The following is a 57,671-nucleotide window of genomic DNA, read 5'->3' as shown; positions in this document are numbered from 1 at the left end:
GATCAAAGGCGCGAACATCGCTCTGAGAGACCTGAGCGAGACCGCCGGGGGTTTACTCGTCCGCCTGACCTGGAGCAGCGACTCCGGTGACGGTGACGCGGACGTCTCCGTTCTCCTGCTGAACGCATCCGGCAAGGTGCGCGGTGACGGCGACTTCTTCTTCTACAACAACCCCGACGCACCGGACGGCAGTGTCCAGCTCCTCGGCAAGACCCCGGCCGCCGACGGGAGCGAGGACCGGATCAGCCTCGACCTCTCGGCCATACCTCGGGACGTCGAACGGGTGGCGATCGCGGCCAGCAGGTACGGCGGCGCCAGGTTCGGTGACTTGCACGATCTGCGCCTGACCCTCTCCGACACGGCCGGAGAGGAACTGCTCGGGTTCAGCATCGACGACGCGGGGACCGAGAGCGCGTTCGTCTTCGGCGAGCTATACCGGCGCGCCGGGGAATGGCGGTTCCGGGCCATCGGCCAAGGCTACGAAAGCGGACTCGCCGGTCTGGCGACGGACTTCGGTATCGACATCGATGACGAGGGGGAGGACGACACCACGGAGTCCGATGCCGCGGAGTCCGACACCGCGGAGTCCGAGGCCGAAGTCCGGGAGCCCGAGGGGCCGCTCGTCGACGCGGTGCCGGCCCCGCCGCCGGTCCCCGAGCCGGTCGTAGTGGCGACGGTCCCTGGCCCGGCCCGGCGCCCCCGTACCGCGAGGAAGAAGGTGACCCTGCCCAAGGTCGCCAAGAAGTCGCTCGCGGAGCACGATTCCTGGAAACAGGCCAGGCTCTTCCCCGTCCCCTCGCTCAAGAACGACCGCGAGCGTGAGGCCCGTGCCACCTCCGTCCTGCTGTCCGTGATGGCCCAGGTGCCGGAGTTCGGCCGTCGCCTGACCGCCGCCTTCGGCGCTCCAGCCGGCCGCATGGAGACCTTCACCGAGGTGTCGCTGCCGCACGGCGACGCTCCCAAACGCCCGGATGGCGTGATCCGCGTCGAGCGGGCGGGCAAGTTGTGGACCGCCCTCGTCGAAACGAAGACGAACGGCAACCCCCTCAAGCCCGAACAGGTCCAGGACTACATGGACATCGCCGCCCGCCGCGGCTACGAGGCGGTGATCACGCTCTCCAACGATGTCGCGCTGGAGGGCAGTCCGCTCGTCGAGATCAAGATTGACCGGCGGCGTAAGCACAAGGTGTCGCTCTGGCATCTGTCCTGGGCAGAAGTGACGCATCAGGCACGGATGTTGATCCGCCACGAGGGCGTGGGCAATGCCGCACACGCCTGGGTTCTCCATGAGCTCCTGCACTACCTTGAGCACGGTAGCTCGGGGTGTCATGGCTTCCAGAACATGGGGCCCTCCTGGGTGCCGGTGCGCAACGCGATCGACGAGGAAACCCTCGGCCAGGGGGACCGGCGCGCGGTCGACGTCGTGGAGAGCTGGGAACGCCTGGTCCGGCAGGTGTGTCTCCGGCTGGGCGGCGAGCTGGGCCAGAAGGTCCTGCCGGTGCGGCGCGGCAGGCGCACCGCCGATCCCGGCGCCCGCCGCGTCGCCCTCGCCGATCAGCTCTGCCGCGACGGCCGCCTCACCGCGGAACTTCGCATCGAGGGAACGCGCGGCGTGCTCGCCATCACGGCGGATCTGCGCACCGGCAAACTGCGCACATCCATGGACGCCCCCGCGCCCGAGCAGGGTTACCCCCTTTCCTGGGCCAAGCGACTGCTCCGGCAGCTGAGCGACGCCCCGGCCGATGTGCACGTCGAAACGCTGGTCGAGGAGGGGACGGGACCACGTGGCACCCTGGAACGACTGCGCCCGGAGCCGGCCGATCTGCTCCCGGGCGACGGAGCCCGGATCACCGGTTTCCGTCTGTCCCTCTTCAAGAGCATGGGCAACACCCGCGGCAACGCCGAGACCAGTTTCATCCGCAGTATCGACGAGGCCGTCGACCGCTTCGTCAACGGTGTCGTCACTCCCCTGGCGCGACGTCCGTCCCGCCGCTCGCAGCGCGGGGAGCAGGATCAGGCCAAGGACGCGTGGGCGGGGGCGATATGAGCGAGTCGCACGACCTGACGGTCTCTCCGTGGAAGCGCTTCGGCCATGACCGCCTGTATGTGAACTCCCCGGCCGGTGAGAAGATCGCCTGGCTGGACCGGGCCACCGGGCGGATCACGGTGCTCGTGGAGGAGCGGCGCGATGACGCGTTGCGCGCTCTCGCTCCCCATCTGGCGGAGGCGTCGCCCGCTCCCGTCGATCCCGTGCCCCAGGTCCGCTCCCCTGCGGTCGGGCCTCGCCCCGGGGACGACCTCGCCGGGAACCGGCCCGGCGAGGCGCTGCTGGCGAAACTCGCCGAGCTGAGACCGAGCTTCTGGCGCTACCTGCTCACGAGGCTGCTGGGCCGCGCGTCCGAGGCGGACAGCTGGCGGAAGGGCCTGCGCGGTGAGCAGAGGGCGGGCGCCGAGTTGGAACGGCTGGCCGCCAGCGGCTGGCGCGTCCTGCACTCGATACCGCTGCCGCGCGAGGTGGACATCGACCACCTGCTGATCGGGCCGGGCGGAGTCTTCTCCTTCAACACCAAGCACCACAGCGGAGCGCACATCTGGGTCGGCGACGACTCCGTGAAGATCGCCGACCGGTCCTATCCCTATGTACGCAAGTCCCGCGCCGAGGCCAGGCGCGCCTCCGCGGCTCTCACCCGGGCGTGCGGCTTCCCCGTCGAGGTCTCCCCCGTGCTCGCCTTCGTGGACGCGCGGAAGGTCGTGGTGGTGCCTTCGCTGCACGACGTACGCGTGGTGCGCCACCGGGAGATCGCATCGATGAGGTCCCTCACGGGCGTCTGGAGCGCGGCCGGCGTGGAGAGCATCTACACGACGGCGCGGGACCGTCGGACCTGGAACCGCGCCCGCGCCGGATCGGACGGCTGACCACGGGCGCCGCACCGACGCGCGACGAAGGCGCCGGACGAGAGCGCGCCGAGGGCGGGGTGGCCGCGCCACCCCGCCCGTCGGGGGCGGCCTGGGGTCAGGCGTCGCGGTAGGCGACGGCGTGGGCCATGGCGGTGAGTTCCTCCATCAGTTCGGGGCTGATGGAGGTGGCGCGGACGGCCTCGGAGGCGACCTTGACCTGGGCGTCGATGACGGCCTCCACCCGGTCGCGGATGCCGGTGCGCATCAGCAGGGCGTGCAGTCTCTCCGGCTCCACGGCGCTGAGGTCGTCGCCGACCAGGGCGGCGACCTCCGGCTCGTCCCGCATGGCGAAGGACATCAGCAGCGTCATCTTGTGCTGCTTGAAGTCCAGCCAGGTGGGTTTGCCGGTGGCCTGGGTGGAGCCGAAGGCGTCCAGCAGGTCGTCGCGGAGCTGGAACGCCTCGCCGGTCGCCTGGCCGTACTCCTCGAAGGTGCCGAGGAGTTCGTCGTTGCCGGCGAGCGCGGCGCCCACCGCGAGGGGGCGGGAGATGGTGTAGCGCGCCGACTTGAAGAGCGCGATATGGCGGGCCAGCGGCGGGTCGGGGCGGAAGCGGGCGGCGGCCCGCATGTCGAGGAACTGGCCCGACATCAGCTCGGTGCAGAGCTCGCTCCAGACGGTGAGCACCTTGGGCGGCATGCCCTGCATCAGCCGGTGGGCGAAGACGTGCGCGAGGTCGCCGCCGAGGATGGCGACGCCCTCGCCGTACCGGCGCGGGTCCCCGCGCCACTCCCGTTCCTCGTGCAGCCGCGTGTGCACGATATGGGTGGTGGGGTCGCCCCGCCGCAGGTCGGCGTCGTCCATCACGTCGTCGTGCATCAGCACGAAGGTGTGCAGGAACTCCAGGGCGGCGGCGGCGTCGACCAGTTGGGGCGACTCGGGGTCGCCGCCGGCGGCGAGGTACCCCGCGACGCAGAAGGCGGGCCGCAGCCGCTTGCCGCCGCTGCTGACCATGGCGGCCACGGTGTCGAGGAGTTCGACCGAGTCGGGCTGTTGCTCGTTGAACGTCCCCCGCTCGGCGGCGAGGAAGTCCGTCAGGCGTTGCTCCACGCGGGCGAGAATCCGGCCGCGCAGTTCATGCGGTGCGAGGTTCTCGGTAGCGGCGACGGCCGCGTCCTGCGCTGGTCCGGTCACGGCATTCCTTCTGCTAGCGGGCGGTCGGCGGACCGCCGGGAGCGGAACCGCCGTCGGGCTCCAGAGCGCCGACGAACGCCGGCTCACGGGTCGGGATTCCCGGCAGGGGCGCGACGGGGCGCCCGTCGTTCAGAATGTCCTCCAGCCTGGCCATCGCGGCATCGTCGGTCAATCGCAACGCCGGTGACAGACTTCTGCCAGAGCGCCCCCGACCTGCGGAGATCGCGGGATCGGGGGCAGCGGACTGGGCGTTGGGCTCACTGGGCGGCGGCCGTGCCGGCGGACGACTGGATGACGCGGGCGACGTGTACCCGGGACGGGCATCCCAACTTCCGCATCACCTGCCGCAGATGGTTCACCACGGTCCACTCGGATATGTCCAGCTGCCTGGCCACCTGCCGGTTGGTCAGCCCCTCGGCGACGAGCAGCGCTATCTGCTGTTGGCGGGGTGTCAACTCGCGTAGCGTCGGGTCGACCTCGGGCGGGGGCCCCGGCGGCGGGGCCAGCGCCTCCCGTGCCTCGTCCAGCGCGGCCCGTGGCGAGACGCCTGGGGCCCGCAGCCGCAGTCGGGCCAGCGCGCCGTCGGGCAGCGTCTCCGCCAACCGCGCCTCCAGCGCGCGGAGTTCCTCCTCGTCCTCGCCGAGGGGCAACCCGTGCCGCTCGCGCAGCACGCGCGCCGCGAACAGCATCCGCGCCGCGGCGAGGCGTTCGTCCTCCTGCTCGGTCGACGCGCTCAGCGCGGCCACTTCGAGCAGCGCCGCCACGCCGCCGGGGGAGGAGTCGGGGGCGGGCAGGCCGCCCAGCGCCTCCAGCGCGGCCGTCCTGGCGTCGACCGGGCGACCGGCCATGCGTCGCACCCGGACGAGGTCGAGCCGCAGCGCGGCCCTGACGCCCATGGCGTGCCAGCTGTCCAGGCCCGCCAGATCGTCCAGCGCCCGCCGCAGCGGCGCCTCCGCGTCCGGCGCGCCGAGGGCGGCGGCCACCAGGGCCTGGGTGCGGCGCGCCGCGGCGGCGCCCGTGCGGTCCCCGACCGCCTCGTAGGCGGCGACCGCGTCGGCCGCCAACGAGGCCGCGCCCGGCAGGTCGCCCGCGCGGCGCGCCAGTTCGGAGAGCTGCCCGGTCACCCGGGCGACGCCGAACCGGTCGCCGCTGCTGCGGTAGACCGTCTCCGCCTGCCGCAGCGCGGTGCGGGCGGCGGCCGTCTGGGCGGACAGCTCCGCCCAGCGGCCGGCGCCCTCCAGGGCCGGGGCGAGCGGCGAAGTGGCGTCGGCCGGCGCGGCCTGGACGGCGTCGATGGTCCGGTCGAGCAGCGCCGCCATGCCGGCCAGCACGCCATGCGCCACCCAGGCGTCCTCCAGGCCGAGCAACAGCCGCACGGCCGTGTCGTGTTCTCCCCGGTCCTGCGCGGTGCGCACGGCCAGGCGCAGATCCGCGAGCCTGCCGCCGACGGCGTCCAGCCAACGACCGCGCTCCGCCTCGTTGGCCAGCCCTTCGGCCGCTTCCCTGGCGAAGGCCGCGTAGTGCGCCAGGTGCCGGGCGTGTGTCTCCGCCAGCCGCGCGGGGTCGGCGGCCAGTTGGGTGCGGTAGTGGTTGCGGGTGGTGCGCAGCATCCGGAACTCGGGCTCGCCGTCGCTCTCGCTCTGCCGGTCGACGCTCAACAGCAGGCTCTTGTGCACCAGTCCGTCCATCACCCGGGCCGCGCGCCACCAGCTGAGGCCGCCCACGCGCTCGGCGACGGCCACGTCGACGGGCGACTCGCAGACCGCCAACCGCTGGATCAGGCTCTGCTCCTCCGCGCTGAGCGCGCCCTCGCCCCAGGCCAGCGCCGCCGACAGCGAACGATGCCGGTTGGCCACGTCCAAGGGCCGGGTGCGGTACGGGTGTTCGCCGCCGCGCAGCCGGGCCAGCAGGGTCCTGGGGCTGAGCGTCCCGACGGCTCCCGCGGTCACCTCGATGGCCAGCGGCACGCCGTCCAGCTCGGCGCAGATCTGGGCGATCGCCTCCAGGTCGGCGCCGTGCAGCACCTGGTTGCGGTAGTACGCCTGCACATGGCCGAGGAACAGCTCGACGGCCGGGGCGCCCCGCGAGACGGTGGCCTCGGGCCCCGTACCGGCCCACGCCGGAACGGGGCGCGTCGCGCGCGCCCCGGCGGTCAACGACTCGACGGTCAACGGCTCGGCGGTCAACGACTCGGCGGTCAACGGCTCGACGACGCGGGTGTCGGCGGTGAGCGGGCCGGCGGTCAGGGGTTCCAGCGGGAACAGGCGCTCGGCTGAGACGTCGAGCGAGGTCCTGCTGGTGACCAGCACGCGCAGCCGGGGGCAACGGTGGATCAGGGCGGCGAGGTCGAGCGAGAGCGCGGCGGCCACCAGATCGCAGTTGTCCAGCAGGAGCAGCACGGTCGGCCCGTCCGCGTCGGCGGCCAGCTGCTCGGCCAACTCCTCGGCCAGCTCGTTGACCTGGGCGTGGGGGGAGGCCAGGGCGGTGGCGTCGGCCGGGGCGCACTCCTTCCGGCTCGCGCCGGCGCGCGGGGTCGCGAGCCGCTCCCACGCGCCGGTACGGGCCACGGCCGGGGTGAGGGCGACGGCGATCTCGTGCCACGCGACATCCGGGCGGTCCGTCTCGGCCAGGTCGACGGTCACCACGCGGCGACCGCCCAGCGGCTCCTGTTCGGCGCAGACCGCCCTCGCCAGCCTGCTCTTGCCCACCCCGGCGGGCCCGGTGAGCGTCAGCAGTGGCACCGTTGGATCGATCAGCAGCCGCGTCACCGCGGCCAGTTCGAACTCCCGCCCCAGGAGCCGAGTCCGGGACGGGTGCCGCGGGGTCGTCTCCGCCGTCACCAGTTCCGGGACACGGCTCAAGGGAGCGGGCGAGGTGATGAAATCACGTCCCGACATGAGGTCCTCTCCCCCTTCCCCCTTCGGCCCGCGCGTGTGGCATGCCCGGACCCGGTCCCTGCGACATGAACGCCCGTGGTCTATGAGGCGCAACGCCACTGGGGTGATACTGCGGAGGCCCCAGGAAAGTCTGCTGGAGGCTCGGTGAATTCTCGCTGAAGTCCCAGCTCAGCCGCTGCGCGGCGCCGGGCCACGGTGGGCGCTTGCCGCGCTGGCACGGGACGGGCCCGCGCAACCGCTGCGCGACGCCGGGCCACGGTGGGGTGCCCCCGGCACACCCCTGCCGGCGGGCCGTTGGCGACGCGCGGATCGCGCCGCACCACCACGGAGTTCGACGAACCCCAGCCGCAGCACGCCGACGCCGCCTGCCGCGCTGGCACGGGACGGGCCCGCGCAACCGCTGCGCGGCGCCGGACCACAGTGGGGTGCCCCCGGCACACCCCTGCCGGCGGGCCGTTGGCGACGCGCGGATCGCGCCGCACCGCCACGGAGTTCGATATGCCCCGGGTGCGGCACGTCGAGGCCGGGGCGCCGGCCGGCGCGGCCTGTCGCGCGGGGACTCGGCCGTGACGACCGGCGCGTCACCGCGCGTCACCGCGCGTTGCCGCGCGTTGCCGCGCGTTGCCGCGTCACAACCCGACGCGTACCCCCCGCCCGGGGGGCCGCCGTGGTCAGGGGGTGGCGCGGCGGTAGGTGGTGAGGAGGTGGACGGCGAGGCCGAGGGTGAGGCCCCAGAAGGCGGAGCCGATGCCCCACCATTCGACTCCGGACGCGGTGACCAGGAAGGCGACCAGCGCGCTGTCCCGGTGGCGTTCCTCGGCCGTGGCGCTGGCCAGGGAGGCACCGATCGCGCCGAGGAGGGCGATGCCGGCGACGGCGGCGACCAACTCGACGGGGAGCGCGGTGAAGAGCGCGACGAGGGCCGTGCCGAAGACCCCGACCAGCACATAGCCCACGCCGCAGGTGATGCCGGCGACATAGCGGCGGCGCGGGTCCTCGTGGGCCTCGCGGCCGGTGCAGATGGCGGCGGTGATGGCGGCGAGGTTGATGGCGTGCGCGCCCGCGGGCGCGAGGACGGCGGAGGCGACGCCGGTGGTGACGACCAGCCGGTCCGGGCTGGCGTCGTAGCCGGCGGAGCGGAGCACCGCGATGCCGGGCGCGTTCTGGGAGGCCATGGTGACCAGGAAGAGCGGCAGCGCCAGGCCGATCGCGGCGTCGGGCGAGAAGCTGGGGGCGGTCAACTCGGGTCCCGCGAGGGAGAGTTCCACGGCACTGAAGTCGGCGTCGCCGGCCACAGCCGTGTAGAGGCAGCCGAGCAGCAGCGTCCAGGCGGTGGCCCAACGCGGGGCGAGGCGGCGGGCCAGCACATAGCCGGCCAGCATGAGGGCGATCAGCCCCGGGCTGGTGTCGGCGGCCCGGAAGACGTCGATGCCGAAGGAGAGCAGGATGCCGGCGAGCATGGCGGCAGCGACCGGCTGGGGCAACAGCCGCATCACGGTGCCGAAGAGGCCGGTGGCCCCGACCAACACCGTGGCGAGGGCGGCCAGCAGATAGGCGCCCACCGCCTCGCCGTAGGAGTAGGTGGCGAGCCCTGACACCAGCAGCGCGGCGCCCGGCGTCGACCAGGCGGTGAGCACCGGGGCACGGTAGGCCCAGCTCAGCGCGACGCAGGTGACGCCGGAGCCGATGGAGATCGCCCAGACCCAGGACTCCAGGCGGACCTCGCCGATACTGCCGGCGTCGGCGGCCTGGAAGACGATGGCCATCGGCCCCGCGTAGGAGACGATCACGGCGATCAGCCCGGCGGCGACCGCCGAGGTGGACATCGCGGCACGAAGGCCCGGCGCCTCGGCCCGGTCGGTCCGTTCGGCCCGTTCGGTCGGTCGCGTCCGCCGTCTGTCACGCCACCGCACTCGTTCACGCCTTTCACGGGCCGGAGCTGATCCCAGTTGACCGGATTTGGCCTGAGTCAACCGGAGTTGACCCGAGTTGGCCGAACCTGGCCGGGGGTCAGATCAGATGTACGGCCAAGAGGTTACCGATCACGAAGGAGATGACCCCGATCCGCTGGGTGCGGATGCCGAGCACGCGGGCGGCGAGCGCGTTGCCCTGGACGACGCCCGTGCGCAGCTGCACCGCGCGGGAGGCCAGCACGGGCGCCAGCACCAGGAGGAACCAGCCGGGGACGGCGCCGAGGGACCAGGCGACGAGCACGGCGACGGGTTCGAGCACGGTGAACGCCACGATCACCCGGCGGTAGTTGGCGGGCGAGGTCAGGGTGGCGAGGTTGCGGCGCCTGGCCAGCCGGTCGCCCTCGACGTCGTTCATGTTCGAGTAGAGCGAGACCAGCAGGCTCCAGAGGCCGAAGAGCAGCGCCTCCAGGATGATCAGCCCGGTGGTGGTGCCGGTGAGCAGCCCGTACGGGAGCAGCACCACCATCGCGGGGCAGAAGAGCAGGAGCAGTTCCTGGGCACCGTGATAGCTGAGTTTGAGGCCGTAGGAGTACTGGACGGCGAGGACGACGGTCAGCAGCAACAGCGCGCAGACCCACAGCGGTTGGTGGGGCGCCAGCAGCGCGGTCGCCGACCAGATGACCAGGCCCCAGGCGACCGCGCCCCAGCCGAAGAGCCAGGCCTGGCGGGCCGTGAGGCTGCCGCTGAGCAGCGGTTTGCGGGACAGGTCGCGCAGCTGGCCCGTCTCCGGCTGGTAGTTGCGCGCGTCACTGCCGTCCCGCAGCCCGGTCAGGTCGTCGAAGGCGACGGTGGCGGCGACCACGCCGCCCTGGCCGAGGACGAAGAGCGCGAGCAGGGCGAACGTCTGCCAGTCCCAGAGTTGGGAGCCGGGGAGCGCGGCCCACACCAGCAGGACGCAGAGGTAGAAGTCGAAGAAGGCGAGCTTGCCGAGCTTCGCGTACGCCTTGAGCCGGTTCGTCCGGGGTGAGACATCCGGCTCGCCGGTCCGCACCGTGTTCACGGCCATGGGGCCACGCCTTTCCGATGTCCGATGAGGTCGACGGGGTGCCGGCTCCGCGATGGGACCGACGGGTGCGCGCGGTCAGCGGGGCTTGCGGCCGTAGGTGGAGATCAGCACCTGGCTCAGCCAGCGGTGGCCCGGGTCGTCCAGGGCGGCCAGCGCCTCGTTCACGCGTTCCTCGGTGAGCAGCCCGGCGGCGAGCAGCTTGGGGCGGAGGTACTCCAGCCACAGCACGTACATCCGGGCCTGGAGGGTGCCGCCCCTGACCATCACCGCCCGGCCCTCGGCCGAGACGTCGACCAGCTCGGTGGCGAGCGCCGCCTCCAGGTCGAGTTGGCCGCCGCGCGCCTCGTAGCCGGCGCGGGCCATCACGTCGTAGCAGGCGGTGTGGACGTCCTTGAGGAAGTCCTCGGCGACGGCGGAGCGGAAGAGCGTCAGCGAGTCGGTGTCCTCAAGGAACAGCACGCCGCCCGGCTTGAGGGCGCGCACCATGCGGGTGACCGCGATGTCGCGGTCCTCCAGGTGTTGCAGGACCATCCGCGCGTGGATCAGGTCGAAGGTGTCGGAGGGCAGTTGGTCGCCGCGCAGGTCCAGTTTGGCGACCTCGACCTGGGGGCGGTCGATCCAGTCGAGCGGCGCGGTCTCCAGGTCGGCGGCGACCACCCGGCCGCCGGTGCCGACGCGTTCGCCGAGCCAGTCGGCGATCGAGCCACGGCCGGCGCCGACTTCCAGGCAGGTCCAGCCGGGGGAGACGCCCAGGCGGTTGAGGCGTTCGATGGTGCCCTGGTCCCAGAGCGCCTCGTTGGCGCGGAGCCGTTCGGTCTCGCGGTCCCAGGCCGAGTCGAAGATGTACGGGCTGTCGTCTCCCGCGCCGCCGCCGGTGAGGATGGGCGGTAGCGAGGACAGGCTTTCGGCGACGCTCACGGTCAACCCCCGAAGTGCTCGTCGGTGACGGGGGAGCGGTCGGCCCTCCCCGCGGTTCGCCGGCCGGCCCCACGCCGCGCGGCGGGGCCCTCGTCGGCTCCGTACGGCCGTTCATGGGTAGCGTGCTCCGGGCGGTCGGACGGTGAGTCACCTTAGGAACCGAACGGCGCGCGCCGCCATGACAATGAGGTGCCGAGCTGGGCGGGCCACGAGCAAGAACCTGTCACCCCGGCCCGGCGGCGGCCCTCGCCCGGTGCCTCGGCCCGCCGCGAACGGCGCGGCGCCGTGCGGCGTCAAGCCCGGTTCCCTGCGGGCAAGTTGTTGCCGTTGTAGCGACCCCTACTCCTTCGTACGGTCGTGAGGGCGCCCGTCCTCGGGGCGCGGGGTCGCCCCGAACCCTGCGGCGCCCCGGTCCCCCGTGCCCGACGGCATGGCGCCGCGCGTGGACCGCGCACCCTCCCATGAAGCACCACGATTGAGGAGACCGGTGGGTACTTCGGCACAGGGACTGACAACGGGCGAGCGGACCGGACCGGCCGGTCCGGGGCCGGAAGTCGCCTTCTTCTCGCAGGCGGACTCCTTCAAGGAGCTGTGGCCGCTGATCAGCCGGCATGTCGGCGAGGTCTTCGATCGCGGGAAGTTCTCCCACGGGCGGAAGGTCGCCGAGTTGGAGCGCGCCATCCGCGAGTACACCGGGGCCCGGCACGCCATCGCGGTGAACTCGGGCACGGACGCGCTGGTGTTGCTGCTGCGCGCCGCCGGCATCGGGCCCGGCGACGAGGTGATCGTGCCGGCGTTCAGTTTCTTTGCCTCCGCGTCCGCCGTCACGCTGGCGCGCGCCACCCCGGTCTTCGCCGACATCACCGCGGACGGCGACTACGGGATGGACGCCGCGTCCTTCGAGTCGAAGATCACCGAGCGGACCCGCGCGGTGCTGCCGGTCCATCTCTTCAGCCAGCTGGCCGACATGGCGGCGCTGAACGACGTGGCCGAGCGGCACGGGCTGCTGGTCCTTGAGGACAGCGCCGAGGCGATCGGGATGCGCTGGGACGGCGTCCACGCGGGGCTGTTGGGCGCCGGCGGTGTGCTGTCGTTCTTCCCCAGCAAGACGCTGGGCGCGGTGGGCGACGCCGGCATGATCCTCACCGACGACGAGGAGATCGCCGAGCGCGCCGGAACGCTGCGCCACCACGGTCGGATGGGCAGGACCATCGACCACATCGCCGGCATCTCCAACCTGTCGGGGGCCAGCGGCACCAACAGCAAGATGGACGACATCCAGGCGGCGGTGCTGGTCGCCAAACTGTCCAGGCTGGACGAGGACATCGCGCGGCGCCGGTTGCTCGCCGACGCCTACAGCGAGCGGCTGAGCGGCGTCGAAGGGGTGCTCGCCGTGCCCCGGCTGCTGCCCCGCGCCGTGCCGTCGGAGCCGGTCTTCTACGTCTATCTGATCGAGGTCGAGCGGCGCGACGAGCTGGTCGACCACCTGGCGCGGCGCGGCATCGGGACCGAGACGTACTACCCGCGCCCGCTGCACCACCAGCCGGCCTACGCGCCGGCCGACGGTTCGACGCCGCCCTCGCTGCCGAACGCGGAGGCGGCCAGCCACCGCACCGTGGCCCTGCCGCTGTATCCGGATCTCACCGTGGAACAGGTCGAGACCGTGTGCGCGGCCGTCGTCGACTTCTACGCCGGGAGGCAGTGAGATGGCGCTCATCCCGTTCTTCCCGCCGGACCTGTTCGAGGAGGACCGGCAGGCGCTGCTCGACGTCCTCTACGAGGTGGGCACCGACCCCGAGCAGAAGTTCATCCTGGGCCGGCGCTCCGCCGCCCTGGAGGAGGAGCTGCGCGAGTCCACCGGGGCCGGTTCGGTGATCGCCTGTTCCAGCGGCACCGGGGCGCTCAACCTGGCCGTGCAGGCGCTGGGCGTCGGCCCGGGCGACGAGGTCGTGGTGCCGGCGTTCTGCTGCCAGCCGGTGGCGTCCTCGGTGGCGAACCTGGGCGCCACGCCGGTCTTCGCCGACTGCGATCCGCACACCATGGTCATCGATCCCGAGGACATGGAGCGGTCGATCACCGACCGCACCAAGGCGGTGATGCCGGCGCACGTCTTCTCGATCATGGCCGACATGCCGCGCGTCAACAAGATCGCGCACGACCGGGGCATCCCGGTCATCGAGGACGCGGCCGTCGCCCAGGGCGCGGTGTTGGACGGGGTTCCGTCCGGGCGTTGGGGCGATCTGGGCGCGTTCTCGTTCTTCCAGGTGAAGGCGTTCGGCACCGTCGGCGAGGGCGGCGTGGTGCTCACCGACGACGACGCGTTGGCGGCCAGGGTGCGGATGCTGCGCAACCACGGGCAGGACGGCGTCACCCGTTTCCTGCACCACGAGGTGGGGCAGAACAGCCGCTTCGACGAGGTGGTCGCCGGCTTCCAGCTGCGCCGGCACGGCGGGTTCGCCGACCGGTTGGAGCGGCGGGCGCGGATCGCCGACTACTACACGGAGCGGTTCGCGCCGCTGGCCGACCGTGGGGTTACGGCCCCGCCGGCCGGGCGCAACGGCCGGTGCTACTACGTCTACTCGCTGCTGGTGCGGCGCCGCGGCGATCTGCGGGCGTGGCTGACCGAGAAGGAGATCGGCAGCCACGTGTACTACCCGGTGCCGCTGCCGCTCCAGCCGGCGTTCGCCGAGTTCGCGCCCGAGGGCCGCGTCTGGCCCGGCGCGCAGTACGCCAGCGACCACAATCTCGCCATCCCGATCTGGCCTCATCTGACCGACGCCCAAGTGGAGTACATCGCCGACTCGGTGTGCGAGTTCTTCGACTAAGGAGTACCGGGATGCAGCCTTCGATGGCCTCGAAACTGGTCGTCATGGGACAGGGCTACGTCGGACTGCCGTTGGCCGTCGCGGCGGCGGAACGCGGTTACCAGGTCGTCGGATACGACGTCGACGAGGGGCGCGTCAAGAAGCTCTCGGTCGGTGAGTCCTATGTGGGCGACATCGGCTCGGAGCGCCTCGCCGCGCTGTTGGACGCGGGCCGCTACCGGCCCTCGGTGGCCGACGAGGACCTCGCCGGGTTCGACATCGCGGTGATCACCGTGCCCACGCCGCTGCGCGACGGCGAGCCCGACCTGTCGTACATCGAGTCGGCGGGCATCGCGCTCGCCGCCCATCTGCGGCCCGGGGCCGTGGTGGTGCTGGAGTCCACCAGCTATCCGGGCACGACCGAGGAGGTGCTCGGGCCGCTGCTGCACCGGGAGTCCGGGCTCGCGCCCGGCCGGGACTTCCATCTCGGCTACAGCCCCGAGCGGATCGATCCCGGCAACGAGCGGTGGACGTTCACGACCACGCCCAAGGTGGTGTCGGGCGTCGACGAGGCGTCGCTGGCGCGGATCGCGGACTTCTACGGTTCGGTGGTCCAGGAGGTGGTGCCGGCCGGGACGCCGCGCGTCGCCGAGCTGGCGAAGATCCTGGAGAACACCTTCCGACAGGTCAACATCGCGCTGGTCAACGAGTTGGCCACCCATGCCGATGGTCTCGGCGTGGACATGTGGGAGGCGCTGGACGTGGCGGCGACCAAGCCGTTCGGCTTCATGCGCTTCACGCCGGGGCCAGGCGTCGGCGGGCACTGCCTGCCGGTCGACCCGCTGTATCTGTCGTGGAAGGTGGAGCGCACCCTCGGCACCAGGTTCCGACTGGTGGAGCTGGCCGCCGAGTTGAACGACCAGATGCCGGAGTATGTGGTCCGGCGCCTGGAGCGCGGCCTCGACCGGCGCTCCACGGCGCTGTCCGGCGCGCGGGTGCTGCTGCTGGGGCTGGCGTACAAGGCGAACAGCGGCGATGTGCGGGAGTCCCCCGGGGTGGACATCGCCCGGCTGCTCGCCCGGGCGGGCGCCGAGGTCCGCATCGTCGACGCCCATGTGACGGAGTACCCGTCCGGGTTGCTGCCGTCGGGCCCGGTGGCGCCGACGGCGGTCGAGCTGACGGCGGAGGAGATCGCGGCGGCCGACGCGGTGCTGCTGGTCACCGACCACGACGGCGTGGACTACGAGCGGGTCACCGCCTCGGCCCGCTATGTGCTGGACTGCCGGCGCCGGTTGGCCCCCGGCGGGGCCGTGGAGTCGCTGTGACGTAGCGGCGGGTTGGACACGGCCAGCGCCCCCCGGCCCGTCGAACGGGCCGGGGGGCGCTGCCGTGGTCGGGTCAGTTGGGGCCGCCGAAGCGGACCTCCATGCCGGGCACCAGGCCCTGCTCGGGCCCGGTCGTCGGGGTGTCGACGGCGATCAACACGTTGTAGTGGTTGGGGAAGTGGCAGTCGTCGAAGCCGAGGACGGCGCCGATCCTGCGGCCGTCCGCCCACACCTCGTCGCCCCGGTCGAGCACGCCGGCGGACTCGATCTCGACGAAGCCGAGGAACCCGACCCGGTCGACGACCGCGCCGGGAGTGGGGTCCAGCTGGTCGGTGGTGACCAGCTCGTGCACCTCTCCCCTGCGCACACAGCGGCTGGCGAACTCCGTCAGGCTCATGCCCCGGTCGTCCCTGCGGTGGGTGAGGATCTTCACCAGCGTGGAACGCACGGGGAACTTCAGCCCGTCCTCGCTCGGATCGGGCCCGGGCACGGCGGTGCTCGGCGCGCCCTGCGAACGGTAGACCCGGTCGACCAGTTCGAGGGCGGCGAGCCCCTCCTCGCCATGGCCACGGCCGGCCCGCACGGCGGCGGCGAACTCGGTCAGCACGCCGACGTACTCGTGCCACAGGGACCTCTTGAACCCGTCGTGCCCGCCGAGCATGTCGGCGTGGTGGACGGTGCCGTCGGCGAGGTGGACCTCGATGTCCTTGCGCTCGCCCGGGTACGCCCAGTCCAGCTCGATCCTGGCGGTGGCGCCCGAGGCGGCGCGCAGTTCGACGGTGGCCTGCCGGTCGACGCCCTCGGCGTCGCGCAGCACCTTGGCCTCCACCAGCGAGAGGGCGCCGAGGAACTGGCGCGCGGTGTCGAAGGCGTTGGGCCCGTTGTCGGCGACGCAACCGCCGCCGCACCGCTCCGGGTCCAGATACCAGCGGTCGTCGCCCGCGTGCTCCTCGATCCGCTCCAGATAGCGGACGGTCAACGAGGTGACGGGGACATCGGCGGGCAGCCGTTCCAGCAGCGCCAACGCGTTGTCGTTGTAGCGGCGGTGGAAGGAGGTGAAGAGCACCACGCCGGCGTCCCTGGCCGCCGCCACCAGCGCCCGGCCGTCCGCGACCCTGGTGGTCAGCGGCTTCTCCACGCAGACGGCGACGCCGGCGGCGACGGCGTCGGCGCACACCGCGTGGTGCACGTCGTTGGGGACGTTGACGACCACCGCGTCCAGGCCCGGCGTGGCGAGCAGCTGCCGGTGGTCGGTGTGCACCGGCATCCGGGGCCTGAACGGGTCGAGCGCGGCGGGCCGCAGATCGCAGACGGCGACCAGCTCGACGTCCGGCAGCTCGTCGAACGCGGCGACATAGAACTTCGAGATGACGCCGAGGCCGATCAGGCCCACACGCAGCGGCTCGCGCTCTGTTTCGGTGGTGCTCACGCGGGGTCTCCTTCGACACGGGTGGCGGGCGGGGCCGTAACGCCCAGCTCGGCCGCCACGGCGTTCAGTTCGGCGCAGAGCGCGCGGCTCACCGGCACCCCGTCGCGGCGCGCCGCCCGCTGGGTGAGCGCCTCGCGGTGGCCCGGGTAGCTGACGGGCCGCGCCGGGTCGATCGGCGGGCAGTCGAGGAGCGCCTGGAAGAGGCCCTCGGCCTGGCCGAGGAAGCCGTCGGCCGGGCGCAGCGCGCCGGGCGCGACGGCCAGCGCCAGGATGCCGATGTCGTCGTCGCGGCCCGACGGGCTGCCGTCGCCGTCGAGGGCCTCGGCGGCCGGGCCGAGCCCCGCGCCAGGCACCAGCGCGGCCAGCACCTCGACCAGCAGCGCCAGGCCGTAGCCCTTGTAGGCGCCGGTCTCCGGCCGGCCGCCGAGCCACATCGGGTAGCCGTCGCCCCGGTCGAGCGCGGACGGGTCGGTGACCGGCCGGCCCTCGATGTCCTGGAGCCATCCCTCGGGGATGGACTGCCCGGCGCGGGCGGCCTGCCGCACCCGGCCGGTGGGCACCACGGTGGTGGACATGTCGAGGACGAACGGCGGGAGTTCGGGCCCGGCCGGGGCGGCGATGGAGAGCGGGTTGGTGCCGAGCATCGCGGCCCGACCGCCCGGCGGCCGGCCGATCCGCTGGCCGCCGCAGTTGGAGGCGAGGATGCCGATCGCGTCGCGGGCGGCGGCGCGCGCGGTGTGCACGCCGGCGCAGCCGAAGTGGGTGGCGTCGCGCAGCGAGACCAGGCCGATGCCGTACTCGGTCGCGCGGTCGACGGCGAGGTCCATCGCCTCGCTGGCCGACCAGAGGCCGAGGGAGCGCCGGGAGTCGAGGAGCACGGCGGCGCCCCGGTCGGCGAGCACCTCGGGCTCGGCCGCCGGGTCGGCCCGCTTGTCGTCGAAGAGCGGCAGATAGAGCCGGGTGAGGTTGGTCAGCCCGTGCGAGCGCAGTCCGGCGAGGTCGCCGTAGACCAGCGCCTCGGCGGCCAGGCGGGCGCGCCGCGCCGGCACGCCCCTGGCGGCGAACACCTCGGCGGCGAACGTCAGCAGATCGTCGTAGGGGACGCGGACATCGTCGCGGAACGCCTCGGGGCCCGGCTCCATGGGCCCTGGGGTTGGCTTCGTTGGCTCGGTGGCCGAGGTGGTCATCGGGGTTCCTTCGTTGCGCGGGCGAAGCGGTCGAGGAGGCGGGCGATGCCTCCGGCGTAGGTCTCCAGATCGGCGACGTCGGCGAACTCGCCTTCCGCGTGGGCCTGGTTGGCGTCCAGGTCGCCGGGACCGTAGACGGCGGTGTAGGCGTCGTCCGCGCCGGCCAGCCAGATGGCGTCGCAGGTGAAGGCGGGCTCGTCGGGGGCGGCCGGCGGGATGCCGGCCTCGGCCAGCAGCCGCTCGGCCCACGGGTCGTGGGCGTCGAGCGCCGGCAGTCCGCGCTTGAGCCAGTCGAGGGTGACGACGGCGCGGGCGTCGGCCGCGGTGCGGGCGAAGTCGGGCAGCTCGGCGAAGTCCGCGACGAAACGGTCGAGCGCCGCGTCCAACTCCCCCCGCAGCGCCTCCTCAAGGGCCGCGCCGGCGGCGGTGGTCGGATAGGCGAGGTTGAGCAGCAGGCGGCCCGTGCCGTAAACGCGGTTGTGCAGGTCGCCGGTGTGCAGACCGGCAACGCAGACCCGGGTGCCGGGCACCAGGCCCGGGAGCCGGCGGGCAAGGTGCGCCGCGACATGGCCGAGCAGCACGGTGGCGTTGTGGCCGCCGCCGGGCCGGTCGTCAATGGTGTCCTGGCCGTGCACCGAGACGCGGGCCGTCATGGCGGCCGTGGAACGGGGCAGCAGCCGCCCGGCCGTGGGCTCGCAGAAGATGTTCAACCGGCCGGTGAAGCCGCGTTCCACCAGGTCCCTGGTGCCGAACACCCCCATGGCGCCGCCCTCCTCACCGGCGACCAGCTGGATGAGCACCCCGATGTCCGTGCCGAGCGCCCCGGTGGCCTCGACGGCGGCGCGGACGCCGGCGAGCAGCGCGACCGCCGGGCCCTTGGCGTCGATGGCGCCCCGGCCGTGGAAGCGGTCGCCGACCAGCCGGGGCGGCTCGCCGCCGGCCACGGTGTCCAGATGCGCGTTGAACATCACGGTGCGCTCGCGGGGCAGTTCGGGGCCGAGCCGCAGCACCATGTTGGGCTGGCAGGCCAGGAAGCCGGGCGAGGTGGCCGCCGCCTCCCGCACCGCCAGCGGGACATGCGGCCCGGCCAGCGCCGACGGGTGGGCCTCGGCGTGGTGCACCACCGCGAAGCCGAGCGGCGAAGCGGCCTTGGCGTAGGCGCGTTGGGCGGCGGCGATCCTGGGCGGCGGCCCGGCCGCGCCGACCTCAAGCGGGCCCGCGGTCGGCAGCTCCATCAGGCGCAGCAGCAGCGCCCGCTCGTCGGGCAGCAGCGGGACGGTCGACGGCTCCACGGTCACCTGGCCGCCGCCACGGCGGGGACCACCTCGTCGGCGATCAGCCGCTCCAACGTCCGCCCGTAGGCCACGAACCGCGACACCCCGTCGGGGCCGGCGTCGGCCAGCGCCTCGTGCGGCCGGACGCTGATGTGCGGCTCGATGGAGAGCACCCCACGGTAGCCGGCGGCCAGCAGGTCCCGCAGGCAGTCGGCCACCCGGCAACGGCCCTGCCCCGGCAGGGTGTAGTGGGCGTCCTCCGGGGTGCCGACGGCGTCCTTGACGTGGACGTGGGCGACATGCGGGGCGATGTCCGCCAGCAGGGCGTGCGCCTCGTAGTCGTAGGCCACGCCGTTGCCGATGTCGAAGAGCAGCCGCAGCGCCGGGCTGTCGACGTGCTCCAGCATGTCGAGCATGCGGTCGGCCTCCCGTCCGGCCCAGCCGGCGCAGTTCTCGTGCACCAGCACCAGGCCCGCGTCCTCGGCGCGCCTGGTGAGCTCGGCGATCCGGGTCAGCGTCTCGGCGCGCCAACGATCTTCCGGCAGGCCGTCGTTGGGGTAGGACATGACGCGCACCAGGTTGGTGCCGAGCGCGTGGCAGCGGGGTGCGAGGGCGGCCAGCTCGCGCAGGTCCTCTTCGAAGTCGCCGGTGATCGGCCGGCCCCAGTTGGCGATCCTGGCGTCCACGCAGGCCGCCGAGAGACCGGCCGCCGAGAGGCGTTCCCGCAGGTGGTCGAAGGCGGCGTCGTCCAGGTCCCCCAGCGCGACGCCGTCGATGTTGCGCAGCTCGATCAGGCCCCAGCCGAGCCCGGTGAGCGCGGCGAGTTGGGTGTCGAGCTCCGCGCCCGCCTCGTCTCCGATGCCGGCGAGCGCGATGCCGTCGGGCAGGGTCGGGGGCGGCGTGGGCGTGTGGTCATCCGGCATGGAGCGTCTCCCTCAGGGTGGCGGAGCCTTGGATGTCGGTGCCGGGCTCCTCGGCCCGGCTCAGTTCCTTGGCCTCCTCCAGGACGGCCACCACCCGGGCCTGGAGTTCGAAGTCGGCGCTGAGGTCGGTCGCGCTGGCCAGCCCGCGGTAGGCGCGCAGCAGGCAGGCGGAGAGCGCGTCGTCCTCGAACACCTCGGCGGTGGCGGGACGGCCGTCGGCCGCCACGCTCAGATGGGCGTAGTGGTCGTCCTCGCTGATCGGGTAGTGGCCGACCAGGGTGCCGCCCTCGAAGTCGAGGGTGAAGCTGCGCTCGCGGACCGGAGAGGTCAGATCGCAGCTCAACTCGCTGACGACGCCGCTCTCGTGGCGCAGGAGCAGCGTCGAGGTGCCCATCCGGGGGACCACCCGGCCGTCGGCGCGGGCGTGCGTCCAGGACGCGTCGACGACGCGCGCGTCGCCGGCGAGCCGCAGCGCGACGCCGACCGCGTGCGGCGGTTCGACGTCGAAGACCGTCGGGTGGCTAGGGGTGGTGAGCGAACGGCGCAGGCGCGGCTTGCGCTGCCGCACGGTGACCCGTCGCAGCTGGCCGAGCGAGCCGGTGCGGACCGTCTCCGACATCCGTTGGGTGAGGGTGCTGGAGAGCCAGGGCGCGACGACCACCAGCGCGATGCCGTGCGCGTCGCGCAGGGCGCGGATGTGGTCGACGACGGCCGAGCCGGTGCCCAGCGGCTTCTCCACCACGAAGGAGCGGAAGCCGAGGCCGATCAACTCGGCCAGCAGGTCGACCCGTTCGGTGGGCGGGGTGCACAGGTGCACGACGGTGCGGGCCACGTCGAGGCGTTCGCGCGCCTCGGCCAGGGAGGCCACCCGGGTGAGGCCACGGGGGGCGGTGCCCTCCGGCAGCGGCAGCGGGTCGTAGCCGAGCGGCGGCCCGGCCGCGAACAGGTCCGCGTCCGCCGCCGGCAGCGCGCGTTCCCGCAGCCGGGTGAGGACGGGCAGATGCAAGCCGCGCCCCGAACGGCCCAGGCCGACGACCAGGGTCTGCAACAACGGACGACTCCTCACACTCCGGACGAAGAAGCTGTGGTCGAAGAAGCTGTGGTCGAAGAGGTTCTGGTCGAGGCCGTGGTCGACGAGGCCCCGCGCGGGGCCCGTGCGCGGGCGCCGGTCCCGTCAGTCCCCCGTGCCCGGCGGGGTGGTGGAACGCCCGGCCTCGCCGCTCGTGCCCGCCGCGTTCGGCGCCCCGGCCTGGGCCGGGATCTCGACCGACTCCCGCAGGCCGAAGCGGTCGTGCACCCGCCGAAGCGGCTTCGGCGCCCACCAGTTGGCGCGTCCGGCCAGCCGCATGAAGGACGGCACCAGGGCGCCGCGCACCAGCGTGGCGTCCATGATGACGGCCAGCGCGAGGCCGAGGCCGATCGCCTTCAGATAGACGACGCCGCTGGTCAGGAAGCCGATGAAGACGATGGCGATCAGCACGGCCGCGGCCGAGATCAACCGGCCCGTGTGGCCGAGGCCCTGGGCCACGGACAGCTGGTTGTCGCCGGTCTTGTCGTAGGACTCCTTGATCCGGGAGAGCAGGAAGACCTCGTAGTCCATGGAGAGCCCGAACGCCACGCAGAACAGCAGGATCGGGACGCTCCAGGTGATGGTGCCCGTCACCGTGAAGTCCCCGACGATGCCCTCCAGATGGCCGCTCTGGAAGCCCCACACCAGCGCGCCGAAGGTGGCGCTGAGGCTGAGCAGGTTCAGCACCAGCGCCTTGGCCGGCAGCAGCAGGCTGCCGGTCATCAGGAACAGCAGCACGAAGGTGGAGCCCACGATGATGCCGAGCGCCAGCGGCAGCCGGGACATCATGGAGTCGATGGAGTCGACGAGTTCGGCGCTCGGCCCGGAGACCAGGACGGACGAGGGCGCGGGCGTGTCGCGCACGTCGTGCACCAGCCGCTCGCCCTCCTCGGACATGGCCTCGTGCTCGGGCACGATCTTCAGGTAGACGCCGTCGCCGGCGTAGCCCGCGTGCTGCGGGCCCGGGTCGGCGACATGGGCGCCGTCGTGGTAGCCGCCGGTGACCGTCTCGACATGGGCCACGCCGGGGAGCCCCGACAGCTCCCGCGCGTAGTCGTCGATGGCCTGGGTCGCACCCGCCGCGTCCGGGAGGTCCTCCAGGACCACCGTCATGGCCTGGTGCTCCTGCGAATTGAACTCCTCCCGCACCACGTTGCCCACCTCGTGGGAGGCGGCGGACCGCGGCAGCACCCGCTCGTCGGCCAGGCCGAGCTTGAGGTCGAGGAACGGCGAGCCGAGCACCAGCAGCAGCGCCACGATCGAGGTGCCGATGAGCACGGGGAACCGCATGACGCGCAGCGCCAGCCGGTACCAGAAGCCCTGCCCGTCGACGCTGCCGGCGAGCCCGCCGTCCCTGTGCTTGCGGATCCGCCACTTGTCGATGCGCGGGCCCAGCACCTTGAGGAGCGCGGGGAGCATCGTCAGCGAGGCGGCGGCGGCCAGCAGCGCCGTGGGGATGCCGGCGTAGGCGAAGGAGCGCAGGAAGTAGAACGGGAAGACCAGCAGCCCGCTGAGCGCGATGGCGACGGTCAGCGCGGAGAACAGCACGGTGCGGCCCGCCGTGCGCATGGCGATGACGATGGCCTCGTCCGTGTCGGCGCCGCGCCGCAGCTCCTCGCGGTACCTGCTGATGATGAAGAGGCTGTAGTCGATGGCGAGGCCGAGCCCGAGGCCCGTCGCGATGTTGAGCGCCAGCACCGACACGTCGGTCATCTCGGTCAGCACCCGCAGCAGCAGGAAGACCGCGGCCATGGTGAAGAGGCCGACGCCCAGCGGCAGCATCGCGGCGACCACGCCGCCGAAGACCAGCACCAGGGCGATCAGGATCACCGGGAAGACCAGGGCCTCGGCCTTGAAGAGGTCCTTCTCGGTCTGCGTGGTGATGTCCTCGTTGGCCTGCGCGACGCCGCCCGGCTGGACCGTGAGGCCGTTCACGTCGTCGCCCTCGTAGGCGTCGATGTGGTCGTCCATCCACGCCTGGATGTCGTCCTCGTCGCCGTCGATGCGCGCCAGCACCAACGCCCGGTCGGCGTTCTCGCCGCGCAGCTCGGGCGGCCCGCCCAGCGTCCAGTACGAGTAGGACTCGACGACGTCGGGCTCCTCGCCGAGGCGCTGGGTCAGCGCCGCGCCCGCCTCGGCCACGACCGGGTCGTCCACGCCGCGTTCGTCCGTGACCAGCAGCACCAGGTTGGGGTCGCCGGCGCCGAAGCGGTCCTGAAGCGCCTCGGTGCCCCGCGCCGACTCGGTGGACGAGTCCACATAGCCGCCGGTGGAGAGCTTGTTGAAGACACTGCCGCCCACCGCTCCCGAGACGGCGAACAGCAGCACCACCACATACAGCAGGCTCTTTCGACGTCGCAGGACGAACTGGGCGAGTCGTGCCAGCATCTCTTCTCCTCCTGTGTGCCGTGCCGGTCTTGCCAGCCGCGCCGGAACACGGCGTCCCGCCGCGTCGGTGCCCGGCGGGCCGCTCCGCTACGCCTTCGCGAGCAGCGAGTTGGCCGCCCGGATGCCGGTGCGCATCGACCCCTCGGCCGTCGGGTTGGCGAGGAAGTCGCCGGCGAAGACGACGGGACCGTGCTGGTTCCGGGCCAGGGCAGCCGCCTTGACATAGCGGCCGGGCTCGGGCCAGGGCAGGCCGACCCTACGCTCCACGATGTGGAACGGCTCGGCGTCCTGGGGGAAATCCGGCCAGAGTTCCGGCGCCAGCTCAAGGGCCCGCTCGTACTGCTGTTCCTCGGGGGCGCCCAGCAGTTCCTTGGTCGCCTGGCGGCCCATGTAGACGAAGGTCAGCTCCTTCTCGCGCCGTTCGTCCCCGTCGATGTGGGTCTTGGGCACGGTGATGATGCTGCGCACGATGCGCGTCCCGGGGCCGCCGGGGACGATGTGCTCGTTGGACGGCATGAGCCCGCGGTCGATCAGGTACGAGACGGAAAGGGCCGGTTCGTACCGCTGCGAGTCGGCGAACCTCACCATCTCGGGGTCCGCGATGTCGCTCGGCAGCGGAGCGGCGAGCTTGGCCGCCACCGGAGCGGTGGTGGCGATCACCACCTCGTCGAACGCCTCGCTCGACGAGGAGCCGTCGGCCTCGGAGAACGTCAGCACGACCTCGCCGCCGTCCCGCACCGCCACCTCGGTGACGGAGGTGCCGAGCCGCAGCGTGGCGCCCTTCGCCATCCGCTCGGCGACGGTCTCCATGCCGCGCCCGAAGACGTAGAACTTGGAGCCGACGACGTTGGCCAGCATGCCCATCACATGCGCCTGCGAGATCTCGTCGCAGCGCCACAGCCAGAACGACTCGATCAGCGGCCGGATCAGGTACTGGAAGGCGTCGGGGGACATCGCCTTGGAGGCCCAGTCCGCCGCGTTGGTCCCGTCGTCGACGCGGGCCAGATGCTCGGGCTCGAAGAGGTCGAGCTTCTTGCGCCTGGTGGTCAGCTTCGTCGACGTCGTCAGGAAGCGGAGCCGGTCGCCGAGCTTGGTGTGCGGGTAACTCAGCAGGCTGCGCACGGAGTCGGAGGCCAGCGGCACCTGCTTGCCGTTGGCGACGATGATCATGCTGTTCTTCATCTCGACCATGTCGTCTTCGAGCTTGTACTCGCGGATGCGCTCGAACAGCGTCTTGTACATGGTGAGGAACCACAGGTTGATGCCGGTGTCGGGGGAGATCTCCGGACGGTGCCAGGACCGGGCCCGACCGCCCAGCGCCTCGGCGGTGTCGAAGAGGGTGACCTCGCGCCCGGCCTGGATCAGTTCACGTGCGGCTGCGGTGCCTGACATTCCGCCACCGACGACGGCTACTCGCTTGGGCTTCGGCATGACGGGCCTTTCGGACTGGGGCGGTAGGGGTTCTGGGGTTCAGGGCCTTGGGGTTCAGGGCAGGGTGGAGTGCGGCGAACGGGCCGCGCGACGTGCGCGCGGGGCGGTCAGCTCGCCTGACGGGGCGGCGACGCGTCGGCGACCGCCGTGGCCCCGCCGCCCGTCTCCGCGAGCCGGGCCAGGACGCGCGCCGCCGCGTGCGCCCCCGAGCGCACCGCGCCCTCGCTGCTGGCCCGCACATAGACCCAGTCCCCCGCGTACTCCACGGGACCGGCCGGGCGGGCCGCGAAGGCGGGGCGGGCGGCGAGCGCCTTCGGCGCCGGCTCGACCGCGCCGTGCGGGAAGCGGTGCGTGAACGAGGTGTGGCAGGCGTCGCCGATGCCCGGCACATACGCCTCGGCCCGCTCCAGCAGGGTCTTGGAGATCGACTCGTCGGACTCCTGGAGCAGATCGGCGGTCACCCCGGTCGACGGCAGCAGCGTGATGATGCCGCGCCCCTCGGGGGCCCGGTTGGCCGCCTTGTTGTGCTCGACGGTCAGCCCGCCCAGCACCTCGTCCTCGCGGTGGGGCAACAGCAGGGCGTAGACGGGCGGCTGACGCCGGCGGCGCGGCGGCTCAAGCGGCCGGTCCAGCAGACAGGTGACCCTGGCCATCGGCGCGTACGCGCAGGCGCCGACATAGGCGGCCTCGGCCTCGGGCATGCCCTGGTGCAGCTTGAGCGCCACCGGAGCGGGCACGGCCAGCACCACCTGGCGGGCGTGCAGCGTCTCGCCGTCGAGGAAGGCGACCCGCACCCGCTCGCCGTCCACCGTCACCTCGGCGACGGGCCGTTCGGTCTCGACGGGGACGGTCTCGGCGATGGCCTGGGCGAGGCTGTCCATGCCGTCCCGGTAGGTGCGCCACTTCCAGATGCCCCGGGTGGAGAGCATGCTCGCGACGAACGGGCCCATGGCGACGCGCTCGGGCTGCCAGCCGAAGGCGGTGCCGACGGCGGGCTGGAAGAGGTAGTCGTACAGCTCCTGGGGATAGTCGGCGGCGAACTCGGCCACGGTGGTGGCGCCCAGCGGGGTGGCCTCGGGCCGGTCCACGTCGTACTTCTTGGCCTTGCGCAGCAGTCCGCCGACCATGCGCCCCATCCGCATCCGCCCCGAGACGGAGAGGCCGGCCCCGGTGACGCCGCCCAGCGGGTGGCCCACCCTGGGGTGGACCCGCTGGTCGCGCCAGATGCCGACGGATGCCGTGACGGGCAGCACCGCCTCGGTGGCGATGCCCAGATCCCTGATGAGCTCCCAGGTGCTGGGGTAGCCGTTCACGGCCAGGGTCTCGGCGCCCTCGTCGATGAGGTAGCCGTCGTGCCGGCTGGTGCGCATCCGCCCGCCGATCCGGTCGCTGGCCTCGAAGACCCGGACGGAACGGCCGCCCCTGCGCAGTCGGTCGGCGGCGGCGAGCCCGGCGATGCCGGCGCCGATGACGGCGACGTCCAGTTCGGTCACCGGCCGACGCCCCTTCCGGCGCGTGGGAGGGCACCCGGGCCCCGTACCGCCCGCATCAGGTCCACCGTCCGGTGCCGAAGGTCTCGGCGTCGTCCATGTAGCGCTTCCTCATCTCGCCGCGCCGCACCTTGCCCGTGCCGGTGCGGAGCATCTCGTCCCAGGTGATGTAGACCGGGTCGGCCAGCTCGGGGAGGTCGGCGACGGCCTTCGCCCAGACGTCGTCGGGCAGCTTCCCGTCCGCGGTGGCGACCACGGGCAGCGGCTTCTGGTTCGGCGAGCCCAGGATGACCACCTCCTCGATGGCCGGGACGCGGTCGGTCAGCACGTCCTCCAGCTCGATGCAGCTGATCCCGGGGATGGTGTCCACCTCGCGGTCCAGCAGCGTGATCGCGCCCGTGCGACCGCGGGTGCCGACGTCGCCGGTGTTCCACCAGTCGCCGTCGGCCTTCTCCGACCAGCGCTCCTCCTCGCCCAGGTAGGTGAGGCAGCGGCCCTTGGTCCTGGCGAAGACCACGCCGCGCTCGCCGGCCCGCACCTTGCGCATCGTCTCCGGGTCCCGCACCTCCAGCTGCGTGAAGTACGGCAGCGGCCGGCCGGCGATCCGCGTCGTCGGGTGGCGTTCGCCGGTGCGGGCCAGGGCGCGCCTGGTCAGCAGCCGGAACGCCAGCGGTCCCGCCTCGGACTGGCCCCAGCCCTGGAGCCAGGCGGGGAACCTGCGCCGGGACGCGGCCAGGAAGCGGCGGACGGTCGGCGGGTGCATCGCGTCGAACGTGCTGACGTACAGCCGCACATCGCGGAAGACGCTGTTCTCCTTGGCGGCCAGGCCCTCCCAGCGGGTGAAGAAGGCGGGCAGCGTCTCGCAGGTGGTCGGCGGGTGCTCGGTGAAGACCCGCTCGGCGGTGGCCGGGTCGCCGTCGGCGACCACCACGGCCTTGCGCGGCTCAAGGAGCAGGGTGCCCGCCGTCCACGGGATGCTGCGGCCGTGGACGAAGGCGATGCCGCTGGCCACGGTGTCGGACTTGCGGGTGGCGACGATCGGCCAGCGCACGGACTCGATCTTGCCCAGCGTGCCGAGGATGGTCCCGGCGGAGTGCACCACCAGCTTGGGCACCCCTGTGGTGCCCGAGGTGTGGGTGACGACCATCGGCTCGGACGGGTCGCGCCGCGGCACCGGCGGCTCGCCGTCCGCCCGCTCCCCGATGGCCTCGGCCAGGCTCGCGGCGCCGGGCGCCTCGCCGTCCAGGCTGATGGTGCGGCGGGCCAGCGAGGCCAGATCGGTCTCGGCGGCGCGGCCCCGCTCCAGGATGTTCCGCTTGGTGACGAGCACGGCGGGGTCAAGACGCTTCAGCAGCGTCTCCAGCGCGTCGGCGGCCAGATGCCCGGAGATCATCGCGGGCAGCACCCCGATGCGGGCGGCGGCGCACGCCAGCAGGGTGCAGTCCCAGTGGTTGTCCTTGACGATCGCGATCCGGTCGCCCTGCCGCGCGCCCGCCGCGTGCAGCCAGGCGGCCGTCTCGCCGATCAGATCGGCGAGTTGGGGCACCGTGTAGCGCGTGCCGCCGTCGGGGGCGATGTCGAAGGCCCGACTGAGGTGGAAGATCGTGGGCTGTTCGCGCTCCGCGTAGTGCGCGAACAGCGCTCCTATGCCGAAGCGACTGACATCGGCTGTGGCCACCTGAACACCCTTCCCTGTGTGGCGGGGTCGGCCGATCCGCGATCCGGGCCGACCGACATCCGGACGTGCGCCCCTCGCGGCATCAGGTGTCGCGGCCAGGACCAGCCCATCGGGTGGTCAACCTAGGCACCCCGTCAACTGGGTGGCAATAGCAAGCTCTTGGCAGTGTGCGGCACCGGTCCCATGGGCCCGGGGGCAGAGGACGGGGGGGGCAACCCTGGTCCGGCGCGCGGAGCCTGACGTGGCGTCGGAGCGCGCACGCCCCCCACGGCGCCCCGGCCGGTGTTCGCCGCCGGGCCCGGGGGCAATGCCGGACACCGTTTTCGCGAACACCGGATGTCACCTTTCGTGAATGACGCGAGGTCACTTGAGTACCTCAGAGCGTGCCCGTACCATCTTCGCCATCCAACGCTGGAAGTAAACCGAGCCACCCTTACCGTCGTCTGACCTCAGGAACCAGCACAAAACGGAAAACGGGGATGTTTCACATAGATTCGGCACCTCGCCCCTCCCCTATGGCAAGCGAAATCACCGCCGTATCGGCTATCCAAATATTTCGCCCCCTTACGGAGGAGCTGTGCAGTTCTCGATTCTTGGCCCACTGTCTATGACCAGTGGGGGTAAATCCTTCACCCCCAGCGCGCCCAAGCAGCGACAGCTCCTTTCTTTACTTCTGGTCAGCGCCAACCAGCTGGTCTCCGTGGAATCCTGCGTCGAGGAGCTGTGGGAGGACCGGCCGCCCAACACCGCGCGCGCCACCCTCCACACCTATATCCGGCATCTGCGCCGCGCGGTCGTCCAGCCGCACCGGGAGGGGGAGGCGGACGGCGAGGCCGCCGACGCCAAGGAGGTCCTCAGGACCCGCGATCTGGGCTACCAACTCATCGTCCAGCCAGGCCAGTTGGACCTCCATGCCTTCGAACGGCAGGTCAAACGGGCGCTGTTGGCCCTGAACAAGGGTGACGACGCCACCGGAGCCGCCGTGTTGGGGGAGGCGCTGGCCACCTGGCGAGGGCCCGTACTCGCCGAGGTGCAGACGGGTCCCATCCTCCAGGCGCATGTGGCCAGCCTCGCCGAGTACCGGCTCAGCCTGCTGGAACAGCGGATCGAGGCCGATCTGCGGCTCGGCCGCCACCACCAGCTCATCTGGGAACTGACCGAACTGACCGCCCAGCACCCGACCCACGAGAGCCTGCACGCCCAACTGATGTTGGCGCTCTACCGGTCGGGGCGGCCGGCCCAGGCACTGGAGGTCTTTCACCGGCTGCGCCATGTGCTCGCCAACGAGCTGGGAATAGAGCCGACGCCGCGCATGCACCGTTTCCACCGCGCCGTGCTCGCCTCCGACCCGGCCCTCGAACCCCCGGTCGCCACGGCCTATCCGCTGACGCTCGATCTCGTCCTCCGGGCCGGATAGCGACCCGGCAGAAAAGCGGAGAAGAGACGGGGCACCCCCACCGGCGGGTGGGGGTGCCCTTTTTCCCGGGCCTTTGGGTTCTACTCGGGTTCTTTCGCGTGGATCGGGTTCTTCGGGGTCTCTCGCGGGTGAATTCAGTCGGTGGCCGGGGTGCCGGTGACGGTGATGTCCCTGGCGCGGCCGTGGTTGTCGAACGAGCCGAAGCCCAGGCGGCCCGAGGTGAACGTGGTGTCGGTCGCCGTCATCAGCGGCTCCTCGGCGTTGTCCACATAGACCGCCGTTCGCCCGGTATCCGCGCAGAAGTCCACCCGGATGTCATGCCATGCGTCGTCGTCGATCGCCGGGGGCGCGCCCTCGTCCACGCCGTTCCACTGGTCGTCGAGGCGGAGCCGGTCGGCGTCGTCGACGACGAAGATCCCGTTGTGCGGGTAGATGGTGTTGTCCTGGGAGAGGTGGACATAGGAGAACCGCGTCGGCGAGTGGTAGTTGTAGATCAGCACCACGTCGCGGTCGTTCCTGCTCACCGGCTCGTCGATGCGGACGGTGGCCGCATAGCTGAACGACGCGTACTCCGGGCCCTCGGTCAGCACGGCGTACTCGAACGGGCGGCGCGGTCCTGCCGGTTCCTCGCCGCGCTCGGTCTGGATGATCTCGCCGTTCTCGAAGGCCCAGCGCTCGGGCGTCAGCGGTGCCCAGTGCTCGGCGTCGGTGACACCGCCCGTGACGGTGTCCCCGATCGCGCAGCCGGGGGTGGCGGGCGAGCCGGTGGCGTCGGTGACGCGCCAGATCTTGCCGTTGGCCTTGGAGAGCAGATACAGCCGGCCCTCGGCGTCCTGCCCGAAGCGCAGGTCGACGCGGTTGTTCCCGGCGAGCTCCCGCATCGTCGTCGCCTGGCCCGCCTCGTCGACGAGGCCGACCCGGTAGAACGGCGCGCGTTCGCCGCCGCGCCGCATCTCGTCGGCGTGCGCGAAGCGGATCTCGCCGCTGACGATGTCCCCGAAGAGGTAACGCCCGTCCAGCGCCGGGTAGGTGGCGCCGCGCGGCACGAAGCCACCGACGAGGGAGACCCCGGAGTTACGGCCGAGGGAGAGCACGGGATAGGTGTAGCCGTACCGCTCGTCGTCTTCGGGCAGCGGATAGACGTTGGACGGGTCGGACTTCCTGAAGAGGAAGCCGCCCTCGCGCTCGTTCCAGCCGAAGTCGTCGCCCGGCTCCACCTCGTAGACGGAGTCGATGGTCTGCTCGCCGATCATGCCGACGAACATCCGGCCGTCGGCCGGGTCCCAGCTGAAGCGGTGCGGGTTGCGCAGCCCCAGGGCGTAGACCTCGCCGATGGCCTCGGGGTCGCCGACGAACGGGTTGTCCGCCGGGATGCCGTAGGCGCCGCCTGGCCCGTTGTCGCCGGCCGGGTCGATACGCAGGATCTTGCCCTGCGGCTCGCCCCGATCGCCGGGCCTGGTGCTGAAGTTGGGCACCTCGTCGCCGTCGCCCGAGGCGATGTAGAGCAGCCCGTGGTCGGCGTCGCCCGGTGCGGCGAGCGGGTTGAAGCCGATCTCCTGGAGGCCGTGCAGGAAGCGGCTGTAGCCGACGCGCAGCAGTTCCCGCCGGTCGCCGGCGAAGGTGTCGGCGGACGGATCGTCGGCGATCCACTCGGTGACCACCCCGTGCACCCGGGTGTCGGACGGCGGGGTGTGCGTCGGCGTCGCGTTGTCGAGCGCGGCGCCGGCCTCGGTGTGCACGGTGTAGAAGGTGCCGTTGTCGGCGAACTCGGGGTGGAAGGCGACAAAGCCGAGCCCGGTGCCCAGGCTGGGCTGGATCACGAAGTCGGGGAACTCGGCCGCCGCGTCCAGATAGACCCGGTGGTCGCCGCCGGCCTCGTCCACCAGATAGAGCGGCCCGTTGAGGTCGGGGACGGCGAGCCGGCCGCTGTCGTCGGGGAGTTCGGAGACGAAGTTGATCCTGGCGGTGCCGCCGGCCCCCGTGCTCGGCAGGTCGGCGACCTCGGCGAGCTGGAGCGTCACATCGGAGGGCTGCGGGGTCTCGGGGATCGGCGTCTCGATCGGCAGCTCGCCGTTGTCCACGGTCTGGCAGTCGGCGGCGTCCCCGCTCGGCACCCGCAGGTTGGCGCTGTGCTGGTCCACGGCGAGGTCGTCGACCAGCAGCCGGCTGGCGCTGTTGGCGCCGGTGATCGCGAGGAAGCGGTCCAGCGCGTCACCGGTCGACTCCCGGAAGGCGAAGTCGAGTCGCTCGTCGACGGGCAGCCGCGTCGTGGTGCGGTAGGGGCCGCCCCTGCTGTGGACGGTGACCCGGTCGGTCGCGTTGTCGGCGACCAGCCACACACACTGCCAGGCGTCGGCCGGCCAGCTGCCGACCGTGGTGAACGCGCCGCCGTCGCGGACGCCGAGGTCGGACGAGTTCTGGTTGTTGGCCTGCACCCGGAAGTCGGCGAAGGCCGTCGGCGCGGCGACGTCGGTCAGGCCGAGGGAGGCGTCGAGGCCGCCCGCGCGCTGGAACCGGAAGAAGACGGTGCCCGTCTCGCCCTCGGCGATCGGCGGGACGGCGCGGTCGGCCGCCAGATCGTTGCCGGTCAGCTCCACCACCTGGCCCTGGCCGGCCGGTCCGGTGGGATCGGCGAGCACCCGGACTCCCGGGTCGGCGCGCCAGCCGTCCTGCCCGTCGAGGGCGGCCGGCTGGTAGTCGTCGAAGGTGACGACCTCGGCGTAGGCGGGCGCGGGGTTCTCGGTGCTGACCGTCGTCGGGGCGAGATGGACGCTGTCCAGATGGGTGTCCCCCGACGGTGGTTCGTCCGGGTCGTTGAGCAGCAGAAACGTCTCAAGCGGCGCGTTCGATCCGCTGCGGAACGCGAACTCGGTCTGCCCGTCGGGGCCCTGGGCGGGGCGGGCGGCGCCGTCGCCTTCGGCGACACGCACCTGGAAGGTGTCGGCCGCGTTGTCGACGGTCAGCCACAGCCCGTAGCGCGCGCCGTCCTCGATGTCCACGTCCAGCAGGCGTTCCTCCGCGCCGTCGCGGGCCAGCAGCCCGCGTTCGTCGAGGAGGACCTGCGGGCCGAAGTCGTCGAGGTCCAGCGGATCGCCGGTGGTGTCGGCGCCCAGGCCAGGCGACTCGTCGGCGCTCAGCCCGATGTTGAGCGCGGTGGCGGCCAGGTCCTCGGTGACCAGCTCAAGGAAGACGGTGCCGGCGGCCTCGGCCGGCACCGCCAACTCCCCGAGCTCCGCGTAGGCGTTGCCCCGGTACTGGACCGGGACGTCGCGCTCCGACAGGAAGATGGTCAGGGCCTTCCCGGAGAGCGACCCCGGGACCTCGTCCGAGACCACGGCCCCGTCGGGCGCCCCCGGCGTGTTGACGAACCAGGGCCCCTGGCTGCGCAGGCTGCCGTTGGCGTAGTCGTCGAACACGGCCAACGGCGCGAACCCCTCGGCCGTGGCGGCGGGCGGGTCGGCCGCGGCCTGCCCGCCCGCCAACAGGGGCGTCACCAGCGCGCCGGCCATGGCCGCGCCGATGACTCCCCTCCTCCTCGTTCCTCTCGTTCCTCTCATGCCTCTCCCGCTGAGCATGGGCATTCCTCTCGACTGTTCGTTGTCGGTGGTGCGTATGCCGTGTCGCGCTGTTCAGTCGGGGATGGGTCACGCAGTCGAGGGGAGAGCCGCGCGGTCCGGGTGCCGAGGTCCCGGGGGTCCTGGGAGGTGTCCGGTCAGGCACCTCCCGGCTGGGAACGGGCCGCCGGACGGCCGCCCAGATACAGCTCGGAGAGCTGGGGATCGGCCAGGAGCTCCGACGCGGGGCCGCTGATATGGACCCGGCCGAGGTCCAGCACACAGCCGAGGTCGGCGGTCTCCAGGGCCCGGCGCGCGTTCTGCTCGACCAGCAGCACGGCGGTGCCGGCGTCCCGCATCCGGGTCACCTGCTCGAAGACCGTCGCCGTCGCCTTGGGGTCCAACCCCATCGACGGCTCGTCCAACAGCACCACCTTGGGGTCCACCATCAGCGAGCGGGCGAACTCCACCTGCTTCTGCTGCCCGCCGGAGAGCAGCCCGGCGAGCTGCTTCCAGCGCTCCCCGACGATGGGGAACAACTCCTGGACGAAGGCGACCCGTTCGTCGATCCGCGCCTTGTCCCGCAGGGTGTAGGCGCCCAGCAGCACGTTCTCGGCGACGGTCATCTCGCGGAAGACGCTGTGCCCCTGGAGCACATGGGCGAGCCCCGAGGTCAACATCTGCTGCGGGCCCTGCCCGGTGACGTCGCGCCCGGCGACCCGCACCCGGCCCGTGCGCGGCTTGAGCAGCCCGCTGGCCACCTTCAACACCGTGGACTTGCCGGCCCCGTTGGGGCCGACCAGGCAGACCACGGTGCCGGGCGGCACCTCGATCGTCAGCCCGCGCAGCACCATCGCGGCCCGGCCGTAGCCGGCCTGGATGTCGTCGAGGACCAGCAGCGGCTCCCGCTCCTCGGGCGGGTTCTGGGGTGTCGGCTCAGATGCCAAGGTAGGCCTCCAGCACTCTGGGGTCCGCCTGCACGTCCGAGGGGGTGCCCTCGGCGATGGGCCGGCCGCGGTCGAAGACGATGACATGGTGGGACAGGCTCATCACCATGTCCATGTTGTGCTCGACGACCAGGAACGTCTTGCCCTCGGCGTTGAGTTCGGTGACCAGCTTCCCGATGCGGCCGATCAGCGCCGGGTTGACCCCGCCGGCCGGCTCGTCGAGCATGATGGTCTCCGGATCGCCCATCAGGACGCCGGCGAGTTCGAGCAGCTTCTGCTGCCCGTAGGAGAGGTTGCCCGCCTCCACGTTCTCCAGATGGTCGATGCCCACCCGGGTCAGCAGCCCCCTGGCCTTGTCGATCTCCTGGGCGTTGCGGGCCCCGCCGATCAGCTGGCGCAGCCGGGTGGAGCGCACCGCGACCAGCATGTTCTCCAGCACGGTCATCCGGGGGAAGATCCGGCAGAGCTGGAAGCTGCGGCCGATGCCGCTGCGGGCGATCCGGTGCGACGGCTTGCCGGTGATCTCCCGTCCCCGGTAGGTGACCGTCCCCGCGTCGGGCTTGATCATCCCGGTGACGCAGTTGAAGAAGGTCGTCTTCCCCGAACCGTTGGGCCCGATCAGGGCGTTGATCTTGCCGTGCCGGAAGGTGACCGTCGCCTCGTCGACGGCGTGGACGCCGCCGAACGACTTGGTCAGGCCGACCGTCTCCAGATTGCGCGGCGTGGCCTCGGTGGCCGGCACGGGTGGTGCGGCCGGTGCGCTGGGGCTCATCGTTCCTCCTCCTTCGGGTCCCCTTCGGGGGTGTCCCCCGCGGCTTCCCTGTTGCGCTCCAGCAGCTCGGCCGCCGTGATCTCGCGGATCGACGAGTCCTGCGGGCCGAACCGCCGCACCAGGTCACGGGCGGCCGGGATCAGCCCGTCGGGCGTGAACAGCACCACGATGCCCAGCAGCACGGCGGTGGCGACCAGATGGAGCTGGGTGTCGCCGAACTCCAACTTGAAGTACTCAAGCGCGCTGCCCACGATGACCGCGCCCAGCAGCGGGCCGTAGAGATGCCGCACCCCGCCGAGCAGCGCCATCAGCACCATGTAGGAGCCCAGCAGGATGGAGAACTGGAAGATCGGGTCCAGGTCGCCGAACCAGAGCGCGTACATCCCGCCGGCCAGGCCGGTGAAGAACGCCGAGATCAGATAGGCGACCAGCTTGTAGTTGCGGGTCGGCACGCCAAGGGCCTGCGCCTTGTCCTCGTCCTCCCGCACCGCCTTGAGCCCGGTGCCGAACCGCGAGCGGTCGATCAGCCACCAGACCAGCAGCATCGCCGCGAGCAGGGCCACGAACAGGTAGAAGAACACCCGGTGGTGCTCGGGCCGCAGCATGTCGGGGAACGGACGCGGCACCACAAGACCGTTGGAGCCGCCGGTGAAGCCCTTCCACGCCTGCGAGACCAGCAGCAGGATCAGCACGAACGAGATGGAGACGATGACGAAGGAGGCGCCGCGCACCCGCAGGGCCGCGATGCCGACGGGGATGGCGATCAGCACCACGATGGCGCCGGCGACCAGCCACGCCAGGAACGACGGCATGGACAGATCCCTGATCAGCAGCCCGGTGCCATAGGCGCCGAGGCCGAAGAACGCGGCGTGCCCCAGCGAGATGTAGCCGGTGAAGCCGCCCATGAAGTTCCACGCCGTGGCGGTGCAGGCATAGGAGGCGACCACCACGCCGGCGGAGAGCACATAGGGGTTGGGGGCCATCTCGGGGAAGGAGAGGATCAACGCGGCACAGGCCACGAAGGCGACCAGCCTGATCCCCCGGCCCAGCGTCAACCAGCCGCCGCGCGGCGCGGCGGGCCCTTCGGCCCCGGCCTTCGGGGCTTTGGGGTCTTTCGGGCCCCGCTGGACCGTCTCGGTGTCAGAAGCGTTGCGCAAGACGACCTCCGAAGAATCCCTGCGGGCGGAGCATCAACGTCCCGAAGAGCGCCACATAGAAGAGGGTCTGCGCCCAGGTGGTGCCGATCTCGACCTGGAGGAGGCTCTGCCCGATGCCCAGGACCATGGCGGCGATGGCCGTGCCCGGGATGGAGCCGAGTCCGCCGACGACGATGATCGCCATCAGCGGGCCGATCCAGTGCCAGTGCAGCGACGGGTAGATGGTGGCGTCCAACGAGAGCGCCGTGCCGCCGACGGCGGCGGTGGCCAGGCCGAGGCCGAAGCCGAGACCGGCGATCCGGTCCGTCTTGACGCCGACCAGCTTGGCGGCCTCAGGATGCTGGATGGTGGCCCGCAGCGCCTGCCCGAACCGGCTCTTCTTGAGGATCACGTAGAGCAGGGCGAGGGAGACGGCGGCAAGGCCGAACGCGATCAGCTTGACGACCGCGATCCGGGCGCCGAAGAACTCGATGTTGGAGCCGGAGTAGGGGAGTTGGATGCGGCGCTGGGTGCCGCTCCAGACGAAGCCGATCATGCCCTCGATGAACAGGGCGATGGCGAAGGTCAGCAGCACCGACATCATGGTCAGCGTCGCCGGGCGCAGCCGGGTGATCAGCAGGCGCTGCATCCCGATGCCGACGACGAAGAACAGCGGCACCGTGACGAACAGCGAGAGCAGCGGGTCGAGGCCGGTCTGCTGGTTGAAGTACCAGGCCAGATAGGCGGCGAGGATCAGGAACGCCGAGTGGGCGATCATCACCACCCGCATGACCCCGAAGTAGAGGGTCAGGCCCGCCGCCAGGAGGGCGTTGAGCCCTCCCAGCAGCACGCCGAGCACCAGGCTCTGGAAGAGAAGGGATCCCGACACGGGCCACTCACCAAGCCGGCTTCGGGAAGACGAACTCGGCCTCGGCGGCGTCGGCCGGCAGCACGATCTTGATCTCGCCGTCCACATACTGCTGGATCAGGTGCGCGCTCTGCGGGCGGCCCTCGGCGTCCCAGGACAGCGGGCCGACGACGGTCTCGACCTCGTTCTCCCGGAGCCAGTCGATCAGCTGCTGCTGGCAGTCGCCCTGTTCGGCGCAGCCCACGGCCTCGACCGCCGCCGCCACGACCTGCCCGGTGGTGAAGGCGTTGGCCTCGTCCTCGGACGGCGGGTTGCCGTGGATCTCGGTGTAGGTCTCGACGAACGCCACGTTGGACGGGTAGCTGGCATCGGGGGTGTAGCCGGTGGGCGACAGGATGCCCTCGGTCTGCGAGCCGATGGCCTGCGGGAACTCGGGGTTGGTCGGCGCGGTGGAGAACGCCGCCAACTGCGGGTGGTAGTCGAGCTGTTGCAGGGCGACGATCAGGTTGACGGCGTCCTGGTACTGGGTGCCGCCGATCACCACGTCGGCGTCCGAGTCGTTGATCTTGGCGGCGATGCTGGAGAAGTCGGTGGTGTTCGGCGGGTAGACCTCGTCGACGACGATGTCGAGGCCCGCCTCGGCGAGCTGGTCGCGCAGGCCGTAGGCGGTGCCCTGGGCGAACGGGTCGTCCATGGCCGCGACCGCCACCGTCTGCGGGCGCTCGCCCTCGGGCAGCGCCAGGATGTGCTCGGCCAGGTGGTTGTAGTGGTCGTCGGCGATGGCGGGGGCGGCGTAGAAAAGGTTTTCAAAGCCTTGCTCGAACACCTCGGTCGCGGCGCCGGCCGGCTCGACGAAGAGCATCCCGTACTCCGAGGCCACCCGGGCGCTCGGCACCACGAGGCGGGTGGAGAACGGGCCGAAGACGAGGTCGACCTGCTCCTGCGCGATCAGCGCCTCGTAGTCCTGGACCACCCGGTCGGCGTTGGACTGGTCGTCGAGGATCTTCAGCTCGACCTCGCGGCCGAGCAGTCCACCGTCGTCGTTGATCATCTCGGCCCAGACCTCGTACCCACGCTGGACACCCTTGCCCGGCTCGGAGAAGTCGCCGGTCAACGGGAGCGAGATGCCTATGACGATCTTGTCGTCGGAACCCCCGCCGCCCGAGTCGCCCGAGCAGGCGGTCAGGACGAGCGCGGATGCCGAGAGCGTGGCCGCGAGTCCAAGACCGCGTCGGCTCAACTTGAACATGAGGTGACTTCTCCCTGCTTCATTGCATCGGGACCTCATTGGCAGCCCGTGGGGTGCAACCGTTGAGTAAGCGCTTTCGTAAGCGTTTGCGGTACCGTACTTGCGGTCCAGCAGCCTGGCAATAGGCGTGACGAGAGACGGTGGTGCCGGAATGGTCCGACATGCACACGGGGACGGACCAGCCGAGAAGGGCGCCAGGACTCCGCGCCTGGTGGATGTCGCGGAACGGGCCGGCGTCTCGATCGCCACGGCCTCCCGCTCGCTCAGGGGCCGGGACGGCGTCTCGGACGAGGTCGCCCACCATGTCCGCGCCATCGCCGCCGAGATGGGGTATGTCCCCAATGTCCACGCCAGCACCCTGGCCGGCGGGGTGCCCCGGGTGGCCGGGCTCATCGTCTACGAGATCGGCGACCCGTACTTCTCCGAGATCGCCAGCGGCGCCGTCCGGGTCGCGTCCGAGAACGGCTGGACGGTGCAGATCAGCCACACCGCCCGCGCGCCCCAGGCCGAACTCGCGCAGATCAGACTGCTGCGCGCGCACCGCGTCGGCGCCATCGTGATGGCCGGCTCCGGCTATGTCGACCGGGCGGACGAGGAAGGCGCCAACCGCGAGCTGCTCGACTACCAGGAGGCCGGCGGCCGGGTCGCCGTGATAGGCCGTCACCATCTGCGCAGCGACGCGGTGTTGCCCGACAACCGGGGCTCGGGCGAGACCATCGCCGGCCATCTCCTCGGCCTCGGCCACCGCAGGGTCGCCATCGCCAGCGGCCCGGCCAACCTCACCACCATCGCCGACCGACTCGGCGGCATCCACCAGGCGTTCACCACCCACGGTCTTGAACCCGGCGCGGTCCCCACGGTCTCGGGGGACTTCACCCGCGAGGGCGGCCGGGACTGCACGGAGCGCATCCTGCGCGAGTGGCCCGAGACCACCGCGATCGTGGCCCTCAACGACGCGATGGCGACCGGCGTCCTCTCCGTGCTGCGGGAGCGCGGCGTGCCGGTCCCCGAGCGGGTCTCGGTGGTCGGCTTCGACGACATCCAGGTCGCCCAGGACCTCGCCCCCGCGCTGACCACGGTCGCCCTGCCGATGCCCGACATGGGGGCCTGGGCCCTGGAGATGGCGCTGCGCCCCCGCTCGGCGCGGCCCCGCCGCAAGACCACGGGCCACGCCCTGCGGGTCCGCGACTCCACTGCGGCGCCGGTCAGTTGACGCTTCGTCAGGTGTCACCGACGCGGCGCGGCCCTACCATCGGCCCATGACGACGGACGTGGGCCCGGACGTGGGCCCGGACGGCGTGTCCGCCGAGCTGCCGCCGGCGGCGGAGCCGGAGCCGATGGTCCAACCGGCGGAGCCGGTCGCCGTGTTGGCGGACGAGGCCGACGGCACGGTGATCCGCCTCGGGCCCGTGGTGGTGAAGGCGCACTCCCCGGCGAGCGACCAGGCCGCGCTGCGCGCCCGCCTGAGGGTCGCTCAACATGCCGCTCTGCACGGCGTGTTGCTGACCCCGCTGGGCGAGGCGACGGTGCGGCGCGGTCGGCTGGTCACCCGCTGGCCCTATGGCCAGCCCGTGGACCAGGCCGCCCCCGAGCGTTTCCCCTGGGCCGAGGCCGGCGCGCTGCTGGCCCGCCTGCACGCGGTGCGGCCGGCCACCCTGCCCCTCCCCCTGCCGGCGGCGGCCGGCCCCGCCCGCGCGGCCCGCGCGGTGGAACGACTCCGCGGCAGGGTGACCGGCAGCCGCTTCGCGAGCGCGCGAACGCTGGTGCTCCGCGCCGCCGACCACCCTTCACCCACCCGGCCGACCGTCCGACCCACGCTCTGCCACGGCGACTTCCACCTCGGCCAACTGGTGTGGGCGGACGGCTGGCGCCTGATCGACATCGACGATCTGGGCGTCGGCGACCCCGCCTGGGACCTGGCCAGACCGGCCGCCTGGTACGCGGCCGGGCTGCTGGACCCGAACGACTGGCAGCAGCTGCTGGCCGGCTACGGCACGACCGGCGACCCCTGGCCCTGGCTGGAGGCGGCGACCCGCGCCCTGACCGTGCAGAGCGCGGCCCAGGCGCTCCTCCGCGCACAGCTGACGGACACCCAACTCGACTACGACGGCGTGGCGTTGGTCGACTCCTGTGGCCGAATCGCCGGCCTGCCGTAGGCTGAGAGCGACAGCGGATCGACGCCCTGGAGCCGATGATGCAGTGTCCCAAGTGCCGTGCGCCGATGCACACGTTCAGCCGAAGCGGGATCCAGATCGAGCAGTGCAGTGGCTGCCGGGGGATCTTCCTCGACTACGGCGAGCTTGAGCACATCACGCAGCTGGAGTCGCAGTGGGAGCCGCAGGGCCCCCCGCCCGGCGCCGCGCCGCCCCCGCCGCAGCAGGCGCACTACCAGCAGCCGCCGGGACCGAGCTGGGGCGCGCCGCAGCACGGCGGCCACCACGGCGGCTACCACGGCAAGCGCCGCAAGAACGGCTTCTCCGGCCTGTTCTTCTCCTCCTGAGCCTTCCCGGGTCTTCCTGGGTCTTCCCGAGTCTTCCTGGACTCTTTCCTGAACCCCCTGAACCCCGCTGGGTTCAGCCGAGGTTCCCCTGAGTCTCCTCTGACGCCGAGCGCCCGAGCCCTCCCCTGGGTTCGGGCGCTCGGCGCTGTGCCGGGGCGCGCGTCGAGGCCGGCTCCGTGCGCCGGTGGTACAGCGGAGAGCACCCGGCGCCCCGTTGTCCCACCGGCGCCGGCCGGTTCGCCGCACGATTGTGCGGAGGGATGGGCTCCGAACCAGTGAAAATTCCCGACTCCGCCCAAGCGAGGCTTCCGGTGGGTGATGGTGTGAGCACGGAAGGTAAGAATCGCGTCGAGTTGGAGTGAGGATGGCAGGGAGCGGTCGGGGCGTGGTGTCGCGCGGCCCTCGTCGAGGGCCGGTGGGTTCGGCGTGAGGGCGCGGGTCTCGCTCGGCGGCATCAGCTTCTCGGGCGTCAGCGGCTGGCCCGTCCCACATCGGGGAACGGGCGGCAACGAGTGGGTCACCGGGCGGTGTTGGCTCTACTGCCGCCGGGAGAACATCAGCGTGCTGTGGATCGGCCCCATCCGCGCCCCACGCGCGGACGGCGACCTCTACGCCTGTGGCCAGTGCATCGCCGAGCTGGTGCACATGGTCTACGAGGAGCAACACCGAGTGGACATCCCCGCCCACCCGCTGGACTAGGCCACGTCGTTTGGATCTTCGCGGGCTCGTACTCCCCCAGACTCCGTCCGGGAGGTGCCCCCAGCGGATGGGGGCACCTCCCGGACGAGGTTCGGCGGAGTACGAGCTGCGATCCGGCTCCTCCAGGCCCCAAGGGCCTGGAGAGCAATTCCTCCCAGCCGCCAGGCTGGGGGAGCCGCTCGCCATCCACGGAGATCCCAACGACGCACCCTAGGTGCGCCGGCCACGGTCTGCCCCGCTCGCCGCGTTGGCGTGCACGCTCGCCGCCCCGGCGTGCACGCTCGCCGCGTTGGCGTGCACGCTCGCCGCCCCGGCGCGCGCGCTCGCCGCGTTGGCCGGAAGACCGGGGAGGACAACTCCCCGCGGCTCCCGGCCGCCAGTTGGTCGTGCGCATGCCAGCGACGGAGCCGCCGCCGGCGGGCGGCGGGCGGTAGCGTCGGCGGCATGCGTGCGATCACGATTCCAGCGCCGGGTGGTCCCGAGCGGCTGGTGTGGACCGAGGTGCCGGATCCAGCCGTGGGTCCCGGTGAGGTGTTGATCGATGTCGCGTCCAGCGGCGTCAACCGGGCGGACCTGCTGCAACGTCAGGGGTTCTACGATCCGCCGCCGGGCGCCTCCCCCTATCCGGGTCTGGAGTGTGCCGGGCGGGTGGCCGCGGTCGGGTCCGGGGTGAGCGGCTGGCGGGTCGGCGACGAGGTGTGCGCGCTGCTGGCCGGCGGCGGCTACGCCGAGTTGGTCAGTGTCCCGGCCGGCCAACTGCTGCCGGTGCCCAGGGACGTGGGGGTGGTGGCGGCCGGCGGGCTGCCCGAGGTGGCCTGCACGGTGTGGTCCAACGTCTTCGAGCTGGCCGGGCTGCGCGCCGGGGAGACACTGCTGGTGCACGGCGGGTCCAGCGGCATCGGCACGCTGGCGATCCAGCTCGCCAGGGCGGTGGGCGCCCGGGTCGCGGTGACGGCTGGCAGCGCGGAGAAGCTGGCGCGCTGCCGCGCGCTGGGCGCCGAGATCCTGATCAACTACCGGGAGAGCGACTTCGTCGACGAGCTGGCGACGGCGACGGAGGGGGCCGGCGCCGATGTGATCCTGGACATCGTGGGGGGCCGCTATCTGGCCTCCAACATCGCGGCGTTGGCCACCGGCGGACGGCTGGCGGTCATCGGCCTCCAGGGCGGCGCCAAGGCCGAGTTGGACCTGCGGAAGCTGCTGGCCAAGCGTGGCTCGATCCACGCGACCTCGCTGCGGGCCCGGCCGGCGGCGGAGAAGGCGGCGATCGTGGCGTCGGTCAGGGAACGCGTCTGGCCGCTGATCGCCGAGGGCCGCGTCCGCCCGGTCGTCGACCGGCTGCTGCCGCTCTCGGACGCGGCGGCGGCCCATCGCGTCCTGGAGTCGAGCGAGCACGTGGGGAAGGTCGTCCTCACCAGAACCTGACCGCCACGCCCGGCAGTTCGGCGGCGCCCACCCCACCCTCGCCCGAGATGCCCGAATAGTTCTGATATGCCAAGCTGATGGCAGACCGAGGGGCATCCCCAAGGCATACCGGGACCATTCGGGCAACCCGGAACCACCGCGAAGGGTCGGGACTCGTGAGGCTGTGGGTGGGAATCGTGCTGGCCGGAACACTGCTGTTCGTCGTCGCAGCTCCGTTCTCCGCGATGGCGGCGGCGAGCGAACGGGACCCGGCCGACGAACCCGGCGGGCGCCGCGGCCCCGGGGACGCCGAGCGCGTCGACGAGCGGGTGGCCGACTGGCGGATCGTCGATCAGCCGGTGACCCGCTGGCAGGGCCGGGGCCTGGACGACGGCACGGCCGGGGAGCGGCTGGCCACCGGCCGCACGGCCGACGGCGGCCAGGCGGCGCCCGTGCTGCCCCTGGGCGCCGGACTCACCTGCCTGGGAGCCGGCCTCGGCCTGCTCGGACTGCGCCTGCGGCAGACCTGACGCCCACCGGGCGGCCGAGCAGGGCGCCGCGAGCAACGAGCGAACCGGCGCATCGGCGAAACCGGCGAACATACCGAGTATGGAACGGCCGCGGGGCAGCTGACGCCCCCTGTCCAGGACCCACCGGACGGGACTTGCCGGACCGCGAACATACCGGGTATACATACTCGGTATGTCGATCCGTTTCGGGCTGTTGGCCCTGTTGGACCAGGGGCCCCGCTATGGCTCCCAACTGCGTGCGGAGTTCGAGTCCCGCACCGGCACCACCTGGCCGTTGAACATCGGCCAGGTCTATACGACGCTCGGCCGGCTGGAGCGCGACGGGCTGATCAGGCCCGAGGGCGGCGGCGACGCCAAGCAGCAGCTGTACGCGATCACCGACGAGGGGCGGGGCGCGCTCGACAGCTGGTTCACCGAGCCGGTCGACCGGACGCAGCCGTCCAGGGACGAGCTGGCGATCAAGCTGGCGATGGCCGTGGGCACGCCGGGCGTCGATCTGCCGGCCGTCATCCAGACGCAGCGCCGCCACACGCTGGGCGCCATGCGGGACTACACCCGGCTCAAGGCCGACGCGCTGCGCGCCGAGTCCACCTCGGCCCAACCCGCTTCGGCCGACGACATCGCCTGGCTGCTGGTGCTGGAGCAGCTGATCTTCTACGCCGAGGCCGAGATCCGCTGGCTCGACCACTGCGAGTCACGCCTGGTGCGGCTGGCCGCCGCCAGGGGAGGCCGGCAACCGCTGCCGCCACCACCGCCGGCGCCGCCAACGGCGCCCGTGGCCGCGCACCGTTCCACCAACCGACGGGGGGCCTCGTCATGAGTGACGAGAACAGCTTCAAATCCACAACGGACACCGACCGGCACGCCGGGCGGCGCGCCGAGCAAGAGACAGAGCGGGACGCCACCGTGGTGCTGGAGCTGCGCGAGCTGACCCGCGTCCACGGCAGCGGGGAGGCGGCCGTGCACGCGCTGCGCGGCATCGATCTGACCGTGCGCGCCGGGGAGTTCGTGGCCGTGATGGGCCCTTCGGGGTCCGGGAAGTCGACGCTGCTGACGCTGGCCGGCGGCCTTGACACCGCGTCCGGCGGACAGGTGCTCGTCGAGGGCCAGGATCTGGGCCGGCTCAGCCGGGCGCGACTGGCGAAGATCCGGCGCACCTCGGTCGGCTACGTCTTCCAGGACTACAACCTGATACCCGCGCTCACCGCGGCCGAGAACATCGCGCTCCCCCGCGAGCTCGACGGCGTCTCGCACCGCGCGGCGCGCAGGGAGGCGCTGGCGGCGCTGGAGGAGATGGGCCTGACCGAGGTCGCCGACCGGTTCCCCGACGAGATGTCCGGCGGCCAGCAGCAGCGGGTGGCCATCGCCCGCGCGCTGGTCGGCGACCGCAGGCTGCTGCTCGCCGACGAGCCGACCGGCGCGTTGGACACCGAGACCAGCGACGCGGTCCTCGCGCTGCTGCGCCACCGAGGCGACCAGGGCGCGGCCGTGGTGCTGGTGACCCATGAGACCCGCTTCGCGGCCTGGGCCGACCGGGTGGTCTTCCTGCGCGACGGCACCGTGGTGGACGAGTCGTCGTCCAGCTCCGCCGAATCGCTGCTGGCCGGCGGTGGCGCGCGGTGAGCGGACGGCACAACTGGCGGCTGGCGCTGCGTATCGCCCGCCGTGACGCGCTGCGCGCCAAGGGCCGCAGCGCCCTGGTGGTGGCCATGATCGCGCTGCCCATCCTGGGCGCGACGGCCGCCGATCTCGCGTTCCGCAGCGGTCAGCTCTCCGCCGAGGAGCAGCTGGACCGCGAGATCGGCGCCGCCGACGCGCACTTCGTCTGGTCCAACGACGGCGGCCCCGTCGTGCAGGGCGCCGACCACTTCGAGTGGACCGCCACCGAACTGCCGGACGACGGGGAGTGGGAGGAGCCCACCTGGCGCTCCGAGGAGGAGCTGCGGTCCCTCCTTGAGCCGCTGCTCCCCGACGGCGCCACGATGGTCTACGAGAACAGCAACTGGATGCGCGCCGGCACCGAGCACGGGGTGGCCGAGGGCCAGGTCCAGGAGATCGACGCGGCGGACCCGGCGGTGGCCGGGATCCACGATCTGAAGGAGGGCCGGTTCGCCGAGTCGCCCGACGAGATCGCGGCCAGCGAGGCGTTCCTCAAGGACGGCGGGCTCGCGGTCGGGGACACGGTGTCCCTCGGCCCCTGGGGCAGCCGCCTTGAGGACGGCACCGAGTTCACCATCACCGGCAGCTATGAGCTGCCCGGCAACATCAACCGGGGCCATCTGACCGCCCTGCCGGGCAGCGTGCTCCCGCAGGACCCCTGGGACCGCCCGGGGCTGCTGGTCAGCGTGCCGGGCGAGGGCGGCGTCGACTGGTCGACGGTGCTGGCCGCCAACGAGCTCGGCTTTGTCGTCAACTCGCGCGAGGTGGTGCTGAACCCGCCGCCCGCCGGGGAGTTGGCGCCCGAGATCGCGGCGATGCGTGAGCAGCCAGGCGTCGACGGGAACGCCGTCGCGGTGGCCGTGGTGGCCGTCTCCCTGGTGATCCTGGAGATCTGCCTGCTGGCTGGCCCGGCGTTCGCGGTGAGCGCCCGCAGGTCCCGCAGGATGCTGGGCCTGATCGGGGCGAACGGCGGGCATCGGCCGCAGCTGCGGGCGGTGATGCTCGCGAGCGGCGTGGTGCTGGGCGCGGGGGCCGCCGTCATCGGGCTGATCGGCGGCGTGCTGCTGACGCTCTTGATGAGGCCGACGATCGAGGGACAGCTGGGCAGCAGGTTCGGCTCCTGGGACTTCCGCCCGCTGGAGCTGGGCGGGATCGCGGTCTTCGCGGTGCTGATCGGCCTGCTGGCCGCCGTCATCCCGGCCTACAACGCGGCGCGGAGCAGCGTGCTCTCCTCGTTGACCGGCCGGCGCGGAGTGCGCGGCGGCGGCCGGCTGCTGCCGCTGGTCGGCGGGTCGGCGCTGGTGCTCGGCGCGGCGCTCGCGGTGCTCGGCGGGCTCTGGGGGGAGACGGTCGCGGTGGCGGCCGGCGCGGTGATCGCCGAGCTGGGCCTGGTGGCGCTCACTCCGATGCTGGTCGGCGGCTTCGGCCGGCTGGCCCGCTTCCTGCCGCTGGCGGGGCGGCTGGCGCTGCGCGACGCCGCCAGGAACCGGGGCCGCACCGCGCCGGCGGTGGCGGCCGTGCTGGCCGCCGTCGCCGGCACGGTCGCGGTCGCCACCGTGGTGGTCAGCAACGACGCGCAGGAGCGCGCCCTGTACGAGGAGACGCTGCCGATGGACACGGCCGCCGTCCTCGCGCTGATGCCGGACGCCGGCCGTGACCTGGGCGGCGCCCGCGCCGCCGTGACGAAGGAGCTGCCCGTCGAGAGCGAGATCGACCTGGCGCGGGCGCTGCCCGCGCCGGGCGAGTGCCTGCCGACCGGCGAGGACTCCGAGTACGGCGGCGAGGAGGTGTACTGCGGCGAGGTGATCCCGCTGCTGCCCGGCGAGCGGGACTGCCCGCTGTACACCCCGGAGCAGGCCGAGTTGACTATCGCCGAGCGCCGCGATCTGAACTCACGCCCGGTCTGCGGGGCCACCTGGTGGCTGGACGTCCAGACCATCGTGGTGATCGGCCCGGCCCAGACCCTGGCCGAGCTGGACATCGACGACGACGCGGCGACCCGTGCCCTGGAGTCGGGCGAGGCCGTCGTGGTCCACCCCGACTATCTGGACGACGACGGGCAGGTGACGCTCGGCCTCTACGAGACGCCGGTCGGCCCGGAGGTCGAGTGGAACGAGTCGGGCCAACGCACCGACCCGCCGGTGGAGACGGTCACGCTGCCCGGCCACTCGCTCGCGGGCGACGTCTCGGCGCCGACCGTGCTGATGACGCCTCAGACGGCGGCCTCGCTGGGGCTCACCGAGTTCGACCTCGGCACCTTCTACCAGCTCAGCCGCACCCCGACCAGCGCCGAACAGCAGGCGTTCGACGCCGAGTTCGAGCGGCTGGGGAGCTTCCTCGGGTTCCATCTGGAGAAGGGCTACGACGAGGACAACTCGCTGGCCCTGCTGATCCTGGCGCTGGTCGCGATGGTGATCACCCTCGGCGCCGCCGGCATCGCCACCGGTCTCGCGCAGGCCGACGCGGAGCCGGATCTGGCCACCCTCTCCGCCGTCGGCGCCACGCCCAGGATGCGCCGGACCCTCTCCGGACTCCAGTGCGGTCTCATCGCCGCCATGGGGGTGCTCCTCGGCACGCTCTCCGGGCTGATCCCGGCCATCGGTATCCGCCTCACCGAGCACCGCAACGACGTGGACTCCTGGCAGCGCCTGTGGGACATGGGCGAGCTGGTGGGGGCGCGTCCCGAGCTGCTGATAGAGCTGCCCTGGATGACGTTCCTCCAGCTGCTGGTGGTGGTCCCGCTCCTCGCGTGGCTGCTGGCGGCGCTGCTGACCCGGTCGCGGGTGCCCCTGGCGCGGCGCACGGGGTGACGCTCGTTGCATGATGGAGGTATGACTCAGCCGAGGAATGAACCACCGCAGGAGAACGCCCAGGTCCTGGTTGTCGGCCCGGACGGAATGGCCCTCAGCGGCCCCGCCGGGAACCGCGGCGAGGGCGAGGAGGGGCCCTCCGAGACACCGCTCACGGAGATGGTGGAGCAGCCGGCGAAGGTCATGCGCATCGGCAGCATGATCAAGCAGCTTCTGGAGGAGGTCAAGGCGGCTCCGCTGGACGAGGCCAGCCGGGTCAGGTTGAAGGAGATCCACGCCAGCTCGGTCAAGGAGTTGGAGGAGGGTCTCGCCCCCGAGCTGGTGGCCGAGCTGGAGCGGCTGTCGCTGCCCTTCACCGACGAGGGGGTGCCGACGGAGGCCGAGCTGCGCATCGCGCAGGCTCAGCTGGTCGGCTGGCTGGAGGGGCTCTTCCATGGCATCCAGACCGCGCTCTTCGCCCAGCAGATGGCGGCCAGGGCCCAGTTGGAGCAGATGCGGCGGGCGCTGCCGCCCGGCGCGCTGGGCCCGGAGGATCTGGGTCTGGACGAGCAGCAGGGCGGCGCCCGCTCCGGTCCCTACCTGTAGGCGCCCTGGAATCCCTTCGGATTCCGCCCGAGAACGGCGAGCGGCCCCCGGGCCCGGCGACGCGATGTCGCACGGGCCCGGGGGCCGACTCGTTCCCAGGGCCGGTCAGCTCCAGGTGATCAGCTTCTTCGGGTGCTCAAGGACCGCCGCCACATCGGCGAGCAGCCGGGAGCCCAACTCGCCGTCGATCAGCCGGTGGTCGAAGGAGAGCGCCAGGGTGGTGACCTTGCGGGGCTTGACCTTCCCCTTGTGGACCCAGGGCTGGTCCCTGATCGCGCCGAACGCCAGGATCGCCGATTCCCCCGGGTTGAGGATCGGCGTGCCGGTGTCGATGCCGAAGACCCCGATGTTGGTGATGGTCACCGTGCCGCCGCGCATATCGGCCGGGCTGGTCCTGCCCTCCCGCGCGGTGGAGATCAACTCGCCCAGGGCGCGGGAGAGTTCCGGCAGCGTCTTGGAGCCGGCGTCCTTGATGTTGGGCACCAGCAGGCCCCGGGGCGTGGCCGCGGCGATGCCGAGGTTCACATACTCCTTGTAGACGATCTCCTGCCGCTGCTCGTCCCAGGCGGCGTTGGCCTCCGGGTTGCGCCGCAGCGCCACCAGCAGGGCCTTGGCGACCAGCAGCAGCGGGTTGACGCGCAGCCCGGCCATCTCCTGGTCCGCCTTGAGCCGCTCCACAAGACGCACCGTCCTGGTGACGTCGACCGTGACGAACTCCGTCACATGCGGGGCCGTGAAGGCGCTCTCCACCATGGCCTGCGCGGTGGCCTTCCGGACGCCCCTGATGGGCACCCGGCGCTCCCGGATCGACGCCAGCGACTGGGGCTCGACGGCCGGGGTGGGCTCGGCCCGCTCGGCCGCCGGCTCCGGCTCGGCCGCGCGGGGCGGCGTGGCCGCCGCCGGGGCGGCGGCGTGTACGTCGTCCCTGGTGATCACTCCGCCGGGCCCGGTGGGCACCACGGCCGCCAGATCGACGCCCAGGTCCTTGGCCAGCTTCCGCACCGGCGGCTTGGCCAACGCGCGGCCGGCGGCGCCCTGTCCGCCGCCGACGGCCGCCGGCTCGGGCTCGGGCGCCGGTTCGGCCGCCCGCGCCGTGCCGTTCGCGGCCGAGGCGCCGGGCGCCGGCACGGCGGCGCGGCGCGGCCGGCGACGGCCGCTCGGCGTCGAGACGCCGTAGCCGACCAGCACCGGCTCGCGCGCGGCGGCGGCGCCTCCGGCCTCGTCCGAGGCGTCGTCGGCGGGGGCCTTCGCCGCCGCGCCGTCCGGCTCGTCGGGCCCGCCGGTGTCCACGGTGATGATCGGCGTGCCGACATCGACCGTGCTGCCCTCGGGGAAGAGGATCTCGCGCACCGTCCCGTCATAGGGAATGGGTAGCTCCACCGCCGCCTTGGCGGTCTCCACCTCCACCACGACCTGTCCGTCCGTCACCGTGTCCCCCGGCTGGACGAGCCATTTCAGGATCTCGGCCTCGGTGAGCCCCTCGCCCACGTCGGGCATTCTGAACTCGCGGTAGCGCTGTGTTGCCGCAGCCATCGTCACGACTTCTCCTCAGCCTCTCCCTCAGTACGCCAAGGCACGATCGACACCGTCAAGCACCCGGTCGAGCCCCGGAAGGTACTCGTCCTCCAGACGGGCCGCCGGATACGGCGTGTGGAACCCACCAACCCTCAGCACGGGGGCCTCCAGATGGTAGAAGCAGCGCTCGGTGATGCGGGCCGCCACCTCGGCGCCCACGCCCTGGAAGACCGGCGCCTCGTGCACGACGACCAGCCGCCTGGTCTTCTCGACCGACCGCTGAACGGTGTCGAAGTCGATCGGGGAGAGCGACCTGAGATCCACCACCTCGACCGACCTCCCCTCCTCCTCCGCCGCCGTGGCGGCCAGCAGCGCGGTGCGCACCGTCGGGCCGTAGGCGAGCAACGTCAGATCGCTGCCCTGCCGCACCACCTTGGCGCTGTGCAGGCCGTCGGGGATGCCCTCCCTGTCGACCTCGCCCTTGTCCCAGTAGCGGGCCTTGGGCTCGAAGAAGATCACCGGGTCGTCGCACTCGATGGCCTGCCGCAGCATCCAGTAGGCGTCCGAAGGGTTCGCCGGCGTCACACACTTGAGCCCGGCGACATGGGTGAAGAGCGCCTCGGGCGACTCGCTGTGGTGCTCGACCGCGCCGATGCCGCCGCCGAACGGGATGCGGATCACCACCGGCAGCTTGATCGTGCCCAGCGCCCTGGCGTGCATCTTCGCCAGCTGGGTGACGATCTGGTCGTAGGCGGGGAACACGAAGCCGTCGAACTGGATCTCGACCACCGGACGGTAGCCGCGCAGGGCCAGGCCGATGGCCGTGCCGACGATGCCGGACTCGGCCAGCGGGGTGTCCACCACCCGCTCCTCGCCGAAGTCCTTCTGCAACCCGTCGGTGATCCGGAAGACCCCGCCGAGCTTGCCGACGTCCTCGCCCATCACCAGCGTCTTGGGATCGGACTCCAACGAGGCGCGCAACGCGGCGTTGAGCGCCTTGGAGAGCGCCATCTTCTCCACCGTCATGTCAGTTCCCCTCCTGATCGGCGAAGGAGGCGAGGTAGTCGGCGTAGGCGGCCCGCTCCTCGTCCACCAGGGTGTGCCCGTCGGCGTAGACATGCTCGAACATCGCCATGGCCTCGGGGTCGGGCATCGTCCTGATGGACTCCCTGACCCGCTTGGCGAGCGCGTCGCTCTCCGCCTCCAACTCGGCGTGGAACGTCTCGTCGGCCGCGCCCTCGCGGTCCAGATGGCGGCGCAGCCGCAGGATCGGGTCCTTCGCCTCCCAGGACTCCAGCTCCTCCTGGCGGCGGTAGCGCGTCGGGTCGTCCGAGGTGGTGTGCGCGCCCATGCGGTAGGTGTACGCCTCGATCAGCACCGGGCCCTGGCCGCTGCGCGCCTGCTCGGCCGCGACCCTGGTGGCCGCGAGCACGGCCAGCACGTCGTTGCCGTCGACCCGCAGCCCGGGGAAGCCGTAGCCCAGGGCGCGCTGGTAGAGCGGCACCCTGGTCTGACGTTCGGTGGGTTCCGAGATGGCCCACTGGTTGTTCTGGCAGAAGAAGACCACCGGCGCGTTGTAGACCGCGGCGAAGGTGAACGCCTCGGCGACGTCGCCCTGGCTGGACGCCCCGTCGCCGAAGTAGGCGACCACCGCCGCGTCCGCGCCGTCCTTGGCCACGCCCATGGCGTAGCCGGCGGCGTGCAGCGTCTGGGAGCCGATGACGATCGTGTAGAGGTGGAAGTTGTTGCTGTTGGGGTCCCAGCCACCGTGGTTGACGCCCCGGAACATGCCGAGCAGCTGGGTGGGGTCCACGCCCCGACACCAGGCGACGCCGTGCTCGCGGTAGGTGGGGAAGACGTAGTCCGTCTCGCGCAGCGCGCGCCCGGAGCCGATCTGCGCCGCCTCCTGCCCCAACATCGAGGGCCAGAGGCCGAGTTCGCCCTGGCGCTGGAGCGCGGTCGCCTCCGCGTCGAAGCGTCGGCTGAGCACCATGTCGCGGTAGAGCGCGCGGAGTTCGTCATGGCTGATGGTCAGCGGGTAGTCCGGGTGCTCCAGGCGCTCGCCGTCCGGGGTGAGGAGCTGCACCATCCCGGGGCCGTCCGCCGGCTTCGTCTTCGCGGAGCGCTTCCCGGCGGCGCTCTTCCCGGCGGGTGCCTTCTTCGCCGGGGCCTTCTTCGCCTGGGCTTTCCTCGCCGGGGTCTGCTTCGCCTGCGCCCGTTTCGCCGGGGCTCGTTTCGCCGGGGCCGGTGGGGACGTGCCGGGCGCGGCGTCCGGCTCGCGCGCGGTGGACTGCTGCGTGGTGGTGCTGCGCGACGCGTCGCGCGAGGTACTGGCCACGGTCACTCGTGTTCCTCCGTCGGTCCGTCCGGCCCCCGGGGTCTGCCGGGCGACCAGTGCGGCTCGCCCGGTCCGTACGGCGCACGGGGTTGGGTGCGGCGGACGGGAACCGAGCGGTTTCCTTTCCCGTTCCCTGTCCCGCTCGTCCGCCTATGAGAGCACGGTACCGAGTCGGTCCACAAGCTGTGAAAGCGGCCCTGACCTGCACATATACCTGGAAATCCAAGTAAAGGTCGACAGTCGTGGAATATGTGCGGGTCCAAGCCTCACAGGGCGTCGAGTCCCTCGCACGTTAACCCGCTCGACGGGTTCACGGGAAGGCGTGGGCGGCGCTCCTGTGGAAAACTGACAAGGTGCCCGAAAACGTAGAAGACGGTGTGATCACCGTGTTTCTCCTGGACGACCACGAGGTCGTCCGGCGCGGTGTGCACGAGCTGTTGGCGATGGAGCCGGATATCGAGGTGGTCGGCGAAGCCGGCACCGCGGCCGAGGCGTTGGCCCGCATTCCGGCCGCGCACCCCCAGGTCGCCGTGTTGGACGTGCGGCTGCCGGACGGCAGCGGGGTCGAGGTCTGCCGGGAGATCCGCTCCCTCGACGACCGGGTGAGATGCCTGATGCTCACCTCCTACGCGGATGACGAGGCGCTCTTCGACGCCATCATGGCCGGCGCCTCGGGCTATGTCCTCAAGGCCATTCGGGGGACGGAACTGCTCTCCGCCGTGCGGGACGTGGCAGCCGGAAAGTCCCTGCTCGACCCGGACGCCACCCAGCGGGTGCTGGAGAAGCTGCGCGGCGGTGAGTCCGGCGAACGGGACGAGGGGCAGGAGCAGCTGGATCGGCTGACCGACCAGGAGCGCCGCATCCTGACGCTGATCGGCGACGGCCTCACCAACCGGGCCATCGGCCAGGAGCTGCATCTCGCGGAGAAGACCATCAAGAACTACGTCTCCAGCCTGCTCTCCAAGCTGGGCATGGAACGCCGCTCCCAGGCCGCCGCCTATGTCGCGCGGCTCCAGGAGCAGAGGCGACGCTAGGCGGCCCCGCCCGGCCGGTGGACGGCGGCGTATCGGGGCGCGAGGCGGAGGTAGGTGGCCTCCGGGTGGCGCGCGTAGCGCGGGGCGGGCGGGAACGCGGAGCGCGCGCCCCGCTCGGGATCGGTGACCGAGACGATGCCGACCAGCTGCGCCTGCCAGGCCGTGGAGCCGGCGGCGTCCCCCTCGTCATGGGCCTCGTACGCCACCACGGTGCCGTCCAGCGGCAGCGCGGCGCCGCGCGCCGTCGGCACCCGGAGCAGCAGCTGGTCCCCGGTCACCAGATGGCTGGCGGGCAGCACCCACGGCAGCGCCCGCACGGTCGCGGCGGCGCGCCCGTGCGGCACCCGGGGCAGCAGCCTGAGGGCATGGGTCAGCTCGACGGACATACCTTCCAGCCTGCCGCGCCCCGCCGCCCGCCACACCGGGCAGAAGGTCCCCTCCTGCCCGGGACGTTCGTCCCGGGGGGCGCCGCCGGGCACCGGCTCAGCCGCAGAACGCGTCCCTGACCGCCCTGGCGTGCCGCGTCCACCAGACGACCAGCGCGGAGGCGGCCGGAAACTGGGGATCGGCGCGGCCGTCCCCGCGCTCGTAGTGCCAGCGCAGCATCCAGAAGTCGTTGAGCCGCTCCCACCACACCCGGTGCACGGCGGCGGCCAGCTCGTCGGGGGAGGCGCCCGACGCCTCCCGGTAGGCCGTGGCGTAGGCCCGGATCTTGCCCAGGGCGAGACCGCCGTCCGGGCGGAGGTAGAAGATGCAGGCGGCGCGGACCGCCTCCTCGGCGCGGGGCTGCACGCCCAGCCGGTCCCAGTCCACGATGGCGACCGGCTCCACCGGGCCCTCCGCCCGGTAGAGCAGGTTGAGCGGGTGGAAGTCGCCGTGCACCCAGCCCTCGGCCGGCACCTCGGCGGGTCCCGGGCGCAGGTGCGCGTGGGTGCGCAGCAGCGCGCGACGCTCCAACAGCCGGTGCTCGGCCAGTTCGTCGAAGCCGGTGCGGCGGGCACGCGCCCTGATGTGCGCCAGCAGCTGGTCGATCACCGCATGGGTCTCCAGCGGGGCGACGGCGGCCCGCTCCGCCGGCCTGGGCTTGGGGGAACGCCCTATCACCTGCTCAAGGGCCCCGTGCACCCGCCCGAGCAGGGCACCGAGGCGGCGGCTCTCGGCGGGGCTGAGCTGGGCGCCGTCCCGGTGCCGGCCCTCCACCCAGGGGTGCAGCGCGTAGCAGCGCCCCCGGTGCACGGCCACGGTGCGTCCCTCCCGGTCCGCCAACGGCGGGGCGACGGGCAGACCGAGATCGGCCAGGGCCGCGGTCGCCCGGTGCTGCCGGACCAGCGGGGCTATCGCCTCGGGATCACCGTCCAGATGGTGCTTCAGGAAGTAGCGGCCCCTGGTGGTGGCCAGCCGGTAGCCGTGGTTGAGGAGCCCCTCGGTGATCGGCTCGCAGCTGAGCGGCTCGCCGGCACGGTAGTGGCCCAACAGCTCGGTGAGGGTGTGCTCGGGAAGGGTGGGCCGGGTGGTGAGAAGCGGCATACCGGTCAGGAACTGGCCGCGCCCTGCGGATCCCCGGCGCCGGCGGGGTCCCCGCCCTCCGGACCGCCGTTGTCGGCGCCGCCCGGGTTGCCCGGGTCACCGCTGTTGTCGCCCGGGCCACCGCCCTCGGGGTCGCCGCCGTCCGAAGCGCCGCCGGGGTCCTCGTCCGGCGGGGTGGTGGGCGGCGTCTCGGGCTCCGTGGGGTCGTCGGGCTCCTCGGTCTCGGAGGGCGGAGGCTCCTCCGTCTCGGTGGGGGCCCCGGTGTCGCTCTCGGACGGGCTGCCGCCCGGATCGCTCGGGTAGTAGTCGTCGTCCGCCGGCGGCTCGTAGGTGTCCTCTGGCTCCGTGGGGTCGTCGGTCTCCCGCTCCGTCTCCTCGGGCTCGGTGACCGGCGGCTCCGTGGTCTCGTCCGGGCTCGTCGGCGCCTCGCCACCGCCGTCCCGGTTGGCCGCGACCAGCACGCCGGTGCCGATGGCCACCACGGCGAGCAGGGCGAAGAGCAGCATCTTCGCGCGGTTGTGCCGGCCGCGCCGGGCCGCTGTGCTCTCCTCGTCGGACGGATCGCCGCCCGGGTCGCCGAGCAGCAGCGGGGCGGTGAGATGGCCGGTGGGCGGGGTGTTGGCCCGGCCGGCCGGCGCGGCGGCCTGGGTGCCCATCGGGGGCGTGGTGGAGGGCGCGACCGAGCCGGTGTTCCACAGGCCGCCGGTGTGGCCGCCGTGCTCCTCCAGCATCCGGGCCGCGTACTGCACCAGACCGCGCATCTCCTCCGCGGTCTGGAAACGGTCGTCCGGGTCCTTGGCCAGCGAACGCATCACCAGGCCGTCCAGCTCCGGCGGCGACCCAGGGGTGACCTCGGACGGCAGCCTGGGCTGGTCCTGGACATGCTGGTAGACGACGGCCAACGGCGTCTCGCCGACGAACGGCGGGCGCTGGGCGAGCAGTTCGTAGAGCAGACAGCCGACCGCGTAGAGGTCGGAGCGGGTGTCGACGGCCTTGCCGAGCGCCTGCTCGGGCGAGAGGTACTGGGGCGTGCCCATCACCATGCCGGTCTGGGTCATGGTCTGCGCGGCGCCGTGCAGCGCGCGGGCGATGCCGAAGTCCATCACCTTGACGCTGCCGGTCTCCGTGATGATCACGTTCGCCGGCTTGATGTCGCGGTGCACGATGCCGTGGTGGTGGCTGTAGGAGAGCGCCTCCAGCACTCCGGCCACGATCGCCAGCGCCTGTTCGGGCGGCGGCGGCGCCTCGGAGTCGAAGAGCAGCTCCCTGATGGTGTGGCCGTTGACCAGCTCCATCACGATATAGGGGACGACCTGGCGGCCTACCTGCTCCTCGCCCGAGTCGTAGACGGCCACCACGGCGTGGTGGTTGAGGCCGGCCACCGACTGTGCCTCGCGGGTGAAGCGGATCTTGGAGGTGGGGTCCTGCGCCAGATCGGAGCGGAGCAGCTTCACCGCCACCGTGCGGCCGAGCCGCACATCCTCCGCCGCGAAGACCTCGGCCATGCCGCCCTGGCCGAGACGGCCGGTGAGCCGATAGCGACCCTCTCCGACCAACCCGTTGTTACCCCACAGCTCCGGGGAGTCGGGCACCTGGTCGCCGGGCTGGTCCGACTCCTCGTCGCCGGAGCCAGCAGCGCCTCGCACCTGTGCCATCAGTCCTCGCCGTAGTAGCTGGATCGCTCAACCATCAAACCCGTTCCGGGGTAGCGCTGACAAATTGAGCGCATCACCGCCGGTCACGGAACGGACAACGAGCTTGACGTTCGGGGGTGCTGGGGCAGACTGGGGACGGAAAACAACGAGTTCGTATGATGCGCGGTGCGGCACCCCCGTCCGATGGGGCGGTGCGGGAGCAACAGTGACGCCGCCCTAGGGGGATCAGTCGGATGAGTGACCACGCGCAGCCGCCTGCCGAATTTCCCGGGCGCTCGGTGGGGGGCGGCCGGTACCAACTGCGGAACGTGCTCGGCACCGGTGGCATGGCCTCGGTCCATCTCGCCTACGACGCGATGCTCGACCGGCAGGTCGCGATCAAGACGATGCACAGCGAGCTGGGCCGGGAGGACGCCTTCCGCGAGCGCTTCAAGCGCGAGGCCCAGTCGGTGGCGAAGCTGGCGCACACCAACATCGTCTCCGTCTTCGACACCGGCGAGGACCATCTGGACGGCGCGCAGGTGCCGTACATCGTGATGGAGTACGTCGAGGGCAGGCCGCTGCGCGACGAGCTGGAGGCGGACATCGCCGCCCATGGCGCGATGCCGGCCGACAAGGCGCTCCGGATCACCGCCGATGTGCTGGCGGCGCTGGACATCAGCCATGAGATGGGCCTTGTGCACCGCGACATCAAGCCGGGCAACGTGATGCTCACCCGCCGTGGTGTGGTGAAGGTCATGGACTTCGGCATCGCCAGGGCCATGCAGTCCGGGGTCACGGCGATGACCCAGACCGGCATGGTGGTGGGCACCCCGCAGTACCTCTCGCCCGAACAGGCGCTGGGCCGGGGCGTCGACGCCAGGTCCGACCTCTACTCGGTGGGGGTCCTGCTCTTCGAACTGCTCACCGGACGGCTGCCGTTCGACGCGGACTCGCCGCTGGCGATCGCCTACGCGCATGTCCAGGAGGAGCCCCCGGCGCCCTCGGCGATCAACGCCTCGGTGCCGCCGGCGCTGGACGCGATCGTCGCGCAGGCCCTGCGGAAGAACCCCAACGAGCGGTTCCCCTCGGCCGAGGTCTTCCGCACCGCGTGCCTCCAGGTGGCCGGCACGCTGACCGGCGCCGCGCCGATGATCAACCCCAACGCGCATACCGCGACCAACAGCGGCTCGGCCGTGTCGCAGGCGGTCTTCCCGCAGTTCGGCGCCCCGACGCCGACCCCGGGCACCCCGCCGCCCTCGCCCTACGCACCGGCCCCGCACACGCCGCCCACCGGCGGCTACGGCTACCCCAACACCGGCGCCCCGGCCACCCCGCCCCCGGGCCACGGCGCCGCGTCGGCCTACCAGATGAACGCGGCACAGGGCGCGGGCGGTTCGAGCGGTGACGGCTCCCGCAAGGGCACCAACCCGTGGCTGATCGCGGTCGCGGCGGTGTCGGCCATCGCGCTGGTCGCCGCGATCGCCATCGTGGTGCTCGTCAACGGTGGGGACGACAAGACGGACGATCAGGCGGGCAGCGGTGGCGGCGGCAGTCAGGGCACCGAGATAGAGCCGGAGCCGGGGGGCGACGGCGGCCAGGGCGAGGAGA

Annotated in this window: 45 protein-coding genes (2 of these 45 cut by a window edge); 18 read left to right on the top strand and 27 right to left on the bottom strand. The window is 72.3% G+C overall.

Annotated features, from left to right (window positions below; genetic code table 11):
- Both K4G22_RS15815 and K4G22_RS15810 read left to right on the top strand, forming a co-directional pair.
- A protein-coding gene (locus K4G22_RS15815) for a TerD family protein (RefSeq protein ID WP_228080881.1) crosses the window boundary here: on the top strand, positions 1-2,047 show its 3' portion. It extends 2 nt beyond the left edge of the window; the window shows 2,047 of its 2,049 coding nt (coding positions 3-2,049); only part of the start codon is in view: it crosses the left edge, with 1 base visible at position 1; its stop codon occupies positions 2,045-2,047.
- Positions 2,044-2,916, top strand: coding sequence for a nuclease-related domain-containing protein (locus tag K4G22_RS15810; protein WP_228080880.1), 873 nt, complete (start codon positions 2,044-2,046; stop codon positions 2,914-2,916). The genes K4G22_RS15815 and K4G22_RS15810 overlap by 4 nt, the downstream gene beginning before the upstream one ends.
- 97 nt (positions 2,917-3,013) lie before the next feature.
- On the opposite strand, the gene K4G22_RS15805 is transcribed toward K4G22_RS15810, so the two are convergent.
- The 6 genes from K4G22_RS15805 to K4G22_RS15780 form a co-directional block, all read right to left on the bottom strand.
- Positions 3,014-4,090, bottom strand: a complete 1,077-nt coding sequence (locus K4G22_RS15805; RefSeq protein ID WP_228080879.1) for a polyprenyl synthetase family protein — start codon at positions 4,088-4,090, stop codon at positions 3,014-3,016.
- Positions 4,091-4,103: 13 nt separating this feature from the next.
- On the bottom strand, positions 4,104-4,244 hold the full coding sequence (locus K4G22_RS15800; protein WP_228080878.1) for a hypothetical protein: 141 nt from the start codon (positions 4,242-4,244) through the stop codon (positions 4,104-4,106).
- A gap of 103 nt (positions 4,245-4,347) precedes the next feature.
- Positions 4,348-6,987: an ATP-binding protein gene (locus K4G22_RS15795; protein WP_228080877.1), complete on the bottom strand. Its 2,640-nt coding sequence runs from the start codon at positions 6,985-6,987 to the stop codon at positions 4,348-4,350.
- A 671-nt stretch (positions 6,988-7,658) separates the two neighbouring features.
- On the bottom strand, positions 7,659-8,813 hold the full coding sequence (locus tag K4G22_RS15790; protein ID WP_228080876.1) for a benzoate/H(+) symporter BenE family transporter: 1,155 nt from the start codon (positions 8,811-8,813) through the stop codon (positions 7,659-7,661).
- Between the two features lie 184 nt (positions 8,814-8,997).
- Entirely contained in the window at positions 8,998-9,966 is a 969-nt protein-coding gene (locus tag K4G22_RS15785) for a UbiA family prenyltransferase (RefSeq protein ID WP_228080875.1), read from the bottom strand.
- A gap of 75 nt (positions 9,967-10,041) precedes the next feature.
- Positions 10,042-10,884 (bottom strand): class I SAM-dependent methyltransferase, encoded by an 843-nt coding sequence (locus K4G22_RS15780; RefSeq protein WP_228080874.1) that lies wholly within the window; start codon positions 10,882-10,884, stop codon positions 10,042-10,044.
- A gap of 487 nt (positions 10,885-11,371) precedes the next feature.
- Between K4G22_RS15780 and K4G22_RS15775 the strand changes: the two genes are divergently transcribed.
- From K4G22_RS15775 to K4G22_RS15765, 3 genes are read left to right on the top strand one after another with little or no spacing between them, the layout of a single operon-like run.
- Entirely contained in the window at positions 11,372-12,589 is a 1,218-nt protein-coding gene (locus K4G22_RS15775) for a DegT/DnrJ/EryC1/StrS family aminotransferase (protein WP_228080873.1), read from the top strand.
- Between the two features lies 1 nt (position 12,590).
- Positions 12,591-13,709: a DegT/DnrJ/EryC1/StrS family aminotransferase gene (locus K4G22_RS15770; protein ID WP_228080872.1), complete on the top strand. Its 1,119-nt coding sequence runs from the start codon at positions 12,591-12,593 to the stop codon at positions 13,707-13,709.
- An 11-nt stretch (positions 13,710-13,720) separates the two neighbouring features.
- Positions 13,721-15,013, top strand: a complete 1,293-nt coding sequence (locus tag K4G22_RS15765; protein WP_228080871.1) for a nucleotide sugar dehydrogenase — start codon at positions 13,721-13,723, stop codon at positions 15,011-15,013.
- Between the two features lie 73 nt (positions 15,014-15,086).
- Here K4G22_RS15765 and K4G22_RS15760 read toward each other — a convergent pair whose 3' ends face one another.
- From K4G22_RS15760 to K4G22_RS15720, 9 genes are all read right to left on the bottom strand, one after another.
- Positions 15,087-16,442 carry a Gfo/Idh/MocA family protein gene (locus K4G22_RS15760; protein WP_228080870.1) on the bottom strand — a complete coding sequence of 452 codons (1,356 nt, stop codon included), beginning with the start codon at positions 16,440-16,442 and terminating at the stop codon, positions 15,087-15,089.
- Entirely contained in the window at positions 16,439-17,629 is a 1,191-nt protein-coding gene (locus K4G22_RS15755; RefSeq protein WP_322785102.1) for an Ldh family oxidoreductase, read from the bottom strand. The genes K4G22_RS15760 and K4G22_RS15755 overlap by 4 nt, the downstream gene beginning before the upstream one ends.
- Positions 17,626-18,927, bottom strand: a complete 1,302-nt coding sequence (locus K4G22_RS15750) for a M20/M25/M40 family metallo-hydrolase (protein ID WP_228080869.1) — start codon at positions 18,925-18,927, stop codon at positions 17,626-17,628. Before K4G22_RS15750 ends, K4G22_RS15755 begins: the two co-directional genes overlap by 4 nt.
- Positions 18,924-19,826, bottom strand: coding sequence for a sugar phosphate isomerase/epimerase family protein (locus K4G22_RS15745; RefSeq protein ID WP_228080868.1), 903 nt, complete (start codon positions 19,824-19,826; stop codon positions 18,924-18,926). The genes K4G22_RS15750 and K4G22_RS15745 overlap by 4 nt, the downstream gene beginning before the upstream one ends.
- Positions 19,816-20,877: a Gfo/Idh/MocA family oxidoreductase gene (locus K4G22_RS15740; protein WP_228080867.1), complete on the bottom strand. Its 1,062-nt coding sequence runs from the start codon at positions 20,875-20,877 to the stop codon at positions 19,816-19,818. The genes K4G22_RS15745 and K4G22_RS15740 overlap by 11 nt, the downstream gene beginning before the upstream one ends.
- A gap of 123 nt (positions 20,878-21,000) precedes the next feature.
- On the bottom strand, positions 21,001-23,283 hold the full coding sequence (locus tag K4G22_RS15735; RefSeq protein ID WP_228080866.1) for an MMPL family transporter: 2,283 nt from the start codon (positions 23,281-23,283) through the stop codon (positions 21,001-21,003).
- Between the two features lie 87 nt (positions 23,284-23,370).
- Positions 23,371-24,714: a protoporphyrinogen/coproporphyrinogen oxidase gene (locus K4G22_RS15730; RefSeq protein WP_228080865.1), complete on the bottom strand. Its 1,344-nt coding sequence runs from the start codon at positions 24,712-24,714 to the stop codon at positions 23,371-23,373.
- A gap of 107 nt (positions 24,715-24,821) precedes the next feature.
- Positions 24,822-26,207 carry a protoporphyrinogen/coproporphyrinogen oxidase gene (locus tag K4G22_RS15725; RefSeq protein WP_228080864.1) on the bottom strand — a complete coding sequence of 462 codons (1,386 nt, stop codon included), beginning with the start codon at positions 26,205-26,207 and terminating at the stop codon, positions 24,822-24,824.
- Positions 26,208-26,262: 55 nt separating this feature from the next.
- Positions 26,263-27,882: a class I adenylate-forming enzyme family protein gene (locus K4G22_RS15720; RefSeq protein ID WP_228080863.1), complete on the bottom strand. Its 1,620-nt coding sequence runs from the start codon at positions 27,880-27,882 to the stop codon at positions 26,263-26,265.
- Between the two features lie 607 nt (positions 27,883-28,489).
- Between K4G22_RS15720 and K4G22_RS15715 the strand changes: the two genes are divergently transcribed.
- A complete protein-coding gene (locus tag K4G22_RS15715) occupies positions 28,490-29,299 on the top strand; it encodes an AfsR/SARP family transcriptional regulator (RefSeq protein ID WP_228080862.1) in 810 nt (269 codons plus the stop codon).
- Between the two features lie 134 nt (positions 29,300-29,433).
- Here K4G22_RS15715 and K4G22_RS15710 read toward each other — a convergent pair whose 3' ends face one another.
- From K4G22_RS15710 to K4G22_RS15685, 6 genes are all read right to left on the bottom strand, one after another.
- On the bottom strand, positions 29,434-32,856 hold the full coding sequence (locus tag K4G22_RS15710) for a PQQ-dependent sugar dehydrogenase (RefSeq protein ID WP_228080861.1): 3,423 nt from the start codon (positions 32,854-32,856) through the stop codon (positions 29,434-29,436).
- Positions 32,857-33,011: 155 nt separating this feature from the next.
- Positions 33,012-33,800 carry an ABC transporter ATP-binding protein gene (locus K4G22_RS15705; RefSeq protein WP_228080860.1) on the bottom strand — a complete coding sequence of 263 codons (789 nt, stop codon included), beginning with the start codon at positions 33,798-33,800 and terminating at the stop codon, positions 33,012-33,014.
- The gene (locus K4G22_RS15700; protein ID WP_228080859.1) at positions 33,790-34,572 is read right to left on the bottom strand and encodes an ABC transporter ATP-binding protein; all 783 of its coding nucleotides are present in this window, start codon (positions 34,570-34,572) and stop codon (positions 33,790-33,792) included. The genes K4G22_RS15705 and K4G22_RS15700 overlap by 11 nt, the downstream gene beginning before the upstream one ends.
- Complete coding sequence (locus K4G22_RS15695) at positions 34,569-35,729, bottom strand: branched-chain amino acid ABC transporter permease (protein WP_228080858.1); 1,161 nt, start codon at positions 35,727-35,729, stop codon at positions 34,569-34,571. Before K4G22_RS15695 ends, K4G22_RS15700 begins: the two co-directional genes overlap by 4 nt.
- Positions 35,713-36,597: a branched-chain amino acid ABC transporter permease gene (locus K4G22_RS15690; RefSeq protein ID WP_228080857.1), complete on the bottom strand. Its 885-nt coding sequence runs from the start codon at positions 36,595-36,597 to the stop codon at positions 35,713-35,715. The genes K4G22_RS15695 and K4G22_RS15690 overlap by 17 nt, the downstream gene beginning before the upstream one ends.
- 7 nt (positions 36,598-36,604) lie before the next feature.
- On the bottom strand, positions 36,605-37,825 hold the full coding sequence (locus K4G22_RS15685; protein ID WP_228080856.1) for an amino acid ABC transporter substrate-binding protein: 1,221 nt from the start codon (positions 37,823-37,825) through the stop codon (positions 36,605-36,607).
- A gap of 151 nt (positions 37,826-37,976) precedes the next feature.
- On the opposite strand from K4G22_RS15685, the gene K4G22_RS15680 reads away from it, so the two are divergent.
- From K4G22_RS15680 to K4G22_RS15635, 10 genes are all read left to right on the top strand, one after another.
- Positions 37,977-39,038, top strand: coding sequence for a LacI family DNA-binding transcriptional regulator (locus K4G22_RS15680; protein ID WP_228080855.1), 1,062 nt, complete (start codon positions 37,977-37,979; stop codon positions 39,036-39,038).
- Positions 39,039-39,084: 46 nt separating this feature from the next.
- Positions 39,085-39,981 (top strand): aminoglycoside phosphotransferase family protein, encoded by an 897-nt coding sequence (locus K4G22_RS15675; RefSeq protein ID WP_228080854.1) that lies wholly within the window; start codon positions 39,085-39,087, stop codon positions 39,979-39,981.
- A 35-nt stretch (positions 39,982-40,016) separates the two neighbouring features.
- The gene (locus K4G22_RS15670) at positions 40,017-40,325 is read left to right on the top strand and encodes a TFIIB-type zinc ribbon-containing protein (protein WP_228080853.1); all 309 of its coding nucleotides are present in this window, start codon (positions 40,017-40,019) and stop codon (positions 40,323-40,325) included.
- Between the two features lie 426 nt (positions 40,326-40,751).
- Positions 40,752-41,024: a hypothetical protein gene (locus K4G22_RS15665; RefSeq protein ID WP_228080852.1), complete on the top strand. Its 273-nt coding sequence runs from the start codon at positions 40,752-40,754 to the stop codon at positions 41,022-41,024.
- A 444-nt stretch (positions 41,025-41,468) separates the two neighbouring features.
- Positions 41,469-42,449 carry an NAD(P)H-quinone oxidoreductase gene (locus tag K4G22_RS15660; protein ID WP_228080851.1) on the top strand — a complete coding sequence of 327 codons (981 nt, stop codon included), beginning with the start codon at positions 41,469-41,471 and terminating at the stop codon, positions 42,447-42,449.
- A 155-nt stretch (positions 42,450-42,604) separates the two neighbouring features.
- Positions 42,605-42,958 carry a hypothetical protein gene (locus tag K4G22_RS15655; protein ID WP_228080850.1) on the top strand — a complete coding sequence of 118 codons (354 nt, stop codon included), beginning with the start codon at positions 42,605-42,607 and terminating at the stop codon, positions 42,956-42,958.
- Between the two features lie 172 nt (positions 42,959-43,130).
- Positions 43,131-43,778, top strand: coding sequence for a PadR family transcriptional regulator (locus K4G22_RS15650; RefSeq protein ID WP_228080849.1), 648 nt, complete (start codon positions 43,131-43,133; stop codon positions 43,776-43,778).
- Positions 43,775-44,581: an ABC transporter ATP-binding protein gene (locus tag K4G22_RS15645; protein ID WP_228080848.1), complete on the top strand. Its 807-nt coding sequence runs from the start codon at positions 43,775-43,777 to the stop codon at positions 44,579-44,581. Before K4G22_RS15650 ends, K4G22_RS15645 begins: the two co-directional genes overlap by 4 nt.
- The gene (locus K4G22_RS15640; RefSeq protein ID WP_228080847.1) at positions 44,578-47,427 is read left to right on the top strand and encodes an ABC transporter permease; all 2,850 of its coding nucleotides are present in this window, start codon (positions 44,578-44,580) and stop codon (positions 47,425-47,427) included. The genes K4G22_RS15645 and K4G22_RS15640 overlap by 4 nt, the downstream gene beginning before the upstream one ends.
- A 21-nt stretch (positions 47,428-47,448) precedes the next feature.
- On the top strand, positions 47,449-48,012 hold the full coding sequence (locus tag K4G22_RS15635; RefSeq protein ID WP_322785101.1) for a bacterial proteasome activator family protein: 564 nt from the start codon (positions 47,449-47,451) through the stop codon (positions 48,010-48,012).
- Positions 48,013-48,117: 105 nt separating this feature from the next.
- Here the strand turns inward: K4G22_RS15635 and K4G22_RS15630 are convergent, their stop codons facing one another.
- Genes K4G22_RS15630 through pdhA form a run of 3 tightly spaced genes read right to left on the bottom strand, consistent with a single transcriptional unit; the run spans position 48,118 to position 51,871 of the window.
- Positions 48,118-49,545 (bottom strand): dihydrolipoamide acetyltransferase family protein, encoded by a 1,428-nt coding sequence (locus tag K4G22_RS15630; RefSeq protein WP_228080846.1) that lies wholly within the window; start codon positions 49,543-49,545, stop codon positions 48,118-48,120.
- A gap of 27 nt (positions 49,546-49,572) precedes the next feature.
- Positions 49,573-50,553 carry an alpha-ketoacid dehydrogenase subunit beta gene (locus K4G22_RS15625; RefSeq protein WP_228080845.1) on the bottom strand — a complete coding sequence of 327 codons (981 nt, stop codon included), beginning with the start codon at positions 50,551-50,553 and terminating at the stop codon, positions 49,573-49,575.
- Between the two features lies 1 nt (position 50,554).
- Positions 50,555-51,871 (bottom strand): pyruvate dehydrogenase (acetyl-transferring) E1 component subunit alpha, encoded by a 1,317-nt coding sequence (gene pdhA / locus K4G22_RS15620; protein ID WP_228080844.1) that lies wholly within the window; start codon positions 51,869-51,871, stop codon positions 50,555-50,557.
- A 347-nt stretch (positions 51,872-52,218) separates the two neighbouring features.
- Between pdhA and K4G22_RS15615 the strand changes: the two genes are divergently transcribed.
- Positions 52,219-52,899: a response regulator transcription factor gene (locus K4G22_RS15615; RefSeq protein WP_322785100.1), complete on the top strand. Its 681-nt coding sequence runs from the start codon at positions 52,219-52,221 to the stop codon at positions 52,897-52,899.
- Here the strand turns inward: K4G22_RS15615 and K4G22_RS15610 are convergent.
- From K4G22_RS15610 to K4G22_RS15600, 3 genes are all read right to left on the bottom strand, one after another.
- Positions 52,896-53,285 carry a pyridoxamine 5'-phosphate oxidase family protein gene (locus tag K4G22_RS15610; RefSeq protein ID WP_228080843.1) on the bottom strand — a complete coding sequence of 130 codons (390 nt, stop codon included), beginning with the start codon at positions 53,283-53,285 and terminating at the stop codon, positions 52,896-52,898. The genes K4G22_RS15615 and K4G22_RS15610 overlap by 4 nt on opposite strands.
- Before the next feature lie 97 nt (positions 53,286-53,382).
- The gene (locus K4G22_RS15605; protein WP_228080842.1) at positions 53,383-54,426 is read right to left on the bottom strand and encodes a phosphotransferase; all 1,044 of its coding nucleotides are present in this window, start codon (positions 54,424-54,426) and stop codon (positions 53,383-53,385) included.
- Between the two features lie 5 nt (positions 54,427-54,431).
- Entirely contained in the window at positions 54,432-56,081 is a 1,650-nt protein-coding gene (locus K4G22_RS15600; RefSeq protein ID WP_228080841.1) for a protein kinase domain-containing protein, read from the bottom strand.
- 233 nt (positions 56,082-56,314) lie between these two features.
- On the opposite strand from K4G22_RS15600, the gene K4G22_RS15595 reads away from it, so the two are divergent.
- On the top strand, positions 56,315-57,671 hold the 5' portion of the coding sequence (locus K4G22_RS15595; RefSeq protein ID WP_228080840.1) for a Stk1 family PASTA domain-containing Ser/Thr kinase. 335 nt of this gene lie beyond the right edge of the window; the window shows 1,357 of its 1,692 coding nt (coding positions 1-1,357); its start codon is at positions 56,315-56,317; its stop codon lies beyond the right edge, outside the window.

The organism is Streptomyces profundus (genome assembly GCF_020740535.1).
Lineage (GTDB): Bacteria > Actinomycetota > Actinomycetes > Streptomycetales > Streptomycetaceae > Streptomyces > Streptomyces profundus.
This window is presented reverse-complemented; position numbering and strand designations above follow the sequence as displayed.

Excerpts from the sequence above, each read along its gene's own strand:
- K4G22_RS15735 (WP_228080866.1), bottom strand. The coding sequence starts at position 23,283 with ATGCTGGCACGACTCGCCCAGTTCGTCCTGCGACGTCGAAAGAGCCTG.
- K4G22_RS15755 (WP_322785102.1), bottom strand. The coding sequence starts at position 17,629 with ATGACCACCTCGGCCACCGAGCCAACGAAGCCAACCCCAGGGCCCATG.
- K4G22_RS15605 (WP_228080842.1), bottom strand. The coding sequence starts at position 54,426 with ATGCCGCTTCTCACCACCCGGCCCACCCTTCCCGAGCACACCCTCACC.
- K4G22_RS15715 (WP_228080862.1), top strand. The coding sequence starts at position 28,490 with ATGACCAGTGGGGGTAAATCCTTCACCCCCAGCGCGCCCAAGCAGCGA.
- K4G22_RS15610 (WP_228080843.1), bottom strand. The coding sequence starts at position 53,285 with ATGTCCGTCGAGCTGACCCATGCCCTCAGGCTGCTGCCCCGGGTGCCG.
- K4G22_RS15645 (WP_228080848.1), top strand. The coding sequence starts at position 43,775 with ATGAGTGACGAGAACAGCTTCAAATCCACAACGGACACCGACCGGCAC.
- K4G22_RS15625 (WP_228080845.1), bottom strand. The coding sequence starts at position 50,553 with ATGACGGTGGAGAAGATGGCGCTCTCCAAGGCGCTCAACGCCGCGTTG.
- K4G22_RS15650 (WP_228080849.1), top strand. The coding sequence starts at position 43,131 with ATGTCGATCCGTTTCGGGCTGTTGGCCCTGTTGGACCAGGGGCCCCGC.
- K4G22_RS15680 (WP_228080855.1), top strand. The coding sequence starts at position 37,977 with ATGGTCCGACATGCACACGGGGACGGACCAGCCGAGAAGGGCGCCAGG.
- K4G22_RS15630 (WP_228080846.1), bottom strand. The coding sequence starts at position 49,545 with ATGGCTGCGGCAACACAGCGCTACCGCGAGTTCAGAATGCCCGACGTG.
- K4G22_RS15685 (WP_228080856.1), bottom strand. The coding sequence starts at position 37,825 with ATGTTCAAGTTGAGCCGACGCGGTCTTGGACTCGCGGCCACGCTCTCG.
- K4G22_RS15660 (WP_228080851.1), top strand. The coding sequence starts at position 41,469 with ATGCGTGCGATCACGATTCCAGCGCCGGGTGGTCCCGAGCGGCTGGTG.
- K4G22_RS15730 (WP_228080865.1), bottom strand. The coding sequence starts at position 24,714 with ATGCCGAAGCCCAAGCGAGTAGCCGTCGTCGGTGGCGGAATGTCAGGC.
- K4G22_RS15795 (WP_228080877.1), bottom strand. The coding sequence starts at position 6,987 with ATGTCGGGACGTGATTTCATCACCTCGCCCGCTCCCTTGAGCCGTGTC.
- K4G22_RS15675 (WP_228080854.1), top strand. The coding sequence starts at position 39,085 with ATGACGACGGACGTGGGCCCGGACGTGGGCCCGGACGGCGTGTCCGCC.
- K4G22_RS15670 (WP_228080853.1), top strand. The coding sequence starts at position 40,017 with ATGATGCAGTGTCCCAAGTGCCGTGCGCCGATGCACACGTTCAGCCGA.
- K4G22_RS15770 (WP_228080872.1), top strand. The coding sequence starts at position 12,591 with ATGGCGCTCATCCCGTTCTTCCCGCCGGACCTGTTCGAGGAGGACCGG.
- K4G22_RS15800 (WP_228080878.1), bottom strand. The coding sequence starts at position 4,244 with ATGGCCAGGCTGGAGGACATTCTGAACGACGGGCGCCCCGTCGCGCCC.
- K4G22_RS15810 (WP_228080880.1), top strand. The coding sequence starts at position 2,044 with ATGAGCGAGTCGCACGACCTGACGGTCTCTCCGTGGAAGCGCTTCGGC.
- K4G22_RS15785 (WP_228080875.1), bottom strand. The coding sequence starts at position 9,966 with ATGGCCGTGAACACGGTGCGGACCGGCGAGCCGGATGTCTCACCCCGG.
- K4G22_RS15765 (WP_228080871.1), top strand. The coding sequence starts at position 13,721 with ATGCAGCCTTCGATGGCCTCGAAACTGGTCGTCATGGGACAGGGCTAC.
- K4G22_RS15745 (WP_228080868.1), bottom strand. The coding sequence starts at position 19,826 with ATGCCGGATGACCACACGCCCACGCCGCCCCCGACCCTGCCCGACGGC.
- K4G22_RS15635 (WP_322785101.1), top strand. The coding sequence starts at position 47,449 with ATGACTCAGCCGAGGAATGAACCACCGCAGGAGAACGCCCAGGTCCTG.
- K4G22_RS15790 (WP_228080876.1), bottom strand. The coding sequence starts at position 8,813 with ATGTCCACCTCGGCGGTCGCCGCCGGGCTGATCGCCGTGATCGTCTCC.
- K4G22_RS15700 (WP_228080859.1), bottom strand. The coding sequence starts at position 34,572 with ATGAGCCCCAGCGCACCGGCCGCACCACCCGTGCCGGCCACCGAGGCC.
- K4G22_RS15710 (WP_228080861.1), bottom strand. The coding sequence starts at position 32,856 with ATGAGAGGAACGAGAGGAACGAGGAGGAGGGGAGTCATCGGCGCGGCC.
- K4G22_RS15600 (WP_228080841.1), bottom strand. The coding sequence starts at position 56,081 with ATGGCACAGGTGCGAGGCGCTGCTGGCTCCGGCGACGAGGAGTCGGAC.